Here is a 52,148-nt window from a genome sequence, read left to right on the forward strand (position 1 = left end):
TCAGCGTTCTACTTGCATGTATTAGGCACGCCGCCAGCGTTCGTCCTGAGCCAGGATCAAACTCTCATTAAAAGTTTGAGTTCGCACTCATTACTGTCCACTGACAGATTTATTCTCGTTTTTTTGACAGGTTACATATCTCTATGTCACCCTGCACTTGGTTCGTCTTGTTCAGTTTTCAAAGGGCTTTGTCTTTCGCGACAACTATATTAGTATATCACCCAACCACACCTCTTGTCAATACCTTTTTTAAATTTTTTAAAAGTTTATTTTTTCAACTATAAGTATAAAGTTAATTTCTTTGTACGTAGGGTGCTTATCTATGTCATCTGACAGTATAAGTTTCTATAAAATAAAAAGGTTGAGAAACATGCTCTCAACCCTCTTTTCTTATTTATTTGACTTCTAACAGGCCAATATCTCCATCCTCACGACGGTATATTACATTAGTACTGCTGTCCTCTGCATCGGAATAGATAAAGAAATCATGACCCAACAAATCCATCTGCAGAATCGCTTCTTCCAAGTCCATTGGCTTCAAATCTATGTGTTTTGAACGGACAACTTTTGATGGGACTTCTTCTGCTTCTTCAGCAAAGGAATCTGTGAAAAGCTGACTTGTAGCAACTTTATTGCGATTCTTTCTTTCAATCTTGGTCTTATTTTTGCGGATTTGGCGCTCAATCTTATCTGTGACCAAATCAATTGATCCATACATGTCCTGAGAGATATCTTCTGCACGAAGAGTGATGGAGCCTAGCGGAATTGTCACTTCCACTTTCGCAGTCTTTTCACGGTAAACCTTGAGGTTCACACGCGCATCAAGTTCTTGCTCTGCTTGGAAATACTTCTCAATCTTCTCAAGTTTAGAAACTACGTAGTCACGGAGAGCATCTGTTACTTCTAGGTTTTCACCACGGATACTATATTTAAGCATATAAGTACCTTCTTTCTAAACATAAATGTTTTATTTATAATATCATTATAACGCTTTCATTCCTTTTTTGCAAATTTTTTCTTATCTTGCGATTGAAAACGACAATACTTCTTTCACACCGGCTTCCAAAAAGATTTGCTTGGCCAATTGCAAGGTTTTTCCAGTCGTATAGATATCATCAACCAGCAAAATTTTATCTGGCAAATCAACTTCTTTCTTAATTTCAAAGGCTTGCTGAGTCTGCAGACGCTCCTCACGTGTCTTGCTCGACTGGGCTAGGGTGTCTTTTTTCTCTAAGATATTGCTATATGCTACTTTTCCTGCATCTAAAATCCCCTGCACTTGATTAAATCCTCGAACTTGAAATTTTTCGACACTGACTGGAATCGGAACAATGGTATGCTCTCTAAACATTTTGACTGCTTTTTTAGCTGCTTTTGCAAATACAAAGCGCAATGCATAGTCTCCCTGAAACTTATATTGACTGAAGTAAGCCTTCATTGCTTGATTATAAGTAAATATTGACTGGTGCTGGACTTGATTTCCCTCTTCCTCCCATTTTTTGCAATCTGTGCATAAATCTGATTTCCCGTCGCGAAAACAGCGAGGGCAATGCTCTTCAGATATGCGTTCAAAATTTTGATAACAAGTGTAGCAGCAGCTTGGTCCTTCTTCTTTTAATAGAAAAAGCTGTAAAAAACTACCTTTCTCCTCAATTTGCCCTTTGCATAAAAGACACTCCGTCATAATCCCGCCTCCTTATTCATATCTCTCATTTCCCGAATTGCCTTTTCCATAGCAAGGGTAATCCCATCATGAAAAAATAGCAACTGTCCCGTTGGCCTATCCATACTACGGCCAACTCGGCCTGAAATCTGAACCAGAGCACTACGAGTGAACAAGCGATGATTTGCTTCCAAGACAAAAACATCTACACCAGGAAAGGTTACTCCACGCTCTAAGATAGTCGTTGTCACCAAAATAGTGATCTCCTTGCGACGAAACTGTTCAACAATCTCCAGACGATTTTCTGTTGTGGAGGCAACAAAAGCTAGCTTTTCATCCGGCAGAGCAATCTGCAAAGCATGAGCAACATCCTCTCCTCTTTGAATTTCTGCAGCAAATATCAAGAGAGGAAATTGAGTCTTTCTCTGTTTTTGTATATAGTTCAAAAGTTTAGGTGCTATTTTCTTCTTCTGAAGATGTTTTTGAAAATCAGATAACCAAACTTTCTGAGGGAGAGTCAAGGGATTACCATGAAATCTTCTGGGAAGACTCAGGCGTTTCAGCTCACCTTTTTGAACTCTTTTATCCAGCTCATCTGTGGAAGTGGCTGTCAGAAAAATAGTTGTAGCATCCTCTTTAACTGAACGCTCTACAGCGTGATACAGTATGGGATTATCCACATAAGGAAAGGCGTCTACCTCGTCCACAATCAACAAATCAAAAGCCCGATAAAATTTTAAGAGCTGGTGGGTGGTCGCAATTACCAAGGAGCTGCGAAAATAAGCTTCTGACTCCCCATGCAGAAGGGCTATTTCACAAGAAAAGTCTTCTTTTAGGCGCCGATAAAGTTCTAAACAAACATCAATCCGCGGACTGGCCAAGCAAACAGACCCTCCTCTATCAATAACCCTTGCAATCACTTGGTAAATCATTTCTGTTTTTCCAGCGCCAGTAACAGCATGCACTAACGTATTCTGTCTTTTCTCTAGCGCATCCAGTAAGCCTTTGGAGACCTTCCCCTGAAACTCTGTCAGTTGCCCCTGCCATTTAAGCACCTGTTTTTTAGGAAAATCCTCTTGAGGAAAATAGTAAAGTTTTTGGTCACTCCGTACCCGGCCCAATATTAAGCATTCTCTACAATAATAAGCTCCAACCGGCAGTTGGTTTTCTCGTTCAATCAAGCTGTTGCAGCGTCCACAGAGGAGCTTGCCTTTTTCTTCTTGGATACTGGGAATTGCTTTTGCTTGTACTCGCAAGCTAGACTCTAATTGACTTTCTGTAAATATCCGTCCTAAACAATCTTGTAACTCTAACATACTTATATATTCGTAATTTTTTTGGCAAAATTCATCTTTTTTTGTAAAATATAGTTATGGAATTTAAGACAATTAAAGAAGATGGCATGGTTCAGGAGGAAATTAAAAAATCTCGCTTTATCTGCCATGTGAAAAGAGTTTACTCCGAGGAAGAGGCTCGCGCTTTTATCGCTGCTATAAAAAAAGAACATTACAAGGCTACCCATAACTGCTCTGCTTTTATCATTGGAGAAAAGAGCGATATTAAACGAACCAGCGATGATGGGGAGCCTAGCGGAACAGCCGGAGTTCCTATGCTGGGAGTCCTAGAAAAGCATGAATTGACCAATCTTTGCGTGGTGGTTACTCGCTATTTTGGCGGTATTAAACTAGGAGCCGGCGGTCTGATTCGAGCTTATGCCGGCAGTGTTGCTTTGGCTATTAAGGAGATTGGACTGGTTGAAATAAAAGAACAGGCTGGCCTACGCCTAAAACTGTCTTACAGCCAATATCAGGATTTTGCGAATTTTCTCAAGGCAGAAAATCTTGCTGAATACGATACTGAATTTACAGATACCGTCTCCACTCTTCTTTTCGTTGACAAAGGTGAAAGAGAACTGCTCAAAGATAAACTGACTGAGTTTTTTAAGGGCAAATTGGAGATGATAGATCAAGGACTGCGCCAAGTAGAAGTCCCCCTTGATGTTTTGACATAAAGAAAAGCTATGGCTCTCATAGCTTTTTTATATTTTACAAAGCGCTTGTTTCATTTTATACTAATTCTATTAAATTATATTGAGGTATGTATTCTATGTCACGTATTTATCAAAACATTACAGAACTAATTGGGCAAACTCCCATCGTCAAATTGAACAACTTGGTTCCAGAAGGAGCTGCTGAGGTTTATGTGAAGTTAGAGGCTTTCAATCCTGGATCTTCTGTTAAAGACCGGATTGCTCTCAGCATGATTGAGGCGGCTGAACGCGATGGCCTTATTAAGCCTGGCGATACCATCGTTGAAGCAACTAGTGGAAATACCGGTATTGGCCTTTCATGGGTTGGAGCAGCTAAAGGTTACAAGGTTGTCATTGTTATGCCAGAAACCATGAGTGTAGAGCGCCGCAAAATTATCCAAGCTTATGGTGCTGAGTTAGTCTTGACTCCAGGTAGCGAAGGAATGAAAGGTGCCATTGCAAAAGCACAAGAAATCGCGAAAGAACGAAATGGCTGGCTGCCACTGCAGTTTAACAATCCGGCCAATCCAGAGGTTCACGAACGAACAACAGGAGCAGAAATTATCGCTGCTTTCGGTGAAACTGGACTGGATGCCTTTGTAGGCGGTGTCGGAACTGGCGGAACTATTTCTGGTGTATCTCACGCTCTTAAAAAAGTTAATCCGGATATCCAAATTTACGCAGTTGAAGCAGACGAATCTGCTATCCTTTCTGGTGAGAAGCCAGGACCTCACAAAATCCAAGGACTTTCAGCTGGATTTATTCCAGAGACTTTGGATACAGCAGCCTACAACGGTATTGTCCGCGTAACTTCTGATCAAGCACTGGAATTCGGACGCTATATTGGCGGTCAGGAAGGCTTCTTAGTGGGAATTTCATCTGCTGCCGCTATTTTCGCAGCTATTGAAGTAGCGAAAAAACTAGGAGCTGGCAAGAAAGTCCTTGCTCTGGCACCTGATAACGGCGAACGCTATCTATCTACCGCTCTCTATGAATTTGATGCTTAGTATTTTTTGAAAAACATGTCCATTTCAACTTAGCAGTCGGCTATGAATTGAACGGCAATTCTATCCAAGCAAAATATCCTGTTCTCTTATCGAACAGGATATTTTTTAAACTTTTTCTTCTTTTAAGAATTTTTTTGCCTCTTTGATCCAGATAGGCAGCTGTCTACCTAAAGGCTCAAAACCAATTTTACAGCGGTCGTTTGAAAAGCGGTGGCGTCTAGGAAGGCGGTGCTTTTCTTCCTCTAGGGTTCGCATGGACAGACTGGACTTCCCAGAAAATTCATCATAGTCCACAACCTGTACTAAGACTTGCTGGCCAATCTTTACACTATCATGGATATTCTCAATATAACCCGGACGAATTTCTGAGATATGAATCAGACCAATTGTTCCGTTTTCCAGCTCAACAAAAGCTCCATAAGGCTGAATCCCAGTGATTTTGCCTTTTAATTTATCACCGATTTTCATCAGTCTTCAACCTCAATGGTCTCAATCACAACATCTTCCACGGGCTTGTCCATCGCCCCAGTCTCAACAGCTGCAATCTTGTCCAAAACTTGGTAGGAGGCTTCATCAGCCAACTGACCAAAGACCGTGTGGCGCCGATCCAAATGCGGTGTTCCTCCCTGGCTGGCATAGACTTCAGCGATAGCTTCAGGCCAGCCGCCGCGGCTCAATTCCTTAGCCGAATAAGGTAGATTATTATTTTGAACAATGAAAAATTGACTGCCGTTAGTATTCGGCCCAGCGTTTGCCATAGAAAGAGCCCCACGAATATTGTAAAGCTCAGGTGAAAACTCATCTTCAAATTTCTCACCATAGATAGACTGACCGCCCATACCGGTACCAGTAGGATCGCCACCCTGAATCATAAAGTCCTGAATAATGCGATGGAAAATCACACCGTCATAATATCCATCTTTAGCAAGGGCAATAAAGTTGGCTACTGTTTTTGGTGCCTGTTCTGGAAACAGCTGAACTTTCATGTCACCGTGATTAGTCTTGATAGTCGCTTTTGGACCTTCTGCTGCTGCAAGTTCTACTTGTGGAAAATGTAATTCTTTTTCTACCATACCTAACTCCTCTAAAGCGGCAAAAATACCGTCTTCTTCTACCGTTTTTGTAATATAATCTGCTCTTTTTCGCAGTTCTTCATGGGAAATGCCCATGGCAATGCCAATTCCCGCATAGTCAAACAATTCCAGATCATTGAGTCCGTCGCCAAAAACCATGACATTTTCAGGTTTGAAGCCCAGATGCTCGACAACCTTGGAAACTCCGGCTGCCTTGGAACCTTCTGTCGGTACCACGTCTGACGAATGAGGATGCCAGCGAACCAAACGCAGGTGTTCTGCTAATGTATCCGGCAGCTGCAGGCTATCTCCTCTATCTTCAAAGGTCCAAAGCTGATAAATATCCTTGNCTAAATGAAAATCTGGATCAACAGGCAAATCTGGATAAACCACATCAATGGCCTCTGAAATCAGAGAATGTCGATTGGACAAGGCTGCTCCATGGCTGCCGACCAAACCATAGTCAATCCCTTCCTCCTGAGCCCAAGCAATATAGGAAGTCACTCTATCAGACGGGATAACTGTCTGAGAAATCACCTTCCCTTTGCTGTCTTCGACATAGGCTCCGTTCAGAGTAACGAAAAAGTCTGGCTGCAAAGCTCTCAATTCCGGCACGACACCAAACATTCCTCGTCCAGACGCAATACCCGTCAAAATCCCTTTGTCCTTCAACTGCTTGAAAACTGTCTGGATAGAGTCTGGGATAAAGCCTGTATCCTTGACCCTCAGGGTATCATCTATATCGAAAAAGACAATTTTTATCTTTTTGGCCTTATACTTTAATTTTGCGTCCATATCTCCCCTTGTCCAATCTTAATCTTTTCTATTATACCATTAAAAGTCTTCTTGTGGGACAAGATGGTGCTGAAAAGCATAAACAACTGCCTGAGTACGGTCGCTCACTTCCAGTTTAGACAGGATGTTTGAGACATGAGTCTTGACCGTTTTGAGGGAAATAAAAAGCTCATCTGCAATCCGTTGATTCTCATAACCCTTGGCTAACAGCCCTAAAATATCACGCTCACGAGCGGTCAAATCCTCATGGAGCTCGATATGGTTACGATGATACTCCACTTTCTTACTGACCTCTGTTTCAATGGCAAATTCTCCCTTGGCCACTTTTTTGACAGCACGGAGAATTTCTTCAGCGCTGGAAGTCTTAAGCATGTATCCATGAGCACCTGCATCCAGAACAGGATAAATTTTTTCATTATCCAGATAAGAAGTCAAAATTAGAATCTTTGCTTCCGGCCATTCTTTTAAAATGGCCAGTGTCGCTTCAATCCCATTCATCTCAGGCATGACGATATCCATGATAATCACATCCGGACGACTTGCCAAAGCCTGCTCAACTCCTTCTTTACCATTGACTGCTTCAGATACTTCTGCTATATCATCTTGCAGTTCCAGATAACTTTTCAATCCCAATCTGACCATCTGGTGGTCATCCACTAACAATATCTTCATGATTTTCTCCTTCTAGTAAAGGTATCGTGATTTCAATAGAAAGACCTTTTCTGGGGGCTGTCAAAAGCTTAAAAGTGCCCGCCATATCCCGCACACGGTCTTCCATATTTTTCAAGCCGTAGCTGAGTTCATCCTGAGCCAGCGGATCAAAACCAACGCCATTATCAGATACCTTGATTTTAAGTTCATTAGGTGCCTGATAGAGGTAAATATCCAGCCGACTGGCTTGGGCATGCCGCAGTGTGTTGTTGATAATTTCCTGCATGATTCNGAAGACATGCTCCTCCATCTGTTTGGGTAGATGCCCAACCTGATGATTGAAATGAACATCAATGTCGCTTTTATCAGTCAGCTCCTTGATAATCACATCCATACCTTCGACCAGGGTCTTATTTTCCAACTCTGTAGGTCGTAGGTGGAGCAGGAGAATCCGCAAATCCTTCTGGGCTGTGTCCAGAATATCTGCAATCCCCTTGAGCTGCTTTTGCAGTTTTTGTCCATCGAGCCGTTCTACATTTCCAGCTACTCCTGAAAGAATCATATTGGCTGCAAATAATTCCTGACTGACAGTATCGTGCAAATCACGCGCAATCCGCCGCCGTTCTTTTTCGATAATTTTTTCTTCTGTCTGCAGGGTTTGGTTTTCAGACTTTTGGAGATTTTCTGTCAGACGGTGCAGCCTTCTCTCGAGCTGATGCAGAGAACGATCCAACTCGGGTTGGTCTGTCGGCTCCATCCTCCGTCCATCCAGCAAATTCCGAAGATTTTTTTGTACATGGGCTACCGACAGATATTGTATCAAGCGAGCTGCTATCACAATCAGAATGGTCAGTGATAAACCGATAATCACAACAAAGAACACAAAAGACTGCAACAGCTCCAAATCATTAAAGAGCTCCTGCCAAGTAAAATCAAAAATATTGAAAATATAATGAAAGATGATAAATAAGACAAAGAAAGTATAGAGGAGAATGAGAAAATAATTTGATTTCTTCACTTTCTGACAACCTCCACATTTCCTAAGAAGCTGACGAGGACAATCTTCACTGTCTTATTGGCCCGTTTATAGTCTGGTGTCGTCAGCGAAATGGTTTCGTTGCGCAGCTTGCGAGATGGATGATGCAGGAAGTTCAGCTCCCCGTAAAGAGTATTGATTTGCAGCTGAATTTCCACATCCAGCGGCACAATAATCTTGGTATCGCCAAAACCTTTTCGAATGACAATGACATTATCATGGTTGACCAAAATCACGTCTTCCAAATGAATGGTGTCTTTCCCAACAATGCGCAAGAGATTGATGTCGTGGAATTGACAGCTGTCCTTAGAAAAATGCTGCAAGTCCCCCAACCAGCGATTCTTTTCACTCTGAATTTCCACATCTTCTTCGTAAACGAGATGGGTTTCTTGATTTTCCTTATAGATATAAGGGTAGGCCACAATCATCCCATAAACAAGCGCAAATAAAAGGGCAGCAATGACGTAGGGATTGAGCATAATAATGAAAAACAGCATAATCATAGAAGCGACCAGCAGAAAATTCCCTTTTTGCTTGCCGAAGTAATAATAGAGCAGCAGCAAAAAAAGGACCAAGATAATGACAACACGTGAAAAATCAGCTGCCAGCATGGTAACCAATGCCATGGATAGTAAGACTGTTTCAACAAAGACAAATAATTGAACCTTCCACATAGCCGTTTCCTTTCTCTACCTTCCTATTTTAACAAAATTAAACCAAAAAACCTCCGTCCAAGGCATGAAATGGGGAAATTTGTCCAGCAACAAAGAAAAAACCATCCGTTTTAAGCTAAAAAACTTAAAATGGACGGTTTATTAATCAACTATCAGATGAGCTAGAACTTGTTCCATGTCCGCTATCTTCAGACGATGAGCTGCTCTTTGAGTTGCTACTAGACGATGATGATGACGAGCTAGATGACGATGGTGTCGTTGCTTCTGTCACGTAAAGAGTGATTTTTTCATTTGACTTGAGATCAATTGTCTGACCTGCTGCTGGTGACTGGGAAGTTACCAAGTCAGCCTGAGTCGAAGTGACCGAACGGTCAACAACTCGCTCAATTCGAGAAGAAGAAATTCCCATTTGAATCAGGTAAGAACGGGCATTAGCGTAGGTGTACTGCATGCTGCCAAAGTCAGGCATGGACACACTAGTTACTTCTTTCGCCACTGTCAGCTTGATCTTATGATTAGAAGTCAAATCATAAGTCGAACCAGCTGCCGGAGACTGACGAATGACCTGACCTGGCTCGTACTCGTCCGATTCCTCCTCAACAATCTCAATTAATTTCTCAGAAACATTATAGTTTGTTTTCAGATTTTCAACTACGGCTGATTTTGCTTGACCGACATAATCTTCCATTACAAAGGTCTTGGGTCCCTTGGAAATAATCAGGTCAATCTTGCTGCCTTCGCGGCGCTGACTATTGGCCTGTGGATCAGTTTTAATGACTTTGCCGGATTCGACTTTGTCGCTGTATTCTTCCTTTTCGTCTCCGACAACCAGCTTCTTAGCTTCGATAGCGGAGCGAGCCTCTGCCACAGTCTGACCAGAAACATCTGGCACGCTGGTATTGGATGGGCTATTATAAAGAAGGACAACAAAAGCCGCCAAAACCAATAGGACTGCAAAGAAAAGTACTTTATAACGCGTTCTCAAGCGACGTTTCTTTGGAACTTTCTTAACCGCATCTGGTGTCTCTTCCTTAACTTCATCCGCTTCTGTTTTAACCGGAGTTGGCTTAACAGGTGGAACTGCTGGCTGAGGTACAGGTGAGATTTTTGGCAAGGTCTTGGTGTCTGCTTTCGCAACATCATCAAAGACTAATTTCTTTTCATTACGGCGCTCATAAGATAAGCTACTGGACAAGTCCACATACATCTCTGCAACCGACTGATAACGATCCGTCAATTTTTTGGCTGTTGCTTTAATGACCACATTTTCCAAGGCCTGAGGCACATTAGGATTTTCAGAAATGATGGATGGCAGCGGCTTTTGGAAATGCTGCAGGGCAATCGTAACGGCGCTATCTCCATCATAAGGGATATGACCAGTCAGCATCTCATAAAAAATAATCCCCATCGCATAAATATCACTCTGAACAGTTGCTTTAGAGCCACGTGCCTGCTCAGGCGATAGATAATGAACTGAGCCTAGCATTGAGTTAGTCTGAGTCAGACTTGTCTCCGCAAAGGCCACCGCAATCCCAAAGTCTGTTACCTTGGCATTGCCATCTGGGGTCAAGAGGACATTTTGTGGTTTCAGGTCACGATGGACAATGCCGCGTGTATGCGCCAAGCGCATCGCCAGCAAGATTTGTCCCATGATTCTGACTGCTTCTTCATTTGAAATCGGAGAATTCTCTTTGATATAGCGCTTGAGGTCAAGACCTGCCACGTATTCCATAGCCAGATACTGCTGGCCATCTTCTTCCCCAATATCAGTAATCCGAACGATGTGCGGATGGTCCAAGTCAGCCATCGCCTTAGCTTCCCGCTGGAAACGCGCGACAGCGATAGGATCTGTCTGGTAATTGGTCCTAAGAACCTTTACCGCAACTTCCTCACCATCCAAAATCAAGTCCTTGGCCAGATAGACATCTGCCATGCCTCCGCGACCAATCTGCTTGATGATTTTATATCGCCCGGCAAAGATTTTGCCGATTTGAATCATGCCTTATCCTCCTTGTCAAAGCGAACCAGAGCAACTGTGATGTTATCCAGTCCTCCAGCATTGTTGGCAAAGCGAATTAAGGTTTGTGTTTTTTCAGACAGGCTGATGTCGCTGGTGACAATGTCACAAATTTCACTGTCTGAAATCATATTAGTCAGACCGTCACTGTTGAGCAGAAGGTAGTCACCATCTTCCAAGGTAATCATGCCATAGTCAGGCTGTACTTCGTCTTTTTGACCAATAGACTGAGTAATGATATTCTTCTGCGGATGACGCTCTGCTTCTTCTGGCGTAATCTGTCCAGCTTTCAATAAAGCATTAACAAGCGAGTGGTCATTGGTCAGCTGACGGTATTCATCACCGCGGATCAAGCCGATGCGAGAATCACCGATATGGGCATAGATGGCTTGATTATCAATGATAGCCAAGGCTTCCAAAGTCGTGCCCATGCCCTTGTATTCTTCATCTTGACCAAATTGATGAATGCGCTGATTTTCCTCTTCCAAGTGCTCCGCAAACCATTCACGCACCTGATTCACCGAATCAATCTGTGTATCAACCCAGGCAGCTCCTAAGTCTGTCACAGCCATTTCACTGGCAATGTTTCCAGCTCTGTGACCGCCCATACCATCTGCCAAGATGATCAGGGTCTTGCCTGCCCGATTCACAAAAAGATTGGCATAATCTTGGTTATTTGTACGCTTTTGACCAACATCTGTTAATAATGAAATTTCCATACTGTCAGTTTCCTCCTCTTATTCCGATATCTTCCTAAATTGACTGATAAAAAATCCGTCGCTTTCATATAATTCCGGCGTAATCAAGATACAGCCGTCTTTGACGATATCTTTTCTTTCATGGTCTAATAAGACTTGCTCAAAGTTCGGATGACTGGCCAGAAATTTCTTGACAACCTCAAAATTCTCTTTGGCCATAATCGTGCAAGTACTATAAGCTATTATACCACCTTTACGTAGACTTTGACAAACGCTGTCTAGTATATCCAGCTGAATTTTTTGTAAATTCTCAAAATCTGCATTTTCTTTATTATATTTTATATCTGGTTTGCGGCGAATTAAGCCAATACCTGAGCAAGGAGCGTCCACCAAGATTTTATCGAAAGCATCTGGGCCAAATGTCTCAAACACTTTGGTCGCGTCTAGCTTTTTAGTGGTGATTTTATCTGCCAAGCCCAGTCTTTTTGCATTTTCTTCTACGAGTTCTAACTTATGATCATAGAGGTCCAAAGCTGTAATGTGGCCGCTCGTCAGATAGGAAGCCATGTGGACAGTCTTGCCCCCCGGTGCACTGCAGGCATCCAGAATCTGCTCCTCACCTTCGATGGCCAGAGTAGGAGCCACAAGCTGGCTAGACTCATCCTGAATCGTAATCGCTCCTCTTTCAAAGAGCTGATGCCCAGCAAAATGCCCCTGTCTTTTAACCAAGGCTGACGGAGATAAAAGCGAGTTCTCAGCCCCTAAAAGCTGACGAAGCTCTGCCTTGCGCGACATATCCGTCACGCGAATGCTGGCCTTGCTGCGAACAAAGAGACTAGCAAAGATAGCTAGAGCTCTTTCTTCGCCAAACTCTTCTATCAGGTCTTTGACCAGCCAGACCGGCAAAGAATACTGGATCGAATAGCGTTTGTTTTTGCGCTTGATTGTTTCAAAATCAGCCACACCCTCACGCTCAATCCTACGTAACAAGGCATTGACAAATTTCTCGCTGCCGCGCTTACGGATTTTCGCAATTTCAACAGCCTCATGAACAGTTGCATGCTGAGGGATTTTATCCAGATAGAGCATCTGGTACAGACTGAGCATAAGCAGAATGTAAAGCCAGTTATCTAATTTGTCCCTATCCTCAATCAGATGGGATAGATACCATTCCAAAGTGATTTTCCGAGCAACTGTGCCGTAAACCAGCTCTGTTACCAGACCTTTATCTGCTTGACTCAGCAAGCTTTGATTCAGAGCCCGGTTTAAGGCGATATTGGAATAGGCTCCTTCTTCAAAAACTTCTTCCAAAATTTCCAAGACCTGCCAACGGGCCGTTTTTTGCTTACTTTCCAAAAGTATCTCCTAGGGACAGGCTGCGGCCCAGTCCATTCAAAAAATCAACGATAGCCATCTTGGGCTTACCAGCAGGCTGAACCGTCTTCAGCGAGAGGGCTCCCTGACCAGCTGCAACCACCAGTTCTTTTTTACTAATAGACAATATCTGTCCCGGCTGACCGCTGCCAGCTACCATATCTGCTTCATAAATCTTAAAGCGTTGTCCCTGCAGCAAGGTATGAGCTACTGGCCAAGGATACATGCCACGAATTTGATTGAAAATTTGTCGGTTTGTTTTGCTCCAGTCTATCCGCTCTTCTTCTGGGCTGATATTCGGAGAGAAAGTGACCTGGCTAGGATCCTGTGGCTGAGGAATAATCTGCCCTGCCCTATAAGCTGGCAGCACATCCAATAACAGATCTCGACCAATAATCGCCAATTTTTCAAAGAGAGTTCCGACATTATCTGTCTCTTCAATCGGCGTCGCCTTGCTGGCTATCATGTCTCCAGCATCCATTTCCTTGACCATTTCCATAATTGTAACACCCGCTTGCTCATCGCCATTGATCAGAGCATAGTGAATGGGCGCACCACCTCGGTATTTAGGCAGCAAGGAGGCATGAACATTCACCGCAAAGTCAACACTGTCCAGCAAGCGGCTAGGCAAAAACTGCCCAAAAGCAGCTGTGACAATACCATCTGCTTCTAAGTTCATCAACTCCTCTAAATCCGAGCTTTGAGCCAGCTTTTCCGGTTGATAAACTTGCAGCCCGTATTCCAAGGCCAGCTCTTTTACTGGAGTCATGCGAATCTCTCTTTTACGGCCGACGGCCCGGTCCGGCTGCGTCACCACTGCTAACACTTCGTATTGCCCGCTGTCCAGCAGCCCTTTTAGGACAGTCGCTGAGAAGTCCGGTGTTCCCATAAATATTATTTTCATCATTTTAAACTATTGATTCCTTCTTTGTTCCTTCCCTTATTATATCAGAAGTCGTCTACAACAACCTTAATCTCGGCTAAAAAGCTTTACATAAAATTTTGTGGTTCATTATCAATTGTCAGGCGTAAATCTTTATTGTCCCGATTTTGTGTCCAGTCCAAGACTTGATTTAGCGTCGCCTGCAGCTTGTCCTCAAAGCGATATTTGAGAAGAATCTGATAATGATAGAGATTGTGGGTACGGGCAATGGGCTTCGGCGTTGGACCCAGGATTTGCACTTTTTCTGACAGACCGCTTCGCAGAATATCCATAACCTCATAAGCTTTTCGCACTGCTGTCTCTTCGTCCTTGTGCGACAGGGTTAGACCGACCGTAAAGTAATAAGGCGGATAACCTAGCTGCCGGCGGATTCCCATTTCATAAGCATAAAAGCCCTCGTAATCCTGCTGCTTGGCAAACTCAATGGCATAATGATGAGGATTATAGGACTGGATAAAGACCTGACCAGCCTTTTCAGCCCGACCAGCACGGCCGGCCACCTGAGTCAGCAGCTGGAAGGTTCGTTCTGAAGAGCGAAAGTCCGGCAGATTGAGAGCAGTATCCGCATTGAGTACACCAACTAGCGTCACGTTTGGAAAATCCAGCCCCTTAGCAATCATCTGAGTGCCTAAGAGAATATCTGCCTGTCCCTGACCAAAGCTTTCTAAAATGGCTTCATGGCTGCCTTTCTTACGGGTCGTATCTACATCCATCCGCAAAATGCGAGCCTGTGGAAAGAGCTGAACCAACTCATCATAAGCTTTCTGTGTCCCAGTACCATAATAGCGAATGCTGCGGCTGGCACAGTTAGGACAACTCTGAGGAATGTTCTTAGTAAAACCACAGTAGTGGCAGTTCATGGTCTTGGTGTCCATATGCAGGGTCAAAGAAATATCACAGTTAGGACAGCTATCAACGGCCCCACATTCCCGACACATGACAAAGCTGGAATACCCCCGCCTATTAAGCATGAGAACCGTCTGCTCTCCCTTATCCAGACGATCTTGAATAGCATCTAGCAGGACTGGCGTGAAATTACTGGCTTCATGCTGACCGATATAATCCCGAAAATCCACCACTTCCACTTGAGGAATCTGCGCCAGCGGATTTGCGCGCTTGCTGAGCAGCTGAAAATCATAGACTCCACGGCTTGCTCGGGCACGGCTCTCCAAGCTCGGAGTTGCCGACCCCAGCACTAAGACAGCTTGATTGTACTGAGCTCGCAGGAGAGCCACCTCTCTGGCATGATAGCGAGGATTGGAATCCTGCTTGTAGGAGGATTCATGCTCTTCATCAATGATGATGGCTCCAATATTTGTCAGCGGAGCAAAAATAGCTGAACGCGCGCCGACAACGACCTGAGCAGCTCCTCGCTCCACCTTGCGCCATTCATCATATTTCTCACCGTCAGACAGACCTGAATGCAAAATTGCAACTTGGTCGCCAAATCTAGAAATAAAGCGATCGGTTACCTGCGGAGTCAGAGAAATCTCTGGAACCAGCATGATAGCGGTCTTTCCCTGAGCCAGTGCCTCTGCGATGACCTGCAGGTAAACTTCAGTCTTCCCACTGCCCGTGACCCCTTCTAAGAGGACTGGCTGAGAATGACTCTGACCAATTTTCTGAGTGATTGCCGCAACTGCTGCGGCTTGTTCATCGTTTAAGGTCAGACTTTGCTTCTGCCGCTCCTTTTGGAAATAAGCAGCAGAACGGCTAACTTCTCTATCTTCAATGCTAATTAGATTTTCTTTGATAAAGTAATTAATAATATCCCGCGAAAAGTTTTCTCGCAAATCAGCCAAGAGCTGGCTGTCCTGCTGCTCCAGCAAGACTTCTTTTAATTCTTGTTTTTTCTTAGCTTGTCGGGGAAGGTCATGATTTTGCAGAGCGGCATGATTGACCTGATACCATTTCTCAGTCTTAATATGCTTCTTGTCCGTCGCCTGATACTCCAGTCGAATGCGGCCAGTCTGGGTCAGTCGCATCAGCTTGGCCTGACTTTTCTTGTCCAAATCAGAAAAGCGAAGACTAGCCTCTTGACCAAAGATAGCTGACCGTTCCTCAACATTCAGCAGCTCCGTCGGATAGAGTAGTTTATCATAGCTGGAGTTGAGAAGACTAGGCAGCATGGCCTTTAAAAGGGAAATCTTATAAGAAAAGACTGACTTGCGCAACTCATCCGCCAGCCAGAGCTGTTCCTGGTTCAAGACGGGCCTGAAATCAAGGACTTCCGCAATTTCCTTCAGCTCTTCTTGGCCTCCCGTCTCATCAAAGCCAACCACAATCCCCTGAATCAGGCGATTTCCCTGCCCAAAAGGGACATGGACTCGCATGCCAGCTGCTAGCATTCCAGCAAACTCTTCTGGAATAACATAGCTATAGGGCTTGTCCGTCTGCATCAGAGGAACATCCACAATAATCTTTGCTAGCTTCACATTCTCACCCCACTTTCCTAAACGTCATTACAGAAAAAATAAGATTGAGCATCCCCAACCTTAAATCTTCTCACCTTCTTCTTTTTCTTTAGCGATTTGCTCTTTAATCTTGCGCTCTTCTTCTTCTTTACGCAGACGCTCTTCTTCTGCCCGACGGCGAACTGCCTCGCGCTTGCCTTCTGGATCTGGATGGATAACGACATTGCCGGATTCAATTTCTTCCAAAGCACGAAGAGTGGATTTGACAGACTTGAATTCCTGCGTAGCGGGAGCTCCAGCTTCAAGCTCATGAGCGCGCTTAGCTTCTAAAATAACCAAGGAATATTTTGACGGAACCTTGTCCAGCAAAGTGTCAATAGACGGTTTTAACATCATAATTTTCTACCTAATTTCTAACTTTCTATCGAATAATCGTTTCATTTTTTGGAAGCATGTCCTGATAACGGCCGATAACACGGTCTACTCGGAAATGCTCTGCTTCAATCACGCGCTTGACACGGTCGGCAGCCAGCGGCACCTGATCATTGACAATGGCATAATCATACTCGCGCATGAGGGCAATTTCTTCTTTGGCCTTTTCAATGCGCTGGGCGATAATCTCCGCACTGTCTGTCCCACGTCCGACCAAGCGGTCTTTAAGTTCTTCTAAGTCTGGAGGAGTCAAAAAAATAAAGACGGCATCTGGAACTTTTTTCTTGACTTGTAAAGCTCCCTGAACCTCAATCTCTAGGAAGACATCAATACCTTTATCCAGCGTTTCATTGACATAAGTCAGAGGCGTCCCGTAGTAGTTTCCTACATACTCTGCATACTCCAGCATCTGGCCCTGGCGAATCAACTCTTCAAACTCCTCGCGAGTGCGGAAGAAATAGTCAACTCCATCCACTTCACCTGGACGCTGAGGACGAGTCGTCATGGATACCGAGTACTGGAATTGGTTATCAGTGCTTTCAAAAATTTCTCGTCTAACAGTCCCTTTTCCTACACCAGAGGGACCAGAAAAGACGATTAGTAAGCCTCGTTCCGTCATCATGTCTCCTTCACAGTCTTTCTATCTAGTGTAACAAAATTAGGCTGATATTTCAAGGGGATAGGAAGAAATGTATGTGTCTAGAGTTTTGAAAAGATAGGAAAATAAGCAAGCAATCATACGGAAAACAAAATAGACCAGCAGAACATTCAAGAAAAAAGCAATCTGTTACCAGACTGCATTTCTTCTTTATTTTGCGTAGTCAACGGCCCGCATCTCACGGATAACCGTCACCTTGATATTGCCTGGATATTCCAAGTTGTTTTCGATTTTTTCACGAACATCGTGAGCCAAAATCGTAATCTTGTCATCCTTAATCTTATCCGGCTGAACCATAATCCGGATTTCCCGGCCGGCTTGTAAAGCAAAGCTGTTCTTGACACCCTTGAAGCTATTAGCGATTTCTTCCAAATCTTGGAGACGCTTGATATAGCTTTCCAGAGATTCACTACGAGCACCTGGCCGAGCGGCACTGAGAGCGTCTGCTGCAGCTACAATAACAGCAATGACACTTTCTGCTTCCACATCCCCGTGGTGGCTGGCAATCGTATTAACAACGATTGGATGCTCCTTGTACTTACGAGCTAGTTCTGTCCCGATTTCCACGTGGCTGCCTTCAACCTCACGGTCGATAGACTTGCCAATATCATGGAGGAATCCAGCACGGCGGGCTAAATTGGCATTTTCACCAAGCTCGCCAGCGATGATACCAGAAAGTTTGGCAACCTCAATAGAGTGCCGAAGGACATTCTGACCATAAGAAGTACGGAACTGCAAGCGACCCATGATTTTCATCAGATCAGGATGCAGGTTAGGTGCTCCGATTTCATAAGCTGCGGCTTCCCCGTACTCACGGATGCGATTATCAATTTCCAGACGGTTCTTCTCAACCAACTCCTCAATGCGGGCTGGATGAATACGACCATCTTTCAAGAGTGCTTCCATGGTCATACGAGCGATTTCACGGCGAATCGGATCAAAACCTGAGAGAGTAACAACCTCTGGCGTATCATCAATGATGACATCAATACCAGTCAGACTTTCAAAAGTCCGAATATTGCGACCTTCCCGGCCAATAATCCGCCCCTTCATACTGTCATCTGGCAGATGCACCGTTGAGTTGGTCTGCTCAGCGACATAATCACCGGCAATACGCTGCATGGCTTGGACCAAGATATTCTTGGCAACCTTATCAGACCGCTCTTTGATATCTTGCTCAGCATCCCGAATCCTAGTCGCAATCTCTTTAGAAAGCTTGTCTTCGGTCTGCGTCAAAATAATATCACGCGCTTCTGTCTGCGATAGCGAAGCAACTCGCTCCAGCTCTGCTGCCTTCTGCTTTTCAAGTTCCGCTACTTGTTCTTCACGCGCATCAATGTGTTTAGATTTATCTGAGAGACTTTGTTCTTTTTGCTCCAAAGCCTTTTCTTTGTTGCTTAAATTATCGTCTTTGCGGTCAAGGGTAGAAGCGCGCTCTGTCAAGCGGCTTTCGATTTGTTTCAACTCTTGACGTTCAGACTTAAATTCTGCATCAACTTGTTCACGATATTTTCTGGCTTCTTCTTTTGCCTCCAAAAGTGCTTCTTTTTTAAGCGAACTTGTTTCCCGCTTGGCTTCTTTGATAATCAAATCAGCTTCACGTTCAGCTTGTCCGCGTAAATTGGTTGCTTCTTGTTCAGCATTTAAAAGAGTAAGCTCTGCAGCTTCTTTAGATGATTTCATCTTAGCCGAGACACTTACATATCCAATCACTAAACCAATGATGGCAGCAAAAACAGACATAATTATAGGAAATAGGTCCATGTTTTTACTCCAAATCTATTTAATTGTTGAATTCAAAATTCCATACTATTCTATCACAAATCTAAAAAATTCACAAACCTATTTTTTGAAATTCAAGAAAGCTTTTGTCCAATTTTTAGAGACAAAATCTTCAAAGTTTGTAGAACCCTTAGCACCAAAACTTTTTCAAGGCATAAGCAAGATTGTTCAAATTTTTCATTTTTCTAAAACTTAAACTTTATTCCCAAATAAAAATTTTTTATGCTATAATCAGAGAAGAAAATGTGTATATGAGACAGGCTTTTTCTTCGCTAACAAGACAAACCTATGGCTTGATATCACTAGAAAAACCTTCTCGCACTTGCTACATTGTAAAGGAGAAACCATGTCTAAAGAAGTTATCGTTGAAAGCTTTGAGCTAGATCACACCATTGTCAAAGCGCCTTATGTTCGTCTCATCGGAGAGGAAACCGGCCCTAAAGGAGACATCATTTCCAATTTTGATATCCGTTTGGTTCAGCCTAATGAAGATTCAATCCCAACTGCTGGTCTGCATACCATCGAGCATTTGCTGGCCATGCTGATTCGCAAGCGCATTGATGGTATGATTGACTGCTCACCTTTTGGCTGCCGCACTGGTTTTCATATGATTATGTGGGGCCAACACAGTTCCAATCAGATTGCTCAAGTCATCAAATCCTGTCTAGAAGAAATCGCTGAGTCAACTAGCTGGGAAGATGTCCCTGGAACAACCATTGAATCCTGCGGAAACTACAAGGATCACAGCCTTTTCTCAGCCAAAGAATGGGCCAAGCTTATTCTCAGCCAAGGAATCTCAGATGATGCCTTTGAACGCCATGTGATTTAAAAAAGTTCTCGAAATCGAGAACTTTTTTTGTGCATGTATAATGAAATCCATCAACAGACTAGAAATCGAGCGAGTCAGCATAACCCGGACCATTTCCGACGAAGTATCCAGTCTTACAGTTGATACTGAAGAGATAGGTGCCGTCTGGTTTGAAGAGGTTGTAGTAGCCGTTTCCTTTGATAATATTAACGCGTTCCAGAATATAGTTGTCTCCAGAAATGTAGCCGCGCTCACGAGAAGTTTGCAAAATCTTCTCCAGAACACCAGGATTGAATGTCCAAGCTGGATTGTTGACGTCATCAATAGCTGCTTGGTTATAAGGGACACGACTGAGGTCTCTCTGCAGATTTACTCCATTGCTAGGAAGACCATAGCCAGAGTAAGAGTTAGAAACTCCTGAACCAGAAGCAGATGCACTTGAACCGCCATTTGTACCTGCACCCGTCCCTCCTTGATCAGTAGCAGGAGCTGGAGTTGGTACCTGTTGGCCGCGTCCTTGGGCAATTGCTGCCTTTAGAACTTCATCTAACTTGGCATTGCCACTTGATACATCTGAGAAGGTCGCATTTGTATTAGCCTTGGCTTCCTTGTTCAAGACACCGTCAGTAATCGCTCCGCCGTCAAACTGTGAATTGACACTTTGGATAGCCGAAATCTGCTTGACCAAGGAATCATACTTGCTCTTGGCTGCATCATAGTCTTTGCTGCCTTTTAGCTTTTCAAGTAAGGTTTTTAATTTTTCCAAGTCACCAAATTTACTGTTTTTGACAGCAGTCTGATTGCTATCTGTGAAGAATGCAGCATACTCATCATTAAAGGATTTCAGATCCTTGGCAGTATTATCAGAGCTAGACGAAGACGAGCTCTTTTTACTGGACTGCGATGTTGAAGAGCTGGAGCTTGTAACGGTCTTGTGCCCCCAATTATGCCCCAGAGCAAAGTAAAGCCCTGTGCCCGCTACAGCAATCCCTAAAAGTCCTAAAACTGGATAAAGGAAAGCTTTTTTCTTGTAGAAAGGTGTCTTAGGAACCTGTAATTCCTTCTCATCAAGCGGTTCTGGAATAGGACCGTAAGATGTCTTTTGAACGGGAGCAGCAGGAACCGCATCTTCCTGCTCTGAGCGTTGACTGCGAGAACCTAAGGGATTTGGAGCTGCTTCTGGCTCACTTGCTGTCTCAGTGGCTGTCAACTGAGCTGCTGGAATCTCCTGTTCACTTTCAACCTCTTGCCGTCTTTCTTTGATGAAGTCGGTCAAATCAGAAGATGCTTGCTTAGCCTGAGCCGTTTCCTGCTCCTGCAGCTTTCTGATTTTCTGGGTTTCAAATTTTCCAGCTTCGATTTCCTGACGGTGCTGCTTGATATACTTATCCAGCACATTGTCGCTTTCATTCACACCGGCTTCCAGCTCCTCTTTCTTACGAGTGGCTTGGCCGACTGTCATTTCCTTGGCCTCTTCAAAATCAAGGACCGACTCTTTCTTTTCTTCTTCCGGTGAGTAGTTTTCTTCTTTCGTCACGGCAAATCCTTTCTAATCTAACTGACGTTTGACCCGCTGGCCAAAATACTGATATAAATCAACTTTTAAAGTTCCATTATAGAGTTTGCGTTTTTTGTCGGTCTGACTGCCATATTTGCTTTCAAAAGCTTCATCGCTAGTCAGGATAAACTTGCTCCAGGTTTTGAGCGGAGCAAAGGTTTCTCCCATCTCCTGATAAAGACGAGTCACAGCCTCATCATCTAGGAGGCGCTCCCCGTATGGCGGATTAGAGATAATCACACCATTGATCTTATCTGTATGCAAATCTTGCAGACGCATCTGCTTAAAGTGAACCTGCTCTGCAACTCCTGCTTGCTCAGCGTTTTTTCGAGCTAGCTCTACCATACGGCCATCGATATCCGAGCCAGAAATATCAAGCTGGATGGTCTGATCAATCTGACTGAGTGCAGTTGAGCGAGCCTGTGCAACCAGATCTTTATCAACCCAATTCCAGTCTTCAAAGGCAAAAGAACGATGAAGTCCCGGCGCTATCTTCATCCCTATCATGGCTGCCTCGATACAAAAGGTACCAGATCCGCAAGTCGGGTCTATCAAAGGCTTATCCGGATACCAATTGGACAGGAGCAAAATAGCTGCTGCCATATTTTCCTTGATCGGTGCACCGCCTTTATCAGCCCGATAACCACGTTTGAAGAGGCTGGACCCTGTCGTATCAATCATGACTGTCGCTACATCTTTTAGGATAGAAACTTCTATCCTAAACTCAGCTCCATTTTCCTGCAGGGGGACCCCTTCCGGACGTGCATAATGCTTCTGCAGCTTCTTGACAACTGCCTTTTTAGAAATAGCCTGAACACTAGGCTCATTGTGAAGTTTTGACTTGACACATTTGGCCTTGGCAATAGGAAATTTAGCTCCCAGCGGTAGATAATTCTCCCAATCCAGAGCAAAAACTCCTTGAAAGAGCTCTTCGAAAGTCTTAGTTGGAAAACTGCCAACTACAATCTTAATCCGATCGGCCGCGCGCAGCCAGAGATTGGTTTGAATAATGGTACTGACATCACCATCGAAGCGAACCCGGCCATTTTCGACCTGACAATCAAGTCCCAGATCTCTGATTTCACGGCCGACGACAGCTTCCAGTCCTGCTGCTGCGGTCGCAATTAAATTAAATTTTTCTTTCATCTCAGCTTTTTAAATGGATTCCAATCTATACAAACAAAGGGAGTGAGACAAAAATCGTGATTTCGTCACATCGATTTTCCTCACTCTCCCTTTTTAAATTTTGGGCTGAGAAGGTTTCGCTGCCATTTATCAGCTAGCTCATTACTTGAAATGTCCATCAGACAAATGAAGCAACAGTTAGTTGAACTTGGCAAAGAATAGAGCGCTCAGCCACTCTCTTGCTATTCTATTATAAAATTTAAAGAGGACAGGACTTGACGTCCCAGCCTCAGCCTATATGCAATTTTCTGTAAGCCATGTTTTGTTCCGGAAATGACTAGGTACCATTTCCTTCGATAATCATCTGTCTACTGTTTCCAGTCAGAGTGCTATGTTCGCTTCCACGCACTCCATGCCCCGACCAAAGTTTGGGTTGCTAGCTTGAGGGGTTTACCGCGTTCCACTTCTTCCGTTTCCGAAAGAACTACGTCACTGTGGCACTTTCAGACCTAATCAGACATATCCAAAGACTTAGCCCTTTCAGTCGCCGTAACGGAAAAATCCGTCCCTAGGCTTATTTCTTCGCCTAGCACAAACACTACCGGCATCACAGCCAGTGCTAGCATGGACTTTCCTCATGAAAATCTAAAATTTCCACGCGATTATCCAAAAATTGCACTGTTCTATAAGAACCATTATTCACGATCCAAAATTTGTTTCCCGAATACTTCCTTTTCAAGACGGTTCAAGCGCTTCAAGATATCAAAATTAGTCGCAGAAGTCATCTGTGGGAAGCTTTCCACAGATGACTGAGTCGCTTGTGTTGATTGGACAGGCTGAGTCGGCTGAACCGGTGCTTTTTCAACCGGCTTCGCAGCTAACTCTTCCTTGAGACGGCGATTTTCCTCACGCAGCTCCTTTACCAAGGCTGCATATGTCTCATAATCCTTGATAATATCGTCCAAAAACTCATCCACTTCGGACTTGCTGTAGCCGCGTACTTCGCGTTTAAAATCCTGATCAAAAATATCTTTTGCTGTAAAAATAATACTTGCCATCTTCTCTCTCCAATCTAGTTTGTCATATTCAATTATAAACAAAATGCACTATAAAAATCAAGATTTATCATCTAATTTCCCGAAAAATTTTCAGCCACTTCATTCAGGTCATCAAATGTTAATTTTTTGATAAAATATTGTTCTTGTTTTTTCATTTCTTGGTAAAGATATTTCAATTTTGTCTCCTGTTCTTCATCGTAAAAGAGGTAAGCTCCGTCTGTATTTTGAATGACGAATTGATTGTAATCACGAAACTGACTGGGATTTTGGTAGGTAGGATAAGCATACTTGACAAAATCGGTCTGCTTAAAAGCAGCTAATTTTGCTTGATTGGCTTCGTTCCAATTTTCACCTTGATTCTCAAAGAGAAAGATGGTTGCCGTCTGAAATTCATAGTCCTTTTTCAAGTCGTTGGCTAGCTCCAAAACCCAAGACTCAAAGCCCAGATTACCCATAAAAACCAGCCAATCTACTCCATCTTCCAAAAAACGGATTAAGTCCCTTTTAGCGGCTTCTTTTATGATGTTTATTCTCATATCTTTTTCCGTCGAAATGCCGATTTCAAAGGCTTTGTAGCCTGTTATTAATAGACTGGTCATTTATTCTCCCTTAAAAAAGTTTTTTGTGGTATAATAGAGTGATGCTATTGTACCAATAAGGAGTTTTATGGTCAACTATCCGCATAAGCTAAAGGCAAAAAGCAGTATCAATAGGCCAGTTCCCGGCATGATTAACTTTGCCAATCGTGGGATGTCTTTTGAAAAGATGATCAACGAATCCAACAGCTACTATCTAAGCAGAGGACTCGCTGTCATCCATAAAAAGCCTACCCCCATTCAGATTGTCAAGGTTGATTATCCGCACCGTAGCCGAGCCAAGATTGTAGAGGCTTACTTTCGGCAAGCTTCCACAACAGACTATTCTGGTGTCTACAAGGGCCATTATATTGACTTTGAAGCCAAGGAAACCCGACAGAAAAAATCGATGCCCATGAAAAATTTTCATTCGCATCAGATTGAGCACATGGAGGCAGTCCTTGAGCAAAAGGGCATCTGCTTTGTCTTACTGCATTTTTCCAGCTTAAGGGAGACTTACCTGCTTCCCGCTTCTTATTTAATTGAGTTTTACAAGATCGACAAGGGAGGGAAGTCCATGCCTCTAACTTACATTCAAGAGCATGGTTATCCGATTGAAATGCAACAGCTTCCCAGCATCCCTTATCTTGAAATTATCGAACAAAAACTACTAGGTGGTATTATAAATGAATAAACAAACTCTTATGCAGGCTTTGAAATATCTTGCAAGTGCACTTATAACCCTGCTTATGATTGGATTCGTGATTGGCTGTTTGGTATTTACCTACTATGCGGTCAAGGCTCCTAAGCTTTCTGAAAAAGACCTAATCGCGACCACATCCAGTAAGATTTTTGACAGCAATAACAATTTGATTGCAGACCTAGGCGCTGAAAAGCGGGTCAATGCTGAAACAAGTGAAATTCCTACGGATTTGGTCAACGCCATTGTCGCCATTGAAGACCATCGCTTCTTTAATCACCGCGGGGTAGACTTTATTCGGATTGCAGGTGCCCTTGTTAGCAACATCCGCGGAGGTCGCCAAGGGGGATCAACTCTGACCCAGCAATTGATTAAGCTGTCCTATTTCTCAACCTCTTCTTCGGATGCGACTCTTTCACGTAAAATCCAAGAAGCTTGGCTGGCCGCACAGCTTGAGCGTAAAGCGACCAAGCAGCAAATATTGACCTATTATGTCAATAAAGTCTACATGTCCAACAGTAACTACGGTATGCAAACAGCAGCCCGAAGCTACTATGGCAAGGACCTAAAAGACTTGAGCTTACACCAAACAGCTCTACTGGCAGGTATGCCTCAGGCACCTAACCAATATGACCCTTACACTCACCCAGAGGCTGCGACCAACCGCCGTAATCTGGTACTTCGTGAGATGCATGATCTCAAGTACATCACAGATGAGCAGTATGAACAAGCTAAGAATACCCCTGTAACCGATGGACTTCAAAGCTTGAAAGCTTCCACTAGCTATCCTGCTTACATGGATAATTATCTTAAGGAAGTAATTGAACAAGTAGAAGAAGAGACTGGCTACAATGTCCTGACAACTGGTATGGAAGTCTATACAAATGTCAACACTGATGCCCAAAAGAAACTCTGGGATATTTACAACACAGGAGACTATGTAGCTTATCCAGATGACGAAATGCAGGTTGCGTCCACTGTTATGGATGTGCAAACTGGTAAAGTCATTGCCCAGCTCGGTTCTCGTAACCAATCTACCAACGTATCCTTTGGTACCAACCAAGCTGTTGAAACCAACCGTGATTTCGGTTCAACAATGAAGCCAATCACCGATTATGCTCCAGCTCTGGAAAATGAAGTCTATACTTCGACAGCTGCTCCTATCACGGATGCTCCATATAACTTCCCGTATTCCAGCACACCAGTCTACAACTGGGATAAGAAATATTATGGCGGGATGACGATTCAATACGCTATTCAGGAATCCCGTAACGTTCCTGCCGTGAAAACGCTGGAAGCCGTTGGTTTGGATGAGTCCCTCAAGTTCCTAAATCGTATTGGGATTAACTATCCTGAAATGTTCTATGTTAATGCCTTTTCAAGTAATACCAGCAAATCCGGCAACGAATACGGAGCCAGCAGTGAAAAAATGGCTGCTGCCTATGCTGCTTTTGCCAATGGTGGTACTTACTACAAGCCTCAGTATGTCAATCGCGTTGTCTTCAGTGACGGAACGGAGAAGACCTTCTCCAACAATGGTTCCAAGGCTATGAAGGAAACGACAGCCTACATGATGACCGACATGATGAAAACAGTCTTGCAGTCTGGTACAGGTACAAATGCTGCAATTTCTGGGGTTTATCAGGCCGGTAAGACCGGAACCTCCAACTATGCTGACGACGAATTAGCCAAGCTGACCAAGCCTTACTACTACTCTAGCATTGTCACACCAGACGAGCTCTTCGTTGGTTACACGCCTAAGTATTCAATGGCTGTTTGGACCGGCTACTCTAACCGCCTGACACCAATCCTTGATGACGGGGTTAAGGTTGCAACAGATGTCTACCGCGAAATGATGCTTTACCTAGCTCAAGACGGCTCTGCTTCAGAAGATTGGGAAATGCCGGATGGTCTCTACCGCAGTGGCTCTTATGTCTATCTCAATAGTGGTACTGGCTATAACCGTTACTACAATAACCAGCAGTATTATAACTATTCTAGCTATAGCAGTTACAGTACAGAAGCTAGCTCTGACACATCAGCTTCCAGTGAGCATTCTGGCGATTCAAACAATAGCTCTTCTAGCCACAATGACTCATCTTCTGGTGATGGTGGAAATGACTAGAGAGACGAAGATTAGAATACAAACTAAAAGAGTAAGAATTTTTCATTCTTACTCTTTTCTTACTCTCTCATCAAAGCTTACTTTGCCAAAGCCCCCATGGGATCCCAAGGAGCCAAGACAATAGGCTCTGCTTCATAAGCAGCTAATTCTGCTGCTGTCAGAAATTCTTTACGAACGACGATTTGATAGGTATATTCGTCCATCCAAGCGTCAGAGGCTACGAAATACCCCTTGTTACCAACCTTTTCACCCCAAGAGTTTTCGACCTTCCATTTCTTAGCCTTGCCATTCTCATCTAAGTCTACCCCTGTCAAGACCATGGCGTGGGTCATGAGGCTTTCGCTATAGTCCAAGCGACCAGCCTTGTCCTGAGTTAGTTGAATATCCATGCTAGCAGAGAAATCGTGCATCCCTTCTGCCATAACACCGGCCTTACGATTGCTAGACTGAGCAACATCCGAGCCAAACCAAACGGTCTCACCAGCCTGCATTTGCGCAATAGCCAGCTCTTTTAGCCGATCCATTTCAACATTCAAATAACGGACTGGCTTGCTGCCAACGACATTTCCCAACATCTCGACTGTATAGGACCGACCATAAGGCTTGTCTGCAGTCGGCGCATTGATGATAGAAACATAGTCATCTAGCTTAAGATTGACATATTTTTGATAAAAGGTCTGTGGTGTCAATCCTCTCTCACTATGGAAATGATTATCCTTATCTCGATAAGAAAAGTCAAACTGGAGAGGTGGCAAGCCTAAATTCATAGCTAGGAAGTTAAAGACTTCTTGGAGGAGCTCTTCTTTCTTAGCCTGAAGTTCTGCCAAGTCTGCTCCTTCTACCACTAATTCTCGCAAAATCTGCGCATCCTGGCGCAAGAGCTTATTGAGAATCTGATTGAGCTCGCGACTGTCACTGGAAGAGATTGACTCTGGATAGACGGACTTAGGCACGACGCCGTATTTCTCAAAAAGCGCCACGACCATATCCCATTGACCACCATCCTGCTGAGGCGTATCTAAGAGAAACTTGACCTTACGGCTAGTCAATTCTTGGTCAGCCGTCGCAATCACCTGCTCTAAGAACCAGTTGGATTTTTCATATTTATCCCAAAAGAAGGTATGGGCTTGAGATAGCTCAAAATCCTCCAGTTGGAAACCAGCAATCACCTTGTGGCGGAAGGTATTAAGAGCTGCAAACATCCAACAGCGCCCTGAAGCTTTCTGGTCACTGACCTTATCTTTCGTGAGATCTAGTGAAAAAACTGGTGTATTTTCCACGGCAGCGCTTCGCTTCTCCAAAGAAGTCAAAAGGCCATTGTGACTGATAGCATTTTCCATTGCTGCAAACTTGGGATTGGCCTCATAAGCAGCATACAGCTTATCTGTAAAATTTTGTTCTAACGAATGCATAGAATCCTCCTTGTCATTATACATCTATTATAGAACTTTAAAAAAGGAGCGCAAGTAAAAAGGCTGGACAAGAGAGTCCTAGCCTTTTTCTAAATCGGATTTTAGGATTCCATAGACGGAAAAATCTTTGACTTGTCCTTTATGAAATACAGCCTGACGGAAAGTGCCTTCGTAGCTCATGCCAGCTTTGGCCATGACACGCCCAGAAGCTGCATTGGCTGTTACAAATCTTGCTGTGACACGATTGAAACCTGCGTCTTGCAAGAGGTTGTTCAAAACAGCTTTCAAAGCTTCTGTCATCAATCCTTGTCCCCAATAGTCTTTACTTAAAATATAACCGACCTCGCAAGCATTGACTGCCTCATCCATGTCCACCACACTGATGTCCCCAATGACAGAATCAGGTTTTTCCTTCAGGCAGATGGCCCACTTGTAAAAATCCATGTTTTGATAATTCTCAACCCAGCGAGCAATAGACTGTCGGGTGACTTCAGGACTCTTATGAGCATCCCAGGTCACATGCAGCAAATTATCCCGACGAGAAGCCCAGTTGTCATACATAGCTTGTGCATCCGTTTCCAGAAAAGGTCTTAGCAAAAGACGTTTGGTTTCAATGGACTGTGTACCTATCTTTTTCATAGCTTCCTCGTTTCTTGGCTCAGACTAAAAAGATTCGATAGAGATTTTCACTTCCAAAATTCGTCAAAAATTGTAATTGGCAAATGGCGTTTGTGCTGACCTTTATGCCACCAAGATTCGATAGTTTCTTGGGCTTGGGTTGAAACGGACTTACCTTCAAGATAATCATCAATTTCATTATAGGTCACTCCCAGAGCGACTTCATCCGCAATCCCAGGTTTTTCTTCTTCCAAGTCAGCCGTCGGCACCTTTTCATAGAGAGCCGGATCCGCTCCTAAGGCGGCCAAAAGCTGCTTGCCTTGACGCTTATTGAGACGGTAAAGTGGTAAGATATCTGCTCCTCCATCACCAAACTTAGTGAAAAAGGCCGTGACATTTTCTGCTGCATGATCCGTCCCAATGACAGCCCCGCTGTAAGAACCGGCCAGAGCATACTGGGCAATCATACGACTGCGCGCCTTGATATTACCCTTGTTAAAATCAGAGACTTTGGCACCTGTTGCCTCCACAGCCTTTGTCATAGCATCGGCGGATTCCTTGATATTGACTGTCAGACTAACATCAGGCTGGATAAAAGCCAGAGCCTTTTGCGCATCATCTTCATCTGCCTGGACACCATAAGGCAGGCGGACAGCGATAAAGCGATAGCCATCATCTACAGTTTCAGCCCGCATTTCTTCTACAGCCATCTGAGCTAAGCGGCCAGCCAAAGTAGAATCCTGACCACCAGAAATTCCCAGAACATAACTTTTCAAAAAAGGGTGCTTCCTCAGATAGGCCTTGAGAAAGTCTATCGACTTGCGGATTTCTTCCTCCGGATTTATGACTGGTTTGACGCCCAATTGAGCGATGATTTCCTCTTGTAGACTCATTTTTCTGCTCCTGTCTGGTAGGCTTTCTTGCGCATCTGGTCAATTAAGTCCATCTTATCCTGCCAGATATCTCGAGCCAAGTCAACTGGATAATCCTGTGGATTGAGAACTCGTTTGTACTCGTCCCAAAGTTTATCAAATTCCTTACGGGCATAGGCTTGGATCTCAGTTAAAGTCGGCTGATTATAAACCAAATTCCCTTCTTGGAAAATGTCCACCAAAAGCGGTACGGCATCAAAATTTTTGACCGTTTTATTGATGTAGGTATAGGTCGGATGGAACATTTCCAGCTCTTCCAAACCATTGACATCAAGGCCGTCATAGGTAATGTAGTCTCCCTCGGACTTCCCTTTTTCGCGACTGGTAATGCGCCAAACCTGCTTCTTACCTGGGGTCGAAACTTTTTCGGCATTATTGGACAACTTGATGGTATTGCGTAATTCTCCAGTCTCATCTTCAATAGCAACAATCTTATATACTGCTCCTAAAGCCGGCTGGTCATAGGCCGTAATGAGCTTGGTTCCCACACCCCAGACATCAATCTTAGCCTTTTGCATTTTCAAGTTGAGAATGGTATTTTCATCCAGATCATTGGACGCATAAATCTTAGCATCAGGAAAACCAGCTTCATCTAATTGCTGCCGAACTTTCTTAGAAATATAGGCTAGGTCTCCCGAATCAATGCGGACACCCAGAAACTTAATCTTGTCTCCTAGCTCACGCGCCACCCGAATGGCTGCCGGAACACCTAGACGCAATGTATCGTAGGTATCTACTAGGAAAACACAGTTATGATGAGTCTCAGCATAAGCTTTAAAGGCATCATAATCATTTCCATAGACTTGAACGAGAGCATGGGCATGGGTTCCCAAGACTGGGATATCAAAGAGCTTGCCAGCCCGAACATTGCTGGTTCCATTCGCTCCGCCAATCACCGCAGCCCTAGTCCCCCAAATAGCAGCATCCATTTCTTGGGCACGGCGAGTTCCAAACTCCATCAAAGGCTCATCTTCGATAACAGAGCGGATACGAGCTGCCTTGGTGGCAATCAGCGTCTGAAAATTAACGATATTGAGAATAGCAGTCTCAACCAGCTGACACTGAGCCAGTGGACCTTCTACCTGCACAATTGGCTCATTGGCAAAAACCAAATCACCTTCCTGAACAGACCTTACGGTCAGGCTCATCTTGAGATTTCGCAAATAATCCAGAAACTCTCCGTGATAGCCCAGGGTTTGCAAATAATCTAAATCGCTCTGGCTGAACGTCAGATTATTGAGATAGGAAATAATTCTTTCCAAGCCCGCAAAGACCGCGTAGCCGTTATTAAAAGGATTCTTACGGAAAAAAACTTCAAAAACCGCATGCTTGTTGTGAATATTTTGCTTGAAATAAACCTGCATCATGTTGATTTGGTACAAATCAGTGTGTAGAGTTAAACTATCATCTGGGTACATCTTCTTGCTCCTTTACGCTAGATACCTTTTATTATATCATAATTCCAAAAAAGCTAAGCAAATCCTGTCAACTCACTTGAATAGACACACTTGCTTAGCTTATATTTTTATGCTTACTCTGTAAGATATTTGTAGGCTTCCTGACTGGCAATGGCACCATCGCCAACAGCCGTCGTAATCTGGCGCAGGTCTTTCTGGCGAACATCACCAACAGCGTAAATACCGGCTACTGACGTTTTCATCTGATGATCCGTCAGAATCCAGCCAGCCTCATCAGTGATACCCAAGTCCGCAGCAAATTCACTAACTGGATCCAGGCCGACATAGATAAAGATGCCACCAAAATCTGCTTGGCTAGTTTCACCTGTCTTGACATTCTTGAAGGTTACGCCAGTCACTTTACGCTCATCACCATGGATGCTTTCCACCACAGAATCCCAGACAAAGCGAATCTTTTCGTTGGCAAAGGCGCGATCCTGCAGCACTTTTTGTGCTCGCAGCTCATCACGACGGTGAACAATGGTCACACTTTTTGCAAAACGCGTCAGAAAAATAGCTTCCTCTACCGCTGAGTCACCACCACCGACAACCAACAGGTCTTCATTACGGAAGAAGGCGCCGTCACAGACCGCACAGTAGGAAACCCCGCGGCTGTTGTAGTCTTCCTCGCCAGGAACCCCCAGATGACGATGATTAGCACCAGAAGCAACGATGACTGTTTTAGCTTCAAAACGCTCATCTTCTGTGATGATTTCCTTAAAATCGCCCCGATCTTCAATTTTTTCTACTAGGCCAAAGAGATGTTCTACCCCTAGATTCTCAAGAGGCTCAAACATTTTCTCTGCTAGCTCTGGACCGCTGATATTGGCATAGCCTGGGTAGTTTTCAATGTCAGCAGTATTGTTCATCTGACCGCCAGGAATACCACGCTCCAGCAGGGCAACTTTTAGGTTACTGCGGGCTGCATAGAGGGCAGCTGTCATGCCGGCAGGCCCAGCTCCAATAATAATTGTATCGTACATAACTCTTCTTTCTCCTTGTTGTAACTAGAATTATTCTAACAACTTTTCTACAGTTTTACAAGCATTTAAGCTTTTAGGACAATGAGCAAGCCCAGCGTCGCAAAAGACAGGACTGGAATCGTCATAATGACAATCAGAAGGACATCGTACAGATGACTCTGGCGCTCCTTGGCTGTCTTGTCCTTGCGGCGAATCATCCGCAGTCCAATCCATAAACCCGCAATGATCCCTACACCGACTGCTGTATAAAGCAAGCTCTCGATATAAAGTGCAAATATTTGATCTAACATGTCAACTCCTCAAAGGTCAATCAGCCTTATTCTACAAAAATAAGAACAACTCCAAACCTAACCGTTAGCATAAAACACCAACTAGATAAGAAAGTTTGCTCCACAGTATGCTGAGACTGAAAACAAACTCAGCTGGTCTAGCCAACTGAGCCTTCACTGTCTCTATTATATCAAATATAGGTTCGTTTGTAACTAGCAAAAAATTCCTTGGTTCTTTCTTCCTTTGGATGATGGATAATCTCATCTGGTGTCCCAGACTCTATGATTTTCCCCTTGTCCAAAAAGAGCACCCTGTCAGCCACCTGAGCGACAAAGGACATATCATGACTGACCAGAATCATGGTTTGGCCAGACTTGGCTGCATCAGCGATCGATTTCTCTACTTCTCCGACTAACTCGGGATCCAAGGCCGAGGTCGGCTCGTCTAGCAAAAGAACATCTGGATTCATAGCCAAAGCCCTTGCCAAGGCCACCCGCTGCTTCTGACCGCCTGACAGATGTCTAGGATAGTGATTTTCTCGGTCTGACAAGCCAACCTTTGCTAACTCTTCCTTGGCTAGCTTAGTCGCTTCTTGGTCTGACAGTTTCTTAACAACCAACAGACCTTCCTTGACATTTTCCAGAGCAGTCCGGCGGGAAAAGAGGTTAAACTGCTGAAAGACCATGGCTAGCTTGCGGCGCAGCAGCAAAATCTCATCTTTGGAAATCCTTGAAAAATCCACTTTGAAGCCGTCGATAGTAATCTTTCCGCTGTCAGGCTGTTCCAGATAGTTGAGGCTGCGGAGAAAGGTTGACTTCCCAGCACCAGAAGAGCCAATCAAAGCTACCACTTCGCCTTTTTGAATTTCCAAACTGAGATCATCCAGAACCTTTTGACCTGAAAAAGTCTTACTTAAATGTGAAATATTAATCATCAGATTCCTTCTCCTTCTGCTTGCTGAAGCGATTCAAATTTATCCGGCTGCTTGATATCCATCATCTTTTCGATCCAGCGGCCAAGTTGCTCAATGAGAATATTGACTGCCCAATAAATCAGCGACACCGAGATAAAACGCTCAAAATAACGGTAGTCTGCCCCTGCGATAGCCTGCGCCTTGGCAAAAATTTCCACTACACCAGCACTAAAAGCCAGAGAAGTCCCCTTGGTCAAGCCAATCAGGGAATTAATCAGACTAGGCGTCGCTACCACTGCTGCATTGGGGATAATGACACGCATATAAACCTGCTTATTGGTCATCCCTAAGCTACGTGCAGCCTCGATTTCTCCCGGATCTACGGACAAGATTGCTGCCCGGATGGTCTCACTGGCATAAGCCGCTTCGTTGAAAGCAAAGGCAACAATCGCAAAGACAGACGCTGGAATCTCGTTGATATTAAAGCTTGTGCCATACTGCTGATTGATAGCCTTGAGCAACAAAGGAATCCCAAAATAGGTCAGCATGAGCTGGACCAGCAGAGGCGTTCCTCTCAGAAAGCTGACAAAGAAAGCCTGAATCGGATACAAGACTTTAACCCGATTAATCTTGACGACTGCAAAAACCATGGCAAGCAGAATACCAAAGACTGCACCACCCACCGTCAAAAGAAGGGTGATGGGCAGATTTTGCAAAATGCCCGGAATGGCCTCAAAAACAGCCCTTAAACTAAATAATTTACCATTTGGAATGATCTTGAGAAACTCCTCATACCAACCAGTTGTCAGAAGATAAGTTGTAACCACCATTATTACTTCCTTTTCTTGATAATGAAATATTTTAACATAAATCTGGAACAAAACAAAGAATTTGCTCCACTTGGACTAGCAAGCTACGGCCTTTTTGATAATTAAAATATGAGCGGTCTGTCCAAATATCCTGTAGCCAAATACCAAATAGACCGCATTAAGCCCAATATAAAAATAGACTAGTTTCACTAGTCTATCATATCTATCTCACAAAGACTAATATATTTTTCTTATCGCAGCGATAAGAAAAGTATATCACTAAAAGATTTGGCGCTTAGCCTTACGCTCTGCCCGGCCACGTGCACGATTCTCTGCTCGCTTAGTCTTGCGGCGCTTTTCGTTCACCGCCCACTGGATTTTTTTCTTGTAGCCTGGTTTGATTTTTTTCTTTTTCTTCTTGACCAGCCCCAGCATTTCTGTGTCCAGCTTCTCCCGGCTCTTTTCCCGATTGGCTCGACGGTCTCGGTCGTAGGTATCCTGGAACTCGTCATCTTTTATCATCTTGGGAATGAACTTAATCCCCATCTTTTCCAGCTCCCGAATATCTGAGTCGTCACTCGGCTGGTAGAGGGTAATGGCTGTGCCCTTAAGTCCATTACGGCCGGTTCGGCCTACCCGATGGACAAAGAAAGACAAGTCCTGAGGAATGGCATCGTTGATAACATGGCTGACACCTTCGATATCAATCCCCCTCGCGGCCAAGTCAGTAGCGACAATGTACTCAAAATCCAGATTCTTGACCTGATTCATGATGCGCTTGCGCTCCCGCGGAGCAATATCTCCATGAATTTTAGCAACTTTGAGTCCTTGAGCTGTCAGATAGCTGTGCAGCTCATCTGCCCTCGTCTTGGTATTAACGAAAATCATAGCCAGATAAGGCTGTAGGAGCTGACTGATTTGATAAATCTGGGCATTTTTATCTCGTCCCTTGGTTGACAAGAGCCAGTTTTCAATGGTGTCCGCAATGACCGTCTTGGTCTTAATCTGCTCAATGACTGGATTAGACAGGTATTTTTTCAAAAAAGGCTGAAGCTTCTGTGGAATGGTCGCTGAAAAAACAAGAAACTGCAGGTCTTTTGGCAGCCGGCCTGCAATCTTATCAACCGTCGCCAAAAAGCCCATGTCCAGTGTCATATCTGCCTCGTCAACGACAAAGGTCTTGGCCTTGTGAATGGCCAAATCGCCAGACTCTACCAAGTCATAAATCCGCCCCGGCGTTCCGATGACGATATGAGGCTGACTGGACTCTAACTTCCCAATTTGGCGAGCCTTGTCTGTCCCACCGACATAGTTGGCCACCCGAATCTCTTTTTCAGAAAAGCTAGCTAACTGCCGAGCCGCCTGATAAATCTGGGCTGCTAGCTCCCGACTTGGGGCTGTAATAACAGTCTGCACGCTGTCTGCTTCCTCATCCAGCATTTGAAAGATTGGCAGCAAAAACGTGTGGGTCTTCCCAGAGCCTGTCTTGGACTCACCGACCAAATCCCGATCTGACAATACCACAGGAATCAGCTTTTCTTGGACTGGAGTCGCTTCAACGAAGTTCAAATCCCTAAGCGCTTCCTGAATATATTCTTTAAACTTAAATTCTGTAAATTTCATCTTGTCCTCTATTCTATTATCCTAACTATTATACCAAAAAAACTGCCATCCTGCTCCCCCTCAAACCTAAGAAGCAGAAAAGCGAGTCTGAAACTCGCTTCTTGCTATAGATATAGAATGGCTAGGGTCAAGAGACTGCCCACGATGCCGATTCCCCAGAAGAAGAAATCGACTTTCCATTCGCTCCACTCCTTGCCATGACCACTCAAGCCGCCAAGTTCAAAGTGGTGATGAACCGGAGTCATCCGGAAAATCCGCTTGCCACCGGTCAGCTTGAAGTAGGTCACCTGCATCATGACAGAGGTCGTCTCAAACACATATACGATACCAATCAAGAGGAGGGTCCACTCTTGGTGAAGGGAAATGGAGATAGCAGCCAGCATACCGCCTAAAGCCAAGCTTCCCACATCCCCCATGAAGATTTTAGCAGGCTTATGGTTGAAAACAAAGAACCCTAGCAAGCCGCCAATCATGCTAATGATGATAATCAGAATATCAAAACGCTTCTGCTCAACAGCAATCACAGCATCGGCCACCAAACTAATGACCACCGAGATGCTAGCCAAACCATCAATTCCATCCGTCAGATTGACAGCATTGGAGAAGCCAATCAGCCAAAAAAGGACGAAAAAGACATAGAGGAAGCCTATCTGGACAGGAATGGTGAAGACATTCAGCTGGTCGCCAGCTCCGTGCTGATTGTAAAAGAAGTAAAAGACAACTCCACCGACCAGCTGCAGAAACAATTTCTGCTTGGGATTTAGACCCTCGTTGATCTTACGAAAAACCTTGAGAAAGTCGTCCAAAAAGCCGACAACACCATACAGGACCAAGATAAAAAGAATCATGATCAAGCCGTTGGACAGCTGATGCGAAAACAGACCGATAACAAAGCTGGCAAGAACAGCTGTCAAGAGAAAGACTGTGCCACCCATGGTTGGCGTTCCGGCCTTGGCCTGATGCTGCTTGACATCTTCGTGCATCTGTTGGCCTGTGATACGAGCCTTATGGTAAAAACGAATAAAGGCAGGAATGCCGATGATAGTTAGGATAAAAGTTACGATTCCTGCAATAAGAGCAATAAGCATATTAGTCTCCCATTGTAATTGTTATTTTCTTGAGATTTTTCAGCGAAGTATTGGTCTTCTCGCTCTGCTTGACGACCTTGGAGCCCTCTCCTTTGAAAGTGACTTCAATGCCCTGCCACTTCGCAAAACGTTCAACATTGGCCTTGGTCCAGCCGTACATATCGGGCAGACTTTCTAAATCATCTGACAAGATCAAAATCTGCTGATTGGCCTTGAGATTTTTGCCCTCTTTGACAGATACTTTTTTAATCTTGCCACCTGTTCCCAGCACAATTGGTTGGACTAGGTTGCGACTCAATTCATCTGCCAGACCGCCAGGACTGACTTGATGTTTCAGACCTAGTTGCTTGGTCAGATCTTCCAGTGATGGCATCTTATAGCTGGTTTCTTCAGTGACTGTTTCGAGAGCTGGAGTCGTCTCTGTCGTCAGATTAAGACTGTCTTTAAGAGCGACTGCTTCTTCCAAGACCGGATTGACCACTTCCTGCCAGAATATAGGCTGGAATTTTTCCTCGGGCTGCTGAACTGTCACATACATGATAAATTCCGGATTTTCTGCCGGCGTCATGGCAACAACTGAATAGATATTGTCGTTCTCGCCCTCTAGATAACCATTTTCAGAAGCGATCTGAGCGGTCCCTGACTTGACAGCGACATTCTGACCAGCCACTTGAATGACAGGTTCTCCACCGACATTCAGGGTTCCGTGGTAAGGGTCTGTTCCAACTTGAACCATATAATCCCGAGTGGTTTGAGCCGCTTTTTCTGAGACAGGATTTCCGATAATTTCCGTCGCAGTCTTACGAGCTGTATTGGTTTTTGGGTCATGGATAGCATTGATAAACTTAGGCTCCACCATGACACCGTCATTGGCTACAGATGAGAAAGCACGAAGCATCTGCACCTGTGTCACACCAATCCCTTGACCGAAAGAACTCATGGCAATCGTAACATAGTTATCACCTGGCAGGGAGCCATAGGTTTCATTGCCCATCCCAAAGCGGGTCGGCAGACCAAACTTAAACTTACTCAAGTAGTCCAGCCACTTGTCATTGCCCATCTTCTGCTCCAGAATGGTCATACCAACGTTACTGGAATAGGTAAATCCTTGGGCAAAGGTCAGGGTTTCCCCTTCTGAAATCCCCATGTTGACGTTCCAGTCCCGAATGGTCGCATCCATGACCTTGTATTCTCTACTGTCAAAGGTATCGTTAGGATTAAAGCTGCCATTATCAATAGCTGAAGCCAAAGTCATAACCTTCATAGTAGATCCAGGCTCGTACTGGCCTTGATAGAGCATGGTGTTCCAGTTGCCCAGATTTTTCTCATTCAAGCCTTCCTTGGTATCTGCATTATAGGTCGGCCGTTGAGAAGTGGCTAGGATTTCGCCGGTCTTGGCACTGACCAAGGTTGCATTGACAAACTTACCTTTGACTTTTTCCTGAAAAGCATTCATCCGCGTTTCTAGGTAGGTTTGCAAATCAGCCGACAGCGTTGTATAGACGTCCTTGCCGTCCTCTGCCTGTACAGAGACCTTTTCTGACCCAGGCACAACATTACCATTCCGGTCTTTTTCGTAGGTCACAATCCCATTCTGACCAGCAAGAATCCTATCCAGAGCCTGCTCCATGCCAGAAGTCCCTTTCAGCGTCTTATTGCCTTCCTTATCCTCCTGCAGCTGGGCAAGACCGATAAACTGGGAGGCAAAGACACCGTTGCTATAACTGCGGTTAGGACTGGTAGTAAAGTCAATCCCTTCAATACCAGCAGCTTCAAAGGCTTCCCGCATGGCATTCATATTACTGTAGGTAATGCCATTGCCCTGTGCCCCGAAGGAAACCTGCTTGAGGTTTTTCTGCGACAGCTGGGTTTTGACATAGTCCTTATCCAACTCTAGGTATTGATTGAAAATCTCTGCCACCTTATCATACTGGGATTCTTCTACGTAGAGAATCTTGCCGGTAGCTGACTTGTAGCTCTTGTCAATAATGGCATAGACATTATAAGTCGTGGCATCCTCTGCAATGGGAACACCATTTCGGTCATAAATCGTTCCCCGCCGGGCAGCGACTGTGACCGTCTTTTGATGGACTACTTCTGCACCCTTTGATAGATTAACACCGAACTTCTGGTCTGTTCCGATAATAATGGCAAAATTAATCAAGAAAACGAAAAAGAGAAAGATAGCTAAGATACTCATGCTCTTTCCCACTTGCCTCCGATTGTATTCAGGAGTTTGCCTATTTTTCAGGGCGTATTTTTTAATTCTTTCAAAAATTCTATTCTTCATCCGTTGAACTCACTGTTTTACGATTTCCCTTCTGGAGTTTCATATCCTGAGAGCTGGCTAGTTGGGACAGCCTTTCATAGCGGGTCAGTTCATTGACTTCCTGCTTGAGGTCGGCTAGCTCTGTCTGCTCCGCTTCAATCTGGGTATTGACTTCTGTCAAATCCCGATCCACCTGCAATAGCTTGGTCTGCATAAAGACGATGCTGACCGCTAAAATAATGGCAGTCAAAACGATAGAGCCGTAAAAGGCCTTCTCAACTCGGGAAAATTTTCTCATCTGATCTNGAAGCGGGTTTAGTCTTTTTTCTGACATTTCTTCCTCACTTGTGTATCTTACGGGCCACGCGCAGCTTGGCGGAATGAGCCCGGTTATTGCTTTCTAATTCTTCTTTGCTTGGTAAAATTGGTTTGCGGCTGACCAGCTCCAGCTTAGGCTGCAGTTCATCAGGGATAAAGGGCAGACCCTTGGGAACATCCACTGTCGACGCCTCCTTGAAAAGCTGCTTGGTCAGACGGTCTTCCAGCGAATGAAAAGTAATGACCGCAATCCGGCCGTCTACCGCCAGCAGATCAATAGCCTGCTGAATAGACTCATCCGCCGCTCCCAGTTCATCATTGACCTCAATCCGAATGGCCTGAAAAATCTGCTTGGCTGGATGGCCTTTCTTCTTCAGCTCCTTAGCTGGCTTGGCCGACTTGATAATTTCAGCCAGTTCTGTCGTTGTTTCAATAGGCTTGATACTTCTAGCCTGCTCAATCTTGCGAGCAATCTGCTTAGAAAACTTGTCTTCGCCGTATTTAAAAAAGATTCGTACCAAATCCTGATAGCTATAATGATTGACAACCTCAAAAGCTGTCAAGGCTGCCTCGCGGTTCATACGCATATCCAAAGGTGCATCCTGTTTATAGGAAAAACCACGCTCACGCTGATCCAGCTGAGGGCTGGAAACGCCTAAGTCATAACAAATCCCATCAATTTCTTCCACACCGGCTTCTTGCAAACGGCTCTTGAGGTGGCGGAAATTGTCCTTGATAAAGGTCACCATCCCCCGCTCTACATATGGAGCCAAGCGTTTTTTAGCATTGTCAATAGCCGTCTGGTCCTGATCAAAGGCATAGAGATGCCCTTCGTCTCCGAGCTGGCTCAAAAGATATTCGCTGTGACCAGCACCGCCAAGGGTCGCATCGACATAAATGCCGTCAGGCTTAACCGCCAGCTGGTCAACCGTTTCATGAAGAAGAACCGTAATGTGATGAAATTCGTTTGTCATATCTTACTTATTATATCACATTCAAAAGCAAAAAAAAATTTAAAAGAAAAAGTAAGCGGATGAAATCCTTTTTTAAATTTTTTGTCAGATATACTTGACACTTTTTTTGAAAAGTATTATACTAGCATAAAATAAAAGTCAAATATAACTGACAAACTTACTGAAAGTTATTAGTTATAGAATTAGAAAGGAAGGGTGTAATGAATCGTGTCAAAGAATTTCGAAAAGAAAAAAAGATGTCCCAGCTAGAGTTGGCCAAGTCTATCGGGGTATCGCGGCAAACTATCAATATGATTGAAAACAACAAATACAACCCCACCCTCGAGCTCTGTATCAATCTGGCTAGAGCGCTGGATACTGACCTCAACGCCCTCTTTTGGGAACCCCAGCTGACAGATGAAGATTCAGAGGACTAAGAGTTTTTCCCTGTAGCAAATTTCATACCTAAAGAAAGGACTCAAACATGAAAAAAGAAACATTCTCAGACAAGATGATCAAACGATTTTACGGCATTACTGGACCTTTGGACGAGCAAAAACGTCAACAGGCTGAGCATCTAGGAAATATAGGCTTTATCTGGCTTTTCTTTATTCTGATTTTTGGCAATGCCATCGCCTTTCCCCTAGCCTTTCGCTGGCCCAAAATTATCGCTGTTGCCTATCCTATCCTGCTGGAAATCCTTATCCTCGGCTTCTGTGTCTATATAGTCATTCAAGCACGGCGCAAAGGAATTGATGACCTAGAGCTAGGACTTCAGGATGAAAAAGAAGAAAAAGCTATGAAACATGCTGGTCTCAAAGCAGGTTTCTCCTATTGGCTACTCTTTTACCCTCTCTTCGGCATCATGATAGCTGTCATGGAAAAGAAAGATATCCTACAAGTTTTGCTTCAACCTAAACTTATTGTAACTGGATTAGCCGCAGGCCTTGGATTTGGACTGATTATGCATTTCATTGCCAAAGGAAAGATTCGTCAAGCACAAAAAAAGGAGGAAGAAGACCTATGAGACTCAATCTCAAAGAAAAAATGGATTTAGGGATTCTATCCCTCATTATTGCCATCGCTGCTTATTTCTTTTTCCGTATTACAGAGCCTTGGATTTTCTGGCTGGATGTAGCAATCATCGCTAGCTGCATCTATGTAGCTCTCCGTATTTTGAAAAAACGTAAACAAGAATAAAAGAACCCCTCGACAGGAACTTTCTAGCTTCCTAGCGAGGGATTTTTTTATATTTACTTAAGACTCTGGGTCATCTAGACTACGACCATGAAGACCTTTCTCGCGCTGAACTTGACGCAATTTTTCAGGTGTCACATCATTGCCATCCTCATCAACAATCTTGATGCCTTCGATGTGATGGCGAACAGAACGACGGTAGCCTTCGATGTACTCTTCACGAAGCTTGGCTTGTTCCACTTTTTCCTCAGCAGTTAGGCCTTCCGTTTTTTTCTTTTTAGCCAGTTCGTTGATGCGTTCAATTTTTTTAGGATCCATGATTCTACCTCTCTCTTACCTTTTATTTGGTATTAATCTGATTAAACTGCGCCAACTGGCCAGCCTTTGCTGTCAGAGATGCGAGGAGAGCTAGGCGATTGTTACGCACAGCCTCATCTTCTGCCATGACCATGGTATGGTCAAAGAAAGCGTCAATAATTGGACTAAGCGCAAAGAGTTGGTCCAGATTGGTAGCTAAGTCAGATGTCAGCTCCACTGCTTCAATGGCAGCTGCCAAGTCTTTTTCCTCTTGATTTTCAAAGAGAGCTGGATTGACAGCTGTCTGCCCTTGGGCTTTCTCAGCTAGATTGAAGACCCGAGACAGGCTTTCGACTGCTGACTTGAAGTTGGCTTCCTGAGCTTTTTCTGCTAGAAGCGCAGCTGTTTCTACCAAATCGCGTACAACGAAGTGAGTGCTTTGAAGAACAGCCGTCACGATGTCTTTCGGAATGCTGCGATCCATCATCTTCTCAACACGGGCACGGAAGAAGTCCAGCACCGCCTCTTGATTGTCATAGCTTAGGCTATCAAACTTGAGTTCGTAAAGTCGACCAAGAAGCTGAGCCAAGTCAATATTCCAACCAAACTTATCCAAGATACGCACGACACCCTGAGTCGAACGGCGCAGTGCATACGGGTCATTAGAACCACTTGGAATCAGCCCAACTGAGAAGAAGGACAGAATGGTATCCAGCTTATCAGCCAGAGCCAAGACTGCTCCGACCTTGGTATCAGGTAATTCGCCATCGGCTGAAGTCGGCATATAGTGCTCCCGAATGGCAGCTGCCACCGCAGCATTCTCACCAGCCAGAAGAGCATACTTCTCACCCATGATACCTTGCAGCTCATCAAACTCACCAACCATGCCAGTCAGCAAATCAAACTTATAAATAGACGCTGCACGAGCCAAGTCAGCTGTCTCATCAGCATCCAATCCTGCTTCTTGCGCCAAGAGAGCAGCAATCTTGCCAGTCCGCTCCATGTGCTCTGCCAGAGAGCCAATCTTTTCATGGAAGGTCACATTGCCCAGCTTTTCAACCAAGTCAGCAATAGCCAGTTTTTGGTCTTCCCGCCAGAAGAATTCCCCATCTTCCAGACGAGCCACCAAGACTTTCTCATTTCCCTTGATGACATTTTCCAAGTGCTCTGCATTTCCGTTGCGGACAGAGATGAAGTGCGGCAAAAGTTTGCCTTCAGCATCGCGCACAACAAAATAACGCTGGTGCTCTTTCATGGAAGTTACCAAGACTTCCTCAGGCACCTCTAAATATTTGGCATCAAAATTACCCAAGAAAGCAGTTGGATATTCTACCAGATTCAACACTTCATTGAGCAAGTCTTCGTCAATCTCAATTGAAACTCCGTGCTCCTCTTCCAGTGCTCGAATCTGCTCAACAATCATATCACCCCGCTCAAGAGGGCTGGCAATGACAAACTGAGACCGTAGATCATCTTCATAGGAATCTGCTGAAGTAATCTCCGTCTCTTTCCCCAAGAAACGGTGTCCACGGCTGGTACGACCGCTCTTGATGTCCAAGAATCCCAAATCAAAGGCCTGCTCATCTAAGAGCACAGTCAAGGTGTGGACCGGGCGGATGTATTCAAAGGTATTGTTGGCCCAGTGCATGCTGACAGGGAAGGTCAGAGCTTGCAGAACTTCGGTCACTGCTGGGATGATTTCCTCTACAGGGCGGCCGATTTCTTCCTTGGTCACATAGACGTATTCTTCCCCCTTGATTTCACGGAAAGTAATGTCATCAACCGTTAAGCCCTTGCCACGAACAAAGCCTTCAGCAGCCTTGGTAAAGTTGCCATCAGCATCCAGAGCAATTTTCTTAGAAGGGCCTTTGAAATCTTCGGTCAAATCAGACTGCTTGTCCGCCAAGCCAACCACGCGAACCGCCAAACGACGAGGCGTTGAGAACATTTCAATTTTCTCAAAAGTCAGACGATGGTCTGTCAGGAAGGCTCCCATCTTGTCGCGCAACTGCTTCATGCTCGGTGTCACGACATAGGCTGGCATTTCCTCCAAGCCTAATTCAACTAATAAATTTTTTACCATGATTATTCTCCCTCCTCTGCCAAGAGTTTCTCGCGAGTCTCTGCATCCAAAAGTGGGTAGCCTAGACGCTTGCGCTCAGCCACAAAGGTCTTAGCCACAACACGGGCCAGATTACGAATACGAGCGATATAACCAGCCCGCTCTGTCACAGATACGGCGCCACGCGCATCCAAGAGGTTAAATGTATGCGAGCACTTGAGAACATAGTCATAGGCCGGGTGCACCAGATGCTCGTCTAGACAGCGCTTAGCTTCTGCTTCAAACTTCTCAAAATTCCCCAAGAGCAAGTCTTGGTCGCTGACCTCAAAGCTGTACTTGGAATGCTCATACTNAGGATGAGTGAAAATTTCGCCGTACTTAACGCCATCAGCCCACTCAATGTCGTAGACTGAGTCCACTTCTTGGATATAAGAAGCCAGACGCTCCAGACCATAAGTCACCTCAGCAGTCACCGGGTGAGTTGGCAAACCTCCGACCTGCTGGAAGTAAGTGAACTGCGTGATTTCCATTCCATCCAGCCAAACTTCCCAGCCCAGACCAGCAGAGCCAGTTGATGGATTTTCCCAGTTATCCTCGACAAAGCGGATGTCGTGCTCCAGCGGATTGATGCCCAAGAGTTCCAAAGACTGCAAATAAAGTTCTTGGATATTGCTTGGAGAAGGCTTCATAACCACTTGAAATTGATGGTGCTGATAAAGACGGTTAGGATTTTCCCCATAACGGCCATCTGCTGGCCGGCGAGACGGCTCTACATAGGCCGCATTCCACGGCTCTGGTCCAATAGCCCGCAGGAAGGTATAGGGACTCATCGTTCCTGCCCCCTTCTCATTATCATAAGCCTGCATGAGCATACAGCCCTGGTCATTCCAGAACTGCTGTAAAGTTAGGATAATTTCCTGAAATGTTAATTTTTTAGACATTATTTACTCCTTAAGTTTCTTGAGATTCTTGCGAAGCGTTCAAAAGGGAACGATTATTTCCCTTTTGAAAAGCTAGTACATCGCCTAGACAAACCGCCCCATAGCGGTTGTCGTCAGTCAATCGAACCTTTAGGTTCGCAATTGACTTTGGCGAGGTGAAAAGTCAATTTTTTAGACATTTGTTACTCCTTTTGTTTGTTTATATCTCTTTGTCTATTATTTTCTGCTGTATGAACCAATCCAACAAGGGAAGTGTTTTATCCGTGTTTGCCCACCGATGATAAGAATCAAAGACCGCTTGCACGCTGCCTAGATTTTCTACTAGCTTGTCAACTGTCAAAAAACTGCGCCAGTATTCGTAAAAAATACTAGCATAATTCCCTTGATAAGTCGAAGTGCCGAAATCATTCAATGAGTGCCAATCGTGCTTTTTCTGAAAAAGCTCAACGAGAGACTGATTACAAGCTTTTTCTGCTCGAAATTCCTCAGCTGTAAAGAAATACTTGCGGCTAATATACTCAGCCATACCTTCTTCAAACCAGATATAGGCACCGTATCCATCAAAATCATCTGAAAAATGCTCCGACCAATGAGCTAACTCATGGCCCACAATCTGNAAGAGAGAATTTTCAGACAAAGACTGATAGTGGTTGGCTATTGCTTGAGTTTGGTGAGAGGACTCGTAATTCTCCAACTGAAAGAGATACAAATCTTTCCAAACCGCCAATTCGGGAGTCATAACCATCCGCCTATCATTTGTATAGGCTGGTACAGGAATTTCCCGAATGATCTGCGTAGCAGAATCAAAATCGGACCAAATGATGGCTTGCGGTAAATCATAAACCGCAAACTCGTCTTTTAAAAAAGCCAGATAATCCTGCAACTTTGCGGCATTCTTTGCGACGAAATCTCGAAAAGCTGCTAATTGGTTCTCGTCTTTTACAAGATAAAGGTTCTCCACGAATCTCCTTTCTTTCGAACAATAGACTCAGTACGCAAAAGAACCACATCCGACACTCCTAGGCTATTTCACCTAGGGGCGTCAAGACGCGGTTCCACCCTAATTTATTACTTCATTACTTTAAAAATTATAACCGAAAGCGCCATCTGCACTGCTTCCCTATCCGGCTCACACTATCCCGAACTCGCTAAAAAGTAGACAATGAGAATTCTTTCTAAAAAAGATTATAGCAGAAAATAGGGCCAATGTAAAATACTTATCGAAAAATCCCTCAAGTTTCAACTTAAGGGATTTTTAACTGACTTGAACACCAATTAGACTTGTTTAGGTTTTTTCGGTTTAACTACTCTTGGCTTTCTGCCATCAAGTTTTCTCTTGGCTGCTCTGAGATTGGCAATGGCTTCTTTGACATCTTCCTGGCTGGCACCTGGATTAGCCAAAATTTCCTTAGCCTGTGCATAAGCTTCTAGATAAGCCGACTTCACCGCGTCAGTCGCATAGATAAACTTATTGCTGATGGCTTGGTAATGCACTTCATCATCAACTAGCTTCTTGAGATTGGTAAAGTTAGTCGCCTTACCATCCAGCTTCTTCTCTGCTGTAGTCAGCTGAGCTAGAGCTGTATCAATTTGCTCCTGGGTCACCTTGTCCTGCACCAAGAGCAGAGCGACTGCTTGGAAGGCCTTGTCATAAGCGCGACGAGTCTTATCCTTAGCATTGGCATAAGCTCCTGTCTTAGTAGTAGCTGCATAAGCTTCCACAGCTGCTTTAACCGCAGTAATATCAGAGTCCTTGCCGTCTAGATCAGCAGATGCTGTTTCTAGTTTTGCTCTTACGGCATCGACTTGCGTTTGGGTCAGTTTGCTTGTCAAAGCTTCCTTGGCTGCCTGATAGGCTTGGTCGTAGGCTGTGCGCTTCGCTGCAGAAGCATTGTAATACTGAGCAGTGCCGACCAGACTAGACTGCTGATTGACAGCTGCCAGCAAGCCTGACTTGACGATAACTCCTAACTTAAGCAGGTTATTCTGGCCTTCTTTGACCTCGACAGTCGGCTCACTCTCCCAGAGCTCGTAGCCAGTCGGCAGGTTGACAAAGACAGAGTAGAATCCAGCTGCTACGGATCTTCCAAAGGCATGTTTGCCAAACAGTTCTGCTGGAAGCGTATAGGCATCGCCATTATTATTCTTGAGAACCACTTGGGTATTCTTCGGAACAGCTTGATCAAAGGCAACGCTGACCGGTGCAAAGACCAGCTTCTTGACCAGAAACTCAATCGTCTTAAAACTATCCTGGGCTGTCAGCTCAAACTCCTGAGTCAGAGCGCTGTAGAAACGAAGCCCATCCTTATCATAAGTAAAGATCTCTGCTGTATAGCGACCAAATGGCAGAGCGTTGATTTGCTTGCCCTTGTCCAGTTCGACATACTTGCCCTTGCTGTCCTTGATTCGATAGACAAAGGTCGACGATATATCTTGATGCGTATTAGCATCGACCAGAGCGACACGGATACGACCATCATTTTCAGCACTGACTAGGTCTGACAGAGCTATGGCATCACGGTTACCCGCATAGTCCTCTACCACATAGAAAATCTTAGACTTGTCCACTCCTTTTGGCAAGGTGTAGCTACCATCCGCATTGGCTGAGATGTAAACTCGACGCTCGTAATCACGCTCAATGCCAAAATCATCCACGGCTTTATAGGTCTCTTTCCCTTTTTCATCTGCCTGCAGATAGAAGACTTGTTCTCTCAAAATACCGCCGTTGCCGACATCTTTTGGCTTACGAGCCGTAAAGGTTTCCGCACCATCCTTGGTACTGATATAGCCTGAGCTAATCAAAGGCTTCTGATTATCAATCTGCAGGTTAAAGCTAATCTGCTGCTCTTTAGCACCTGGTACATCTGGCGTATAGCGAACCACATAGGTATAGAGGCCATCTTCCAGCTTCTCACCCTTGCTATCACGACCATCCCAGTATGTATCCTCTAGTAGGTAGGACTTAGGATTGTCTGACTGACCACTATAATAGTTCTTGCGGCCTTCTCTAATCGTGCTGCTCTGCCAGATTGGGAAGCGATAGTCCTTATCATCTGCCGTATAGACACTAGCTGTCAGATTATTGATATTTCGATAGAGAACTGTCCGATACTGGATGCTGTCCTGATTGCCATCTCCATTAGGGGAGAAGGCCAGACGAATCTTGCCATCCGCTCCCAGCTGCAGCACATGCTTACCATCAGCATTTTCTGCAGTTCCCAGTACAATTGAGCTGCGAGCAGCTGTTCGACCGGTCGAATAGAGCTTGTCATTGGATTCCGTCACAAGCGAAGAGACATTGTCATCAGACAGGATACTCTTGTCCTCTGGCACTGGGTAATAGAATCCTGACTTGCCTTCTTGGACCAGATCATAGATTGGTCTTTCTACAGCTGGAAGATCTTGGAATTGCCCACGGAAGCCCATAAATGGCAGACTAACAACATCGCCGTCATCTGATGGATCGACAAAGCGGACAAAGCCTTCTAGGAAATAGCCATTCGGCATCTGCTTGAGCAGCTCTTCCGCAAACTTAGCAGTATTTACCTTGACCGTCACTTTTTGGCTGCTGTGAGCCTTGACCGTAACTTCTGGCCAGACCGTTTCAGTTAGTTTGCGAGGTGTCAGGGTAAAGTAGCCATCCTTGACCGCATCCGTGTTGGTATTGACAATCATCTTCAGTGTCCGATCCTTATCCGTGATATTATGAACCGTAACATCAAAGGTGAAGCTGTCTTGGACATTGCCCAAGGAAACGCTAGGATATTGGTTATCTCCTGTCACATAGAGACCGGTAGAAATAGCCGCTGCCGTATCTACGATACCAGCACCCTGCTGACGCGGAGAGGTATGGACACCTGTTTCCTTATTGACGTGCAGCTTGGCTGTGGACATGATGAGCGCTTTGACCAAATCGGCATTCTGGGCAGGTGTCAGGTCTGGATAGTGCTGAAGGAGATATTCCTTGACCAGAGCCGCTACACCAGCCACATGAGGGGTAGCCATACTGGTTCCCTGCATATTGCCATAGGTATTGTCGTTAAGTGAAGAGTAAATATCGCCACCTGGCGCTGTCACATCTGGCTTGAGCAAGCCATCTGTCGTTACACCCCAACTAGAGAAGTCAGACAGACTACCTGCTCCTGGATGCGGCCGATTGACCTCAAGACCATTAAAGACTACCTTGTAATTACCAGCTGCCAAAGCCTCTCCATATTCCTTACTGATAAAGGCTGACGGAACCTTTTTAGATTCACTGTCCAGGCTCATCGTTAGGTTAGCTCCGTCAACATTATTGTAGATCAGAGCACCAACAGCACCATGGCTGATGGCATTTCTAACCTTTTCAGCAAAGGTAAAGGAACCTCGCTGGATAAGGGCCAGCTTCCCTGTCAAATCCTTACCAGCAAAGTCCTCTTCACGACCAAGACCAACATGGACATACTCATATTCCTTGCCCTTTTCAAAGGTTGCATTTGTCTCACCCATGGAGTAGCTGAAATGACCGTTCAAAAGCTTATCGTTCTTTTCCAGACCACGAACTTCCATGACTTCCTCTGTCAGAACTGTGTTATTGACAGAAGCGACTGAGATAGAGCTTTCTGCTGTTGAAGGACTGCCAACTAGACCATAGTCTGGATTTTCAACCAGCGGTTTAGAGTATTCACTTCCGAAGGTATTGTCATTACCCGCTGCAATGACAACGCTCACCCCCTTGGCCCGAGCACGCTCAATAGCGGCCTGCAGACTAGGACTGACATCAACCGTTGAACCTGTTGCTGAACCTAGACTCATATTGATGGTATCAGCCCCTAAAGCCACCGCATCATCAATGGCTTTGATATAGATAGCGTCACTAGTTGTGCGTTGACGGTCAGAGAAGACCCGCATAAACATAACCTGTGCTTCTGGTGCAACACCATAGACATACTCATTATTAGGCGCTTTCTTGTTGGGATTTCCCGCTGTAATCCCTGTTACGTGCATACCATGTGAGTAACTGTTCTTTTCCTTGATATTGTCATCACCGTCGATATAGTTATAGGCATAGACAACCTTGCTATTGTACCACTTCCCGTAGTCAATGCCGGCCTTTTTCTTGGCTTCTTCCAGAGCTGCCTCTGTCTGATACTTGGCCTTTGATGGATCAGAAATCTTCAGAACCTCATGATGGACATCCAGACCTGAGTCGATAATCGCTACCAGCCGGCCTTGACCTTTATAGCCCTGAGACCAGGTCTGAGGAACCTTGATAATCTCATTGGTACTGATGCTGCTTGGTTTAGCATCCCGAGAAGTTGGTGAATCTGCTACTGCATCAGGATTAGCAGCAGACTTGTCTGAGTTTGCGGCTGCCGGAGACTCTGCTGTCGGACTAGCTGGAGCTGTCGGATTGGTCTCTGTGGCAGATGGTTGAGTTATCTTCTCAGCACTTGAAGAAGCCTCTTCTGATGAAGAAGTCGCTCCTTTCTCTACAGGAGCTGCAGATGCTTCCTTAGCCTCTGTCGTAGAAGGCTGGCTAGCATGCTCTGTACTTGAAGTAGCCGATTCAGAAGAAGCTAGCGTTGCTTTCTCCACAGTAGCTGAACTTGCCGGCTGACTCTCAGGTGTAGCTGCTTGAGAAGCGGACTCAGTCGCTGATACCACAGCAGTAGATGTCTGACCTTGCCCTGACGAACTAGCTGTCGCCTGCTCATCCGCCTGAGCCTGTCCCGCACCAAAAACCAGAGCAGTTCCCAACAGAACAGAAGCCAGACCGAACTTGTATTTACGGAGTGAAAAACGTTGTCTTTGCATAGAAGTCTCCTTACTTTATTTATAAACCATATTATAATAAAAATTTTCTGACAATTCATACACTCCTAACAAATGTAACAAAAACGTAATAATGACGAACGTTATAGTCAAGAAAAGCTATATGATAAAGTTTCAAGCATCTATTTATTTGAAACATAGAATAAATACAGTTTAAAATCCGGAAATAAGAAAAAACCAATCAGAACTAGCGCAGAATGGACCAGTTTGATTGGTTTGTTATAGGAACTTTATGAAATATTATTTCTCAAACTCATCAAAAAACTTCTCTAGTTCTTCCTGAGCTTCAGGCGTTGTGACTCTGAGCTGGCCCAGCAAATCTATAAGGTCAGCTGTTTTATTATCAATCTCGCTGTTGGTGCGATTAATATTGGCGACAATCTTTGTTAGTGGAGCGACTTCTATGCTTCTAACCACTAGTCTATCATCCTTTTTTGGAACTCAACAAAAATCGTCCATGTTTGCTCCAGAATCTATTGAGTTCTTACATGTTACTTGCAGATGCTCTACTTGAAAATACTTAGGTGAATCATAAGTTCCATATTGGACCTCTTTCACTGATTGTAACAATATTTTATCTCAATTCTTTGAAACGTTACCAAAAGATTTTATGGTTAATCATTTCTTCTGCTCATTAATTCTCGTTTTTTATCTTCAATTAACTTTAAGTAATTTGGAAATTTTCTATTCTTTTCTATCATTTGAATTGCTGATATCTTCCCTAAAAACCGTTTCAACAATAAAGATAATTCTGTTTCTGATAGATTTCCATTTTTTATTTTTAAAAATAAATCATGAGTTTCTTTCTGTAATTTATTTGGCGCTTTTAATTCGTTACCAACTATTACACAACCTGTAATTTTTGTATAATTTAATTTACTTACTTTCGACTTAATTAAATTAATTTCCAGAGAATTTGATTCTATTATACTAACAATTTCCCTCAAGCAACGCTTTAAAATTCTTTTTCTGGAAGAAAAAGTTAAATCATCATAAT

At 44.4% G+C, this 52,148-nt stretch carries 47 protein-coding genes, 1 rRNA gene, 1 other RNA gene and 1 pseudogene; 8 read left to right on the forward strand and 42 right to left on the reverse strand.

The features are described from left to right. From D8886_RS07790 to D8886_RS07805, 4 genes are all read right to left on the reverse strand, one after another. A 16S ribosomal RNA gene (locus tag D8886_RS07790) occupies positions 1-72 on the reverse strand; the annotation flags it as partial. A 322-nt stretch (positions 73-394) separates the two neighbouring features. Next, a complete protein-coding gene (gene hpf, locus D8886_RS07795; RefSeq protein ID WP_002903257.1) occupies positions 395-937 on the reverse strand; it encodes a ribosome hibernation-promoting factor, HPF/YfiA family in 543 nt (180 codons plus the stop codon). A gap of 81 nt (positions 938-1,018) precedes the next feature. After that, positions 1,019-1,684: a ComF family protein gene (locus tag D8886_RS07800; protein ID WP_125434959.1), complete on the reverse strand. Its 666-nt coding sequence runs from the start codon at positions 1,682-1,684 to the stop codon at positions 1,019-1,021. Further along, positions 1,681-2,979 (reverse strand): ATP-dependent helicase ComFA, encoded by a 1,299-nt coding sequence (locus D8886_RS07805; RefSeq protein ID WP_125434961.1) that lies wholly within the window; start codon positions 2,977-2,979, stop codon positions 1,681-1,683. Before D8886_RS07805 ends, D8886_RS07800 begins: the two co-directional genes overlap by 4 nt. A gap of 56 nt (positions 2,980-3,035) precedes the next feature. Between D8886_RS07805 and D8886_RS07810 the strand changes: the two genes are divergently transcribed. Beyond that, a complete protein-coding gene (locus tag D8886_RS07810) occupies positions 3,036-3,674 on the forward strand; it encodes a YigZ family protein (protein WP_125434963.1) in 639 nt (212 codons plus the stop codon). 95 nt (positions 3,675-3,769) lie between these two features. Next, the gene (gene cysK, locus D8886_RS07815; RefSeq protein ID WP_125434965.1) at positions 3,770-4,699 is read left to right on the forward strand and encodes a cysteine synthase A; all 930 of its coding nucleotides are present in this window, start codon (positions 3,770-3,772) and stop codon (positions 4,697-4,699) included. A gap of 105 nt (positions 4,700-4,804) precedes the next feature. Here the strand turns inward: cysK and D8886_RS07820 are convergent, their stop codons facing one another. From D8886_RS07820 to D8886_RS07880, 13 genes are all read right to left on the reverse strand, one after another. Then, entirely contained in the window at positions 4,805-5,167 is a 363-nt protein-coding gene (locus D8886_RS07820; RefSeq protein WP_002901252.1) for a S1 RNA-binding domain-containing protein, read from the reverse strand. Then, complete coding sequence (locus tag D8886_RS07825) at positions 5,167-6,567, reverse strand: bifunctional Cof-type HAD-IIB family hydrolase/peptidylprolyl isomerase (protein ID WP_125434967.1); 1,401 nt, start codon at positions 6,565-6,567, stop codon at positions 5,167-5,169. The genes D8886_RS07820 and D8886_RS07825 overlap by 1 nt, the downstream gene beginning before the upstream one ends. Positions 6,568-6,606: 39 nt before the next feature. Then, complete coding sequence (locus tag D8886_RS07830; protein WP_002926512.1) at positions 6,607-7,239, reverse strand: response regulator transcription factor; 633 nt, start codon at positions 7,237-7,239, stop codon at positions 6,607-6,609. Continuing rightward, entirely contained in the window at positions 7,217-8,236 is a 1,020-nt protein-coding gene (locus tag D8886_RS07835) for an envelope stress sensor histidine kinase LiaS (RefSeq protein ID WP_125434969.1), read from the reverse strand. Before D8886_RS07835 ends, D8886_RS07830 begins: the two co-directional genes overlap by 23 nt. Next, entirely contained in the window at positions 8,233-8,928 is a 696-nt protein-coding gene (gene liaF / locus D8886_RS07840) for a cell wall-active antibiotics response protein LiaF (protein ID WP_002893496.1), read from the reverse strand. Before liaF ends, D8886_RS07835 begins: the two co-directional genes overlap by 4 nt. 145 nt (positions 8,929-9,073) lie before the next feature. Further along, entirely contained in the window at positions 9,074-10,927 is a 1,854-nt protein-coding gene (pknB, locus tag D8886_RS07845) for a Stk1 family PASTA domain-containing Ser/Thr kinase (protein ID WP_125434971.1), read from the reverse strand. Then, entirely contained in the window at positions 10,924-11,664 is a 741-nt protein-coding gene (locus tag D8886_RS07850; RefSeq protein WP_002903268.1) for a Stp1/IreP family PP2C-type Ser/Thr phosphatase, read from the reverse strand. Before D8886_RS07850 ends, pknB begins: the two co-directional genes overlap by 4 nt. 18 nt (positions 11,665-11,682) lie before the next feature. After that, a complete protein-coding gene (gene rsmB / locus D8886_RS07855) occupies positions 11,683-12,999 on the reverse strand; it encodes a 16S rRNA (cytosine(967)-C(5))-methyltransferase RsmB (protein WP_002903269.1) in 1,317 nt (438 codons plus the stop codon). After that, positions 12,989-13,924 carry a methionyl-tRNA formyltransferase gene (gene fmt, locus D8886_RS07860; protein WP_002903270.1) on the reverse strand — a complete coding sequence of 312 codons (936 nt, stop codon included), beginning with the start codon at positions 13,922-13,924 and terminating at the stop codon, positions 12,989-12,991. The genes rsmB and fmt overlap by 11 nt, the downstream gene beginning before the upstream one ends. An 83-nt stretch (positions 13,925-14,007) precedes the next feature. After that, entirely contained in the window at positions 14,008-16,395 is a 2,388-nt protein-coding gene (locus D8886_RS07865; protein ID WP_125434973.1) for a primosomal protein N', read from the reverse strand. A gap of 60 nt (positions 16,396-16,455) precedes the next feature. Further along, positions 16,456-16,770 (reverse strand): DNA-directed RNA polymerase subunit omega, encoded by a 315-nt coding sequence (gene rpoZ, locus D8886_RS07870; protein WP_002893503.1) that lies wholly within the window; start codon positions 16,768-16,770, stop codon positions 16,456-16,458. Positions 16,771-16,795: 25 nt separating this feature from the next. Next, complete coding sequence (gene gmk, locus D8886_RS07875) at positions 16,796-17,428, reverse strand: guanylate kinase (RefSeq protein ID WP_002893505.1); 633 nt, start codon at positions 17,426-17,428, stop codon at positions 16,796-16,798. Positions 17,429-17,614: 186 nt separating this feature from the next. Continuing rightward, complete coding sequence (locus D8886_RS07880; RefSeq protein WP_125434975.1) at positions 17,615-19,228, reverse strand: ribonuclease Y; 1,614 nt, start codon at positions 19,226-19,228, stop codon at positions 17,615-17,617. Positions 19,229-19,592: 364 nt separating this feature from the next. Between D8886_RS07880 and D8886_RS07890 the strand changes: the two genes are divergently transcribed. Beyond that, positions 19,593-20,075, forward strand: a complete 483-nt coding sequence (locus D8886_RS07890; protein ID WP_002927480.1) for an S-ribosylhomocysteine lyase — start codon at positions 19,593-19,595, stop codon at positions 20,073-20,075. A 58-nt stretch (positions 20,076-20,133) separates the two neighbouring features. On the opposite strand, the gene D8886_RS07895 is transcribed toward D8886_RS07890, so the two are convergent. The 5 genes from D8886_RS07895 to D8886_RS07920 form a co-directional block, all read right to left on the reverse strand. Beyond that, the gene (locus D8886_RS07895; protein ID WP_125434979.1) at positions 20,134-21,591 is read right to left on the reverse strand and encodes a cell division site-positioning protein MapZ family protein; all 1,458 of its coding nucleotides are present in this window, start codon (positions 21,589-21,591) and stop codon (positions 20,134-20,136) included. A gap of 12 nt (positions 21,592-21,603) precedes the next feature. Continuing rightward, the gene (locus D8886_RS07900) at positions 21,604-22,758 is read right to left on the reverse strand and encodes a THUMP domain-containing class I SAM-dependent RNA methyltransferase (protein ID WP_125434981.1); all 1,155 of its coding nucleotides are present in this window, start codon (positions 22,756-22,758) and stop codon (positions 21,604-21,606) included. A gap of 285 nt (positions 22,759-23,043) precedes the next feature. After that, positions 23,044-23,411, reverse strand: an RNA gene (gene rnpB, locus D8886_RS07910) — RNase P RNA component class B. 21 nt (positions 23,412-23,432) lie between these two features. Next, positions 23,433-23,795: a cell division regulator GpsB gene (gene gpsB, locus D8886_RS07915; RefSeq protein WP_125434983.1), complete on the reverse strand. Its 363-nt coding sequence runs from the start codon at positions 23,793-23,795 to the stop codon at positions 23,433-23,435. 71 nt (positions 23,796-23,866) lie between these two features. Next, positions 23,867-24,394 carry an SLOG family protein gene (locus tag D8886_RS07920; RefSeq protein WP_002903279.1) on the reverse strand — a complete coding sequence of 176 codons (528 nt, stop codon included), beginning with the start codon at positions 24,392-24,394 and terminating at the stop codon, positions 23,867-23,869. A gap of 67 nt (positions 24,395-24,461) precedes the next feature. Between D8886_RS07920 and recU the strand changes: the two genes are divergently transcribed. Further along, on the forward strand, positions 24,462-25,064 hold the full coding sequence (recU, locus tag D8886_RS07925; RefSeq protein WP_002911298.1) for a Holliday junction resolvase RecU: 603 nt from the start codon (positions 24,462-24,464) through the stop codon (positions 25,062-25,064). Next, positions 25,057-27,195, forward strand: a complete 2,139-nt coding sequence (gene pbp1a, locus D8886_RS07930) for a penicillin-binding protein PBP1A (protein ID WP_072074484.1) — start codon at positions 25,057-25,059, stop codon at positions 27,193-27,195. Before recU ends, pbp1a begins: the two co-directional genes overlap by 8 nt. Before the next feature lie 77 nt (positions 27,196-27,272). On the opposite strand, the gene pepC is transcribed toward pbp1a, so the two are convergent. The 13 genes from pepC to rsmH all read right to left on the reverse strand — a co-directional run bounded on the left by pepC (position 27,273) and on the right by rsmH (position 40,861). After that, positions 27,273-28,607 carry an aminopeptidase C gene (pepC, locus tag D8886_RS07935; RefSeq protein ID WP_125434985.1) on the reverse strand — a complete coding sequence of 445 codons (1,335 nt, stop codon included), beginning with the start codon at positions 28,605-28,607 and terminating at the stop codon, positions 27,273-27,275. A gap of 78 nt (positions 28,608-28,685) precedes the next feature. Then, positions 28,686-29,246 carry a GNAT family N-acetyltransferase gene (locus tag D8886_RS07940; protein WP_125434987.1) on the reverse strand — a complete coding sequence of 187 codons (561 nt, stop codon included), beginning with the start codon at positions 29,244-29,246 and terminating at the stop codon, positions 28,686-28,688. 47 nt (positions 29,247-29,293) lie between these two features. Then, the gene (gene nadE / locus D8886_RS07945; protein ID WP_125331636.1) at positions 29,294-30,118 is read right to left on the reverse strand and encodes an NAD(+) synthase; all 825 of its coding nucleotides are present in this window, start codon (positions 30,116-30,118) and stop codon (positions 29,294-29,296) included. Next, a complete protein-coding gene (locus D8886_RS07950) occupies positions 30,115-31,575 on the reverse strand; it encodes a nicotinate phosphoribosyltransferase (RefSeq protein WP_125434989.1) in 1,461 nt (486 codons plus the stop codon). Before D8886_RS07950 ends, nadE begins: the two co-directional genes overlap by 4 nt. Positions 31,576-31,688: 113 nt before the next feature. Beyond that, positions 31,689-32,597 carry a thioredoxin-disulfide reductase gene (gene trxB / locus D8886_RS07955; protein WP_125434991.1) on the reverse strand — a complete coding sequence of 303 codons (909 nt, stop codon included), beginning with the start codon at positions 32,595-32,597 and terminating at the stop codon, positions 31,689-31,691. A gap of 65 nt (positions 32,598-32,662) precedes the next feature. Further along, positions 32,663-32,887, reverse strand: a complete 225-nt coding sequence (locus D8886_RS07960) for a DUF4059 family protein (protein WP_002893522.1) — start codon at positions 32,885-32,887, stop codon at positions 32,663-32,665. A gap of 170 nt (positions 32,888-33,057) precedes the next feature. Then, positions 33,058-33,801 (reverse strand): amino acid ABC transporter ATP-binding protein, encoded by a 744-nt coding sequence (locus D8886_RS07965; RefSeq protein WP_125434993.1) that lies wholly within the window; start codon positions 33,799-33,801, stop codon positions 33,058-33,060. After that, positions 33,801-34,610 carry an amino acid ABC transporter permease gene (locus D8886_RS07970; protein WP_185761274.1) on the reverse strand — a complete coding sequence of 270 codons (810 nt, stop codon included), beginning with the start codon at positions 34,608-34,610 and terminating at the stop codon, positions 33,801-33,803. The genes D8886_RS07965 and D8886_RS07970 overlap by 1 nt, the downstream gene beginning before the upstream one ends. Before the next feature lie 258 nt (positions 34,611-34,868). Further along, positions 34,869-36,212 (reverse strand): DEAD/DEAH box helicase, encoded by a 1,344-nt coding sequence (locus D8886_RS07975; protein WP_125434995.1) that lies wholly within the window; start codon positions 36,210-36,212, stop codon positions 34,869-34,871. A 104-nt stretch (positions 36,213-36,316) separates the two neighbouring features. Then, a complete protein-coding gene (mraY, locus tag D8886_RS07980) occupies positions 36,317-37,300 on the reverse strand; it encodes a phospho-N-acetylmuramoyl-pentapeptide-transferase (protein ID WP_125434997.1) in 984 nt (327 codons plus the stop codon). Between the two features lies 1 nt (position 37,301). After that, the gene (gene pbp2x / locus D8886_RS07985; protein ID WP_125434999.1) at positions 37,302-39,590 is read right to left on the reverse strand and encodes a penicillin-binding protein PBP2X; all 2,289 of its coding nucleotides are present in this window, start codon (positions 39,588-39,590) and stop codon (positions 37,302-37,304) included. Further along, entirely contained in the window at positions 39,580-39,903 is a 324-nt protein-coding gene (ftsL, locus tag D8886_RS07990; protein ID WP_125435001.1) for a cell division protein FtsL, read from the reverse strand. Before ftsL ends, pbp2x begins: the two co-directional genes overlap by 11 nt. Before the next feature lie 7 nt (positions 39,904-39,910). Next, the gene (rsmH, locus tag D8886_RS07995; RefSeq protein ID WP_002911280.1) at positions 39,911-40,861 is read right to left on the reverse strand and encodes a 16S rRNA (cytosine(1402)-N(4))-methyltransferase RsmH; all 951 of its coding nucleotides are present in this window, start codon (positions 40,859-40,861) and stop codon (positions 39,911-39,913) included. 200 nt (positions 40,862-41,061) lie between these two features. Between rsmH and D8886_RS08000 the strand changes: the two genes are divergently transcribed. Genes D8886_RS08000 through D8886_RS08010 form a run of 3 tightly spaced genes read left to right on the forward strand, consistent with a single transcriptional unit; the run spans position 41,062 to position 42,040 of the window. Beyond that, the gene (locus D8886_RS08000; RefSeq protein WP_002896937.1) at positions 41,062-41,277 is read left to right on the forward strand and encodes a helix-turn-helix transcriptional regulator; all 216 of its coding nucleotides are present in this window, start codon (positions 41,062-41,064) and stop codon (positions 41,275-41,277) included. 47 nt (positions 41,278-41,324) lie between these two features. Then, the gene (locus tag D8886_RS08005) at positions 41,325-41,867 is read left to right on the forward strand and encodes a DUF3278 domain-containing protein (RefSeq protein WP_111675379.1); all 543 of its coding nucleotides are present in this window, start codon (positions 41,325-41,327) and stop codon (positions 41,865-41,867) included. Further along, a complete protein-coding gene (locus tag D8886_RS08010; RefSeq protein ID WP_002914288.1) occupies positions 41,864-42,040 on the forward strand; it encodes a hypothetical protein in 177 nt (58 codons plus the stop codon). Before D8886_RS08005 ends, D8886_RS08010 begins: the two co-directional genes overlap by 4 nt. A 57-nt stretch (positions 42,041-42,097) precedes the next feature. On the opposite strand, the gene D8886_RS08015 is transcribed toward D8886_RS08010, so the two are convergent. The 7 genes and pseudogenes from D8886_RS08015 to D8886_RS08040 form a co-directional block, all read right to left on the reverse strand. Continuing rightward, the gene (locus D8886_RS08015; protein ID WP_002916326.1) at positions 42,098-42,355 is read right to left on the reverse strand and encodes a DUF896 family protein; all 258 of its coding nucleotides are present in this window, start codon (positions 42,353-42,355) and stop codon (positions 42,098-42,100) included. A gap of 22 nt (positions 42,356-42,377) precedes the next feature. Beyond that, positions 42,378-44,417, reverse strand: a complete 2,040-nt coding sequence (glyS, locus tag D8886_RS08020) for a glycine--tRNA ligase subunit beta (RefSeq protein WP_125435002.1) — start codon at positions 44,415-44,417, stop codon at positions 42,378-42,380. Between the two features lie 2 nt (positions 44,418-44,419). Next, entirely contained in the window at positions 44,420-45,337 is a 918-nt protein-coding gene (gene glyQ / locus D8886_RS08025) for a glycine--tRNA ligase subunit alpha (protein ID WP_125435004.1), read from the reverse strand. A gap of 199 nt (positions 45,338-45,536) precedes the next feature. Next, the gene (locus tag D8886_RS08030) at positions 45,537-46,298 is read right to left on the reverse strand and encodes an elongation factor Tu (RefSeq protein WP_125435005.1); all 762 of its coding nucleotides are present in this window, start codon (positions 46,296-46,298) and stop codon (positions 45,537-45,539) included. Positions 46,299-46,612: 314 nt separating this feature from the next. Continuing rightward, positions 46,613-51,133 (reverse strand): S8 family serine peptidase, encoded by a 4,521-nt coding sequence (locus D8886_RS08035; protein ID WP_125435007.1) that lies wholly within the window; start codon positions 51,131-51,133, stop codon positions 46,613-46,615. Between the two features lie 258 nt (positions 51,134-51,391). Then, positions 51,392-51,568, reverse strand: coding sequence for a hypothetical protein (locus D8886_RS11710; RefSeq protein ID WP_185761275.1), 177 nt, complete (start codon positions 51,566-51,568; stop codon positions 51,392-51,394). Between the two features lie 197 nt (positions 51,569-51,765). Beyond that, positions 51,766-52,148 (reverse strand): annotated as a pseudogene (locus D8886_RS08040) (reverse transcriptase family protein); the annotation flags it as partial.

This window comes from Streptococcus sanguinis (assembly GCF_003943655.1).
Classification (GTDB): Bacteria; Bacillota; Bacilli; order Lactobacillales; family Streptococcaceae; genus Streptococcus; species Streptococcus sanguinis_F.

Excerpts from the sequence above, each read along its gene's own strand:
- D8886_RS07960 (WP_002893522.1), bottom strand. The coding sequence starts at position 32,887 with ATGTTAGATCAAATATTTGCACTTTATATCGAGAGCTTGCTTTATACA.
- D8886_RS07830 (WP_002926512.1), bottom strand. The coding sequence starts at position 7,239 with ATGAAGATATTGTTAGTGGATGACCACCAGATGGTCAGATTGGGATTG.
- D8886_RS07820 (WP_002901252.1), bottom strand. The coding sequence starts at position 5,167 with ATGAAAATCGGTGATAAATTAAAAGGCAAAATCACTGGGATTCAGCCT.
- D8886_RS07975 (WP_125434995.1), bottom strand. The coding sequence starts at position 36,212 with ATGAAATTTACAGAATTTAAGTTTAAAGAATATATTCAGGAAGCGCTT.
- D8886_RS07950 (WP_125434989.1), bottom strand. The coding sequence starts at position 31,575 with ATGTACCCAGATGATAGTTTAACTCTACACACTGATTTGTACCAAATC.
- liaF (WP_002893496.1), bottom strand. The coding sequence starts at position 8,928 with ATGTGGAAGGTTCAATTATTTGTCTTTGTTGAAACAGTCTTACTATCC.
- gmk (WP_002893505.1), bottom strand. The coding sequence starts at position 17,428 with ATGATGACGGAACGAGGCTTACTAATCGTCTTTTCTGGTCCCTCTGGT.
- D8886_RS08015 (WP_002916326.1), bottom strand. The coding sequence starts at position 42,355 with ATGGATCCTAAAAAAATTGAACGCATCAACGAACTGGCTAAAAAGAAA.
- rpoZ (WP_002893503.1), bottom strand. The coding sequence starts at position 16,770 with ATGATGTTAAAACCGTCTATTGACACTTTGCTGGACAAGGTTCCGTCA.
- D8886_RS08000 (WP_002896937.1), top strand. The coding sequence starts at position 41,062 with ATGAATCGTGTCAAAGAATTTCGAAAAGAAAAAAAGATGTCCCAGCTA.
- gpsB (WP_125434983.1), bottom strand. The coding sequence starts at position 23,795 with ATGGCAAGTATTATTTTTACAGCAAAAGATATTTTTGATCAGGATTTT.
- pbp1a (WP_072074484.1), top strand. The coding sequence starts at position 25,057 with ATGAATAAACAAACTCTTATGCAGGCTTTGAAATATCTTGCAAGTGCA.
- mraY (WP_125434997.1), bottom strand. The coding sequence starts at position 37,300 with ATGCTTATTGCTCTTATTGCAGGAATCGTAACTTTTATCCTAACTATC.
- D8886_RS07805 (WP_125434961.1), bottom strand. The coding sequence starts at position 2,979 with ATGTTAGAGTTACAAGATTGTTTAGGACGGATATTTACAGAAAGTCAA.
- D8886_RS07970 (WP_185761274.1), bottom strand. The coding sequence starts at position 34,610 with ATGGTGGTTACAACTTATCTTCTGACAACTGGTTGGTATGAGGAGTTT.
- pepC (WP_125434985.1), bottom strand. The coding sequence starts at position 28,607 with ATGCATTCGTTAGAACAAAATTTTACAGATAAGCTGTATGCTGCTTAT.
- D8886_RS07965 (WP_125434993.1), bottom strand. The coding sequence starts at position 33,801 with ATGATTAATATTTCACATTTAAGTAAGACTTTTTCAGGTCAAAAGGTT.
- D8886_RS07850 (WP_002903268.1), bottom strand. The coding sequence starts at position 11,664 with ATGGAAATTTCATTATTAACAGATGTTGGTCAAAAGCGTACAAATAAC.
- D8886_RS08010 (WP_002914288.1), top strand. The coding sequence starts at position 41,864 with ATGAGACTCAATCTCAAAGAAAAAATGGATTTAGGGATTCTATCCCTC.
- D8886_RS08035 (WP_125435007.1), bottom strand. The coding sequence starts at position 51,133 with ATGCAAAGACAACGTTTTTCACTCCGTAAATACAAGTTCGGTCTGGCT.
- recU (WP_002911298.1), top strand. The coding sequence starts at position 24,462 with ATGGTCAACTATCCGCATAAGCTAAAGGCAAAAAGCAGTATCAATAGG.
- hpf (WP_002903257.1), bottom strand. The coding sequence starts at position 937 with ATGCTTAAATATAGTATCCGTGGTGAAAACCTAGAAGTAACAGATGCT.
- fmt (WP_002903270.1), bottom strand. The coding sequence starts at position 13,924 with ATGATGAAAATAATATTTATGGGAACACCGGACTTCTCAGCGACTGTC.
- pbp2x (WP_125434999.1), bottom strand. The coding sequence starts at position 39,590 with ATGAAGAATAGAATTTTTGAAAGAATTAAAAAATACGCCCTGAAAAAT.
- rsmH (WP_002911280.1), bottom strand. The coding sequence starts at position 40,861 with ATGACAAACGAATTTCATCACATTACGGTTCTTCTTCATGAAACGGTT.
- D8886_RS07890 (WP_002927480.1), top strand. The coding sequence starts at position 19,593 with ATGTCTAAAGAAGTTATCGTTGAAAGCTTTGAGCTAGATCACACCATT.
- trxB (WP_125434991.1), bottom strand. The coding sequence starts at position 32,597 with ATGTACGATACAATTATTATTGGAGCTGGGCCTGCCGGCATGACAGCT.
- D8886_RS07800 (WP_125434959.1), bottom strand. The coding sequence starts at position 1,684 with ATGACGGAGTGTCTTTTATGCAAAGGGCAAATTGAGGAGAAAGGTAGT.
- pknB (WP_125434971.1), bottom strand. The coding sequence starts at position 10,927 with ATGATTCAAATCGGCAAAATCTTTGCCGGGCGATATAAAATCATCAAG.
- D8886_RS07920 (WP_002903279.1), bottom strand. The coding sequence starts at position 24,394 with ATGACCAGTCTATTAATAACAGGCTACAAAGCCTTTGAAATCGGCATT.
- D8886_RS08005 (WP_111675379.1), top strand. The coding sequence starts at position 41,325 with ATGAAAAAAGAAACATTCTCAGACAAGATGATCAAACGATTTTACGGC.
- nadE (WP_125331636.1), bottom strand. The coding sequence starts at position 30,118 with ATGAGTCTACAAGAGGAAATCATCGCTCAATTGGGCGTCAAACCAGTC.
- D8886_RS07940 (WP_125434987.1), bottom strand. The coding sequence starts at position 29,246 with ATGAAAAAGATAGGTACACAGTCCATTGAAACCAAACGTCTTTTGCTA.
- cysK (WP_125434965.1), top strand. The coding sequence starts at position 3,770 with ATGTCACGTATTTATCAAAACATTACAGAACTAATTGGGCAAACTCCC.
- D8886_RS07880 (WP_125434975.1), bottom strand. The coding sequence starts at position 19,228 with ATGGACCTATTTCCTATAATTATGTCTGTTTTTGCTGCCATCATTGGT.
- glyS (WP_125435002.1), bottom strand. The coding sequence starts at position 44,417 with ATGGTAAAAAATTTATTAGTTGAATTAGGCTTGGAGGAAATGCCAGCC.
- D8886_RS07900 (WP_125434981.1), bottom strand. The coding sequence starts at position 22,758 with ATGAAAGAAAAATTTAATTTAATTGCGACCGCAGCAGCAGGACTGGAA.
- D8886_RS07810 (WP_125434963.1), top strand. The coding sequence starts at position 3,036 with ATGGAATTTAAGACAATTAAAGAAGATGGCATGGTTCAGGAGGAAATT.